Origin of the sequence: Pseudoalteromonas rubra (assembly GCF_005887095.1) — a bacterium.
Lineage (GTDB): Bacteria > Pseudomonadota > Gammaproteobacteria > Enterobacterales > Alteromonadaceae > Pseudoalteromonas > Pseudoalteromonas rubra_E.
Map to the genome: position 1 here is coordinate 173,015 of NZ_PNCI01000035.1, position 57,671 is coordinate 230,685.

Below are 57,671 nucleotides of genomic sequence, written 5' to 3' on the forward strand. Positions count from 1 at the left end.
ATCTCATCAGTTAGCACGCCAATGACCTGGTGGTGTGTAATAGCAATATCGACTTTCGCGAATACGCCGTATTTTTTTAGCTCCCGGCAGGATGCTTCGGTTTCCGCTTTTGAACCCAACAGCAGATATTGGTCATCTAACTTACTGAGCCTGAGTGTCGCCCATAATTTGCCTTTAGGACTGCAGTGCCCGGCCCACAGGAAGTTATCATCCGTCAGCAGATTGAGATCCTGGGTGACCTGACCGTGCAGGTAACTCAACTTTTCGGCGCCGCTCACAGAGATCAATTGTAAAGAAAGAGGATATGCGTTTGCTTGTGCCATCTTATTGATCCTTGTTGAAGAAATTACCTAATGTTACCGCAAATATCGCATCCGAGATAGGCGCGAAAGACACGATTATTGTTTATTCGAACAGTTAACGGGCATCTCAGGATACGTTATAATTGCAAAGACATAATAAAATTTAGGGGTATGTGGAAATTATGGCTGAGTTGTATTCAAAGGCCCGCACAAAATGGGCATGTCGTCGTGGCATGCTGGAGCTGGATATTTTGTTGGAGCCTTTTGTTGATGAGGCATACGATCAGCTATCCGAGCAGGATAAGCTGGTGTTTCAACGGTTATTGGAAGTCGAAGACCCCGATTTATTTGCCTGGTTTATGGGCCATGAAGCGTGTCCGTATCCCGAGCTTGATGCGATGGTGAAGTTCGTTCTTGACCGAGTCCGCGCTTAGCTTTTATTTCGAACACAATACACCAGACCACAAAGTCTTTGTGGTCTTTTTTTGCTGTCTGGCGCTGGCTTTGTGTGTGGTCACGCCAGTGCTGTGGTGGTGGCATATCGCGACTTGTTTGTTAGGCTATGCCTTCGCCAGACACTGGGCACACCAATATTTCATCTCCACAGGTCATCTGGGGCTGATACCCGAGCATATGACTGTGATAGTGTCTGGAGGCCAGCATCAGTGGCAGGGGCAGTTAAAAGCAGCACAGGTTTATTTTCATTGCGCGCTACTATTGACCGTTAAAACTGAGCAGCGAACCCGGCATATTGGTATTATGCGCCATGCAATGAAAGAAGAGCATTGGCGACACTTGTGCCGCCATGTATTTGAGATGGCCTGAGTCATTGGCGCAAGGCGATAGCGTCAGGCATCGATATCAACGTTTGATTTTACTGGGAGTCAATATCGTTGGCTTGGTTGTTGCTGCGCTTTGCGGAAAATCCAGTGTGTAATGCAGCCCACGGCTTTCTTTTCTGTCTAGCGCACTGCGAATGATTAACTCCGCCACTTGCACCAGGTTTCGAAGTTCAAGCAGGTTATTGCTGACTCTGAAATGGGAGTAGTACTCCTGAATTTCCTGCTGCAATAATTCTACTCTGCGAAGTGCACGTTCCAGTCTCTTAGTCGAGCGTACAATACCGACATAATCCCACATAAACAGCCTCAATTCGTGCCAGTTGTGCGTGATCACCACCTCTTCGTCTGAATCGCTGACCTGGCTTTCATCCCAGTCAGGCTGTGCCGGTGGTAATGGTTGGGTATCCAGTTTAGCAAGAATGTCTTTCGCTGCAGCGTGGGCAAATACAATACATTCCAGTAATGAATTGCTCGCCATTCGATTGGCACCATGTAATCCAGTGTAAGCCACCTCCCCGATAGCATACAGGTTGCTAATGTCCGTTAGACCGTTGAAATCAGTCATGACGCCACCGCAGGTGTAATGTGCGGCAGGGACGACCGGGATCGGCTCTTTGGTGATATCCAGCCCTACACTGAGGCACTTGGCGTATATGGTCGGAAAGTGCTCAATGATAAAATCTTTGTCTTTATGAGAGATATCCAGGTAGACGCAGTTGGCCCCCAGACGTTTCATTTCATAGTCGATGGCTCGGGCAACAACATCACGGGGGGCCAGCTCTTCTCTGTCATCGAAATCCGGCATAAAACGTGTACCATCCGGGCGCCTCAGTAATGCCCCTTCGCCACGCATGGCTTCCGTAATGAGGAAATTCTGTAGTTCCGGGTGATATAGACTGGTTGGGTGAAATTGATTGAATTCCATATTCGCAACCCGGCAACCCGCTCGCCAGGCCATAGCAATACCATCGCCACTGGAAACGTCCGGATTCGACGTATAGAGATACACTTTACTGGCACCACCTGTCGCAAGCGCGACAAATTTAGCGGTGACGGTCTCGACCTGATTTGCTCGGCGATTGTATACATAAAGTCCATGTGCGACTTTTTGCTGTTGTGCGCCATGCGTGATCAGATCAATAGCATTATATTGTTCGAGCAGAAGTATATTGGGGTGTTCCTGAACGCGCTCGATCAGTGTCGACTGTACAGCTTTACCTGTTGCATCAGCGGCATGGAGTATGCGGCGATGGCTATGGCCGCCTTCGCGTGTCAGGTGGAAACGTTCCCGTCCTTTACTATCGAACTCCATATCAAACGGAACGCCTTGCTCAATCAACCACTTCAGGCACTGTTTCGCATTTGAGGCAGTGTAATGAACGGCTTCTCTGTCACACAGGCCAGCGCCCGCAGCCAGGGTATCTTCAACGTGAGATTCTATACTGTCGTTTTTCTTATCAAATACCGCAGCTATGCCTCCCTGAGCATACAAGGTTGAGCCTTCACGCAGGTCGCCCTTACTGAGTACGGTGACGCGGCAGGTGTTTGCCAGAGACAGAGCAAGACTCAGCCCGGCTGCGCCGCTACCGACAATAATGACATCTGTTTGGTGTTGAACTTGTTCTTTCATGTTAGTGGGTCTTAGCTAATTAAACCTTTTATTCTGCGTGATCTGATAAGTCTGCTATGCTTAGCGCAGGGTCGCAGGTACTTGGTATATTCCACACTGAATACGTTTATGACGTGTCAATACGGGGTATTTTAAAAAAAATATCAAAAAAACAGAACTTTTTATTCAGCACTTAGTCAGAGTAGCTGTAAAAGATGGCAACAATGCGCGACAATGTGTGTGAAAAATAAGTAATAACAAAGAGGAGTACCGGCTCGAATGAGCGAGCAGGATTTAGATTTAGAAATAGTTCGGCGTGTTCAGCAAGGAGATAAAAATGCGTTCAATTTGTTGGTTGCCAAATATCAGAACAAAGTAGCCGCATTAATCTCGCGATATGTGGCTAATTCTGGCGATGTAGCTGATGTGGCACAAGAAGCGTTTATTAAGGCATATCGTGCTTTGCCTAATTTCCGGGGAGATAGTGCGTTTTATACTTGGCTCTATCGGATCGCGGTTAACTGCTCAAAGAACTATTTAGTTGCTCAGGGGCGCAAGCCACCGGCAAATGATGTTGATGCTGAAGAGGCCGAATTTTACGACGGAGCGGAACAGCTCAGGTCTAACGCTTCTCCGGAGAGCTTATTGCTTAGCGATGAGATCAAAGCGGTGATTTTTAAAACCATCGAGTCTTTACCCGATGATCTTAAAACCGCGATCACATTACGAGAGATCGAAGGCATGAGCTATGAAGAAATTGCTGTCGTGATGGATTGTCCGGTAGGGACGGTCAGGTCGCGGATTTTCAGGGCACGAGAAGCCATTGACAATAATATTAACCCACTCATAGGTAATAAGTAGATGACGCAATCAAACTTTAATGTCAAAGACGGGCAAGTGACATCCAGTATACTAGATGCCGAACAGGCACTGGATAATGCCAGTCAGGCGCAGTTCGATGCAGAAAAGTTTGCCCGTTATGCTCTGATAGGCGACGCCATGCGCAGTCAGCAAAATCAGGCACCTTATATTGATATCACTGCCAGTCTGGCTGATGCACTTGCAGACGAGCCCACCCATGGCGCTCAGTCGCAACAGCAGAAGCCTCAACAGACGAATGCTAAGAACAAAGTGGTTGCATTGTCTAGTTGGCGTAAACCTTTGGCACAAGTTGCAATTGCTGCCAGTGTATCCTTAGTTGCCGTGCTGGGCGTGAGTAATTATAGCCCACAGGAACAAGCCAACAGTGACTTTCCTGTGTTACAATCAACGCCATTAACTGGTTCAGTTTCGCCAGTTAGTTTATCATCAGAGCCTGCATTGGAAAGTGCAGAAAAAGGCCTGAGAGAACTGCAACAGCAACGCATCGGTGCCTTGGTACTTGAGCATCAGCGACAGTCCAGAATGGCACATGCTCTGACCCAACAGGCACAGGAAGAAGAGGAACAAGAAAAATAGATGAAGTGGCTTGCGTTACTACTTGGAGTGGGCTTGAGTGCCCAAGTTGTTGCCAGCGATATCATTAATGCAAAGCAGCTGCTCACGGATATGTCTTCTGCCATTCAGGAGCGTAACTTTGATGCATCATTTGTGGTGGTTAAAGGTAAAGGTATGGAACCGTACCGCTGGCTCCATGGCAAAGTCGACAACAGTGAACTCGAAATACTGAGTCGACAGAATGGCGCTGGTCTTGAGGTGGTGCGCGTAGACAACAAGGTCACTTACTTTGAGCCTCAAACCCAACCCTATTCTATAGAGACAGATGCGATTGCCGGTCCCATTCCGGAAATTCTGTTTGGTGAAGTGGGCACGCTCGCCAGTAGCTATGATTTTGTCCTGGGTGGCAAAGAGCGTATTGCTGACAGGGCGGCACAGTTGGTGCGCCTGGTTTCAAAGGATGAGCACAAATATAACTACTGGCTGTGGATAGATATTCAATCTGCATTGCTGTTAAAAGCTGCCTACGTGACTCAACAAGGTGAAGTACTTGAACAGCTTCAGCTGACACACATCAGCGTCACAGAGCAACCTGCTCAGCCACTTATTGAGCTAAGTAGTAAAGAATTCCCGATGCCACTGGCTTCTCTGGCTCAAAACGACACCGCACAAAAACTGCAAAATAATTGGCGTATTGGCTGGTTGCCTGATGGGTTTAAGCTACTGAAGTCAGACCGACACAAACTAGATTTGAATAATGAGCTGGCAGACTACTTTTTATTTTCTGATGGGCTGGTAGAGTTTTCTGTGTTTGTACAAAGACCTCTGTCTGGGCAAAGAGCCAGCGGTGCACTGAGTTCGGGTGCTACGACTGTATATGTACATAATTCAGGTGCATTTGATGTGTCGGTGGTTGGCAAAATCCCAACGATGACAGCAAAAGCCATCGCTGAGTCGGTAACCCGGCCATTATGATAGAACAAACACTCACCGTTTCCCGTGTTGATCGCGGTACAGTCTGGCTGGTTGCTGAGGAAAAACCAGCCTGTGCTGGCTGCAATGGCAAATGCGGCTCGCAAATTTTTAGTAAACTATTTGGCAGCAATAAAAAGGCGTTGCCGATAGAGTGCAATGAATCGGTTCAGGTAGGCCAAAAAATGACCCTGGCACTGGATGACAGCAAAGTGGTCGAGAATGCACTTTGGGTTTACCTGTTACCCCTGGTAATGGCGTTTTTCGCCATATTTACCTCACACCTTATATTGGGCGTGTCAGAGCCCTGGCAGATCCTGTCCGCAGTGATTGGCGGTTTGGTTGGCTTTAAATTTGCCAAACAACGCACAAAAGCACTGCGTCATGACATTAAAGTGATAAAAATTTATCCAATTAGCCTTCCCCTAACGCAAATAGATGGTGATTGCGCCAAATAAATTGTAAAATCGGCGTTTATTCTCTATTTGTGAAAAACAGAAGTTTAGAATCCAGTATATGAAGCACATCCGTAACTTTTCAATTATTGCCCACATCGACCACGGGAAATCGACCCTTTCGGACCGCTTAATCCAGGTATGCGGCGGCTTAACAGATCGCGAGATGCAGCAGCAGGTGCTGGATTCGATGGACCTAGAGCGAGAGCGTGGGATCACCATTAAAGCGCAGAGCGTGACACTGAACTACAAGGCTAATGATGGCGAAACGTATCAACTGAACTTTATCGATACGCCGGGACACGTAGACTTCAGCTACGAAGTATCTCGTTCACTGGCCGCTTGTGAAGGCGCCTTGTTGGTTGTTGATGCAGGTCAGGGCGTAGAAGCTCAGACGCTGGCCAACTGTTATACCGCGATTGAAATGGACCTTGAAGTACTGCCAGTGTTGAACAAAATCGATTTGCCACAAGCCGATCCGCTGCGTGTTGCCGAAGAGATTGAAGAAATCGTCGGCATCGAAGCACTTGAAGCAGTGCAGTGTAGTGCTAAAACCGGTATCGGTATCGATGAGGTACTGGAAATGATCGTGCGCGACGTGCCGCCACCTGAGGGTGAGCCAGAGCAACCACTGCAGGCACTGATCATTGACTCCTGGTTTGATTCATATCAGGGCGTTGTCTCACTGGTACGTATTAAGCATGGTGAGCTGCGCCGTGGTGACAAGATTAAGATTATGTCGACAGATCAGACACACATTGCTGATAAAGTCGGTATTTTCACACCAAAACAAACAGAAACCGGGGTTCTGAAAACCGGTGAAGTAGGCTTCGTTATTGCGGGTATCAAGGACATTCATGGTGCGCCAGTGGGTGACACTATTACCCTGACCAAAGAACCTGCGAAAGAACGCTTACCTGGCTTTAAACGCGTTAAGCCTCAGGTTTACGCGGGTATGTTCCCAATCTCCTCTGATGATTATGAGAACTTCCGTGATGCATTGAACAAACTGAGCCTCAATGATGCGTCCTTGTTCTTCGAGCCGGAAAACTCAACTGCACTGGGCTTTGGTTTCCGTTGTGGCTTCCTGGGCATGCTCCATATGGAGATTATTCAGGAACGTCTGGAACGTGAATATGATATGGATCTGATCACGACAGCACCAACGGTAGTGTACGAAGTAGAAACCAAAGATGGCGTGATCCAAATAGATAATCCGTCAGATCTACCGCCTGTTAATGACATCATTGAAATCCGTGAACCGATTGTAGAAGCGAATATTCTGGTTCCGCAGGAATACCTGGGCAATGTCATTACTCTGTGTGTTGAAAAGCGCGGCGTGCAGACCAAGATGAGCTACCACGGTAAGCAAGTTGCGGTGACGTATGAGTTACCTATGGCAGAAGTGGTAATGGACTTCTTTGATAAGCTTAAGTCGACCAGCCGAGGGTTTGCCTCTTTGGACTACAACTTTAAGCGTTTCCAGACTTCCGACATGGTGCGTGTGGACATTCTGATCAATGGCGATCGGGTTGATGCACTGGCGATTATTGCACACCGTGAGAACTCTCAAGGTCGCGGACGTCAGTTGGCTGACGCATTGCGTGAGCTTATTCCACGCCAAATGTTTGATATTGCTATTCAGGCGGCGATAGGTAACCACGTGATTGCGCGTACAACCGTGAAACAGTTACGTAAAAACGTCATCGCGAAGTGTTATGGTGGTGACGTCAGTCGTAAGAAGAAACTACTGCAAAAGCAAAAAGAAGGTAAGAAACGTATGAAGCAGCTGGGTAACGTTGAAGTGCCACAGGATGCATTCCTTGCGATTCTTAAAGTAGGTAAGTAACAGGAATTATTATGGCAGGTTATTTTTCAGTATTTTTGGTGTTGTTGACGCTTGGCTCAGGTCTCATATGGTTAATCGATCATTTGCTTTACGCACCAAAGCGTAAAGAGCGTATCGCATTAGCACAGGGCGCATCTGAGCAGCCGCTTGATCAGGAAGTCATCGAGCAGATAGCACCTGTGCCTGCCATCACTGAAAGCGCAAAATCTATCTTTCCGATGATTGCTGCAATTACAGTGTTCCGTTCATTTATTTTTGAGCCCTTCCAGATCCCGTCAGGTTCAATGATGCCAACACTGCTGGACGGTGACTTTATATTGGTACAGAAATACGCGTACGGTATTAAAGATCCGGTCTGGCGCAGTCAATTGGTTGAGGTCAATGATCCACAACGGGGTGATATCGCGGTCTTTAAGTTTCCACTGGATGAGCGTATAGACTTCATCAAGCGCATTGTCGGCTTACCTGGAGATCGCATTGTTTATCGCGACCGTCAGCTTTATATCAAGCCTCACTGTAATGATGGCGAACAGCAACGTGATGGTCTGGCATGTGGCGAATTCAACAAAATTAACCTTGATATTGTTAATCGCGATGAGTTCAAACATGGCGCAATGCAAATGGTACGTCTGACAGAGAGTCTGCCGGGTGTCACGCATGATGTACTTGTGACGCCGCAATTACCTGAACTGACTGAACGTTATTATCAGCAACCAGGCACTCGACGTGATGAATGGGTTGTACCAGAGGGCAGTTACTTTGCTATGGGTGACAACCGTAATAACAGTCAGGACAGTCGTATGTGGGGCTTTGTGCCAAAAGAAAACCTGGTTGGTAAAGCGGTATTTATTTGGATGAGTTTCGATTTTGAAAATGGCCCGAACAGCATTTTGCCTGGTTGGGTTCCAACAGGAGTTCGTTTTGAACGCCTAGGTAATATTCAGTAGCATGAAAAAAAACGTCACAGAATTATATAAAAAGATTGGTTACGAATTTTCGGATCAAAGCCTGCTTGAGCAGGCAATGACACATCGTAGTCACAAAGGGCAGCACAATGAACGTCTGGAGTTTTTAGGCGACTCGATCCTGAGCTTTGTCATTGCCAATGCCTTGTATAAGCAGTTTCCTAAAGCGCGTGAAGGTGATCTTAGCCGGATGCGTTCTACGCTGGTACGAGGCCAGACTCTGGCAGAGTTCGGGGTTGAGTTTGGCTTAGGTGATTACCTCAGATTAGGTCCGGGTGAATTGAAAAGCGGCGGTTATCGTCGTGAGTCAACCCTGGCAGACGCGGTCGAAGCGATTATTGGCGCGGTGTTTTTAGATTCAGACATCGAGACCTGTAAGACGCTGGTATTAAAATGGTACGACACGCGTTTGGCAGCGATTTCTCCTGGCCACAACCAGAAAGACCCAAAAACCCTGCTGCAAGAGTACTTGCAGGCACGCAAGTTGCCTTTACCCGGTTATACTGTAATAGATACCAAGGGACAGGCACACAATCAGACCTTTACGGTTGAGTGTATTGTGGAAGGGATGGAAAGTATTATCTCAGTAGGCAGCTCTCGTCGTAAGGCCGAGCAAAAGGCCGCTGAAAAAGCACTAAAGATTTTAAAGAATGACTCCTAATACCCATTGTGGCATGGTCGCGATTGTCGGGCGACCCAACGTTGGTAAATCCACGTTACTGAATAAGCTGGTTGAACAAAAGGTCAGCATTACTTCACGTAAACCACAAACTACCCGGCACCGTATTATGGGTATCCACACAGAGGATAACTATCAGGCGGTTTACGTCGATACACCAGGACTCCACAGTGAGGAAAAGCGGGCCATTAACCGTTTGATGAACCGTGCTGCATCCAGCTCGATTGGTGATGTTGAATTGGTGATTTTCGTTGTTGAGGGCACGTTGTGGACCAAAGATGATGAAATGGTTCTGAACAAGGTAAAGGACAGTGGTCGTCCGGTTTTGGTCGTGATCAATAAAAGTGATCAGGTCAAAGACAAAAGTGAAGCCCTGATGCCACACCTGCAATGGCTGTCTGAGCAGGGGCAGTTTGTGGGGATCATTCCAATTTCGGCTAAGCAAAATCGTAATGTCGATATGGTCAAAGCAGAAGTGCATAAACATCTGCCGGCATGCGAGTTTTTCTTTCCTGATGACTATGTGACAGACCGCTCAATGCGCTTTCTGGCTGCTGAAATTGTACGCGAGAAACTCATGCGTTTCATGGGCGATGAACTACCGTATTCCGTGACTGTGGAAATCGAGCAGTTCAAATGGCTTGACAATGGTGTGTGGCAGATCAATGCCCTAATCCTGGTAGAGCGTGAATCGCAAAAGCGTATGGTGATCGGTAACAAGGGCGAAAAGCTCAAGGTGATCGGTCGCGAAGCACGTCGTGATTTGGAAGAGATGCTGGACAACAAAGTATTTCTGGAGTGCTGGGTAAAAGTGAAGTCTGGCTGGGCAGATGATGAGAGGGCGCTGCGTAGTCTTGGCTACGGGGAAGACTAATTGAACAACGACTTTCGACAAGCCTATTTGTTGCATCGCCGACCACATAGTGATTCTCAGGTGATGCTTAATATGCTAGTCGAAGGAGTGGGCCAGCTGATGATGCTGGCCCGTATTAAAGGCCGTCAGGCACTCAGGCATAACGCGCATCTTCAACCCTTCAGCCAACTCCTGGTTCGTTATAGCGGTCGCCATGACCTAAAGTACCTCAATGATATTGAACTGCACACTCAGCCTTTGGCAATGAAAGGACAAGTCTTGTATTGTGGTTTTTACCTGAACGAGCTCAGCACACGGGTTATCCCGGTCAACGAGCCGCTTGAAGAGATATTTTCCTTGTATCATCACCATCTGCAGCAGTTGCACGAGCAGACTGAAAATGCGCGCAGGAGCGTGTTTGAGCTCACGCTGCGCAGTTTTGAGTTCCAATTACTGGAGCAGTTAGGGTTTGGTGTTGAGTTTGACTGTGATGCCGATGGTGAGGCGATTGTCGAGGGGGCTTACTACCAATATACTCGGGAATTGGGGTTTGTCAGAACAGATGACCGGCATATTGGCTTTTCAGGCCGAGTGCTTCACCAGATTGCCCAACGCGATTTTACTGACGATCAGGTACGGCGTCAGGCGAAGGGCCTTAGCAGATATTTATTCAGGCCATTACTTGGCCACAAACCGCTGAAAAGCAGAGAGCTATTTCAATCAAGGTAATAACAATGAAAGAGATATTATTGGGCGTAAACGTCGATCATATTGCCACATTGCGCCAGGCGAGAGGCACCAGTTATCCTGACCCGGCACATGCAGCAGCTGTTGCTGAACATGCTGGGGCAGATGGTATTACTATCCACTTGCGCGAGGATCGTCGCCATATTCAGGATCGTGATGTGTATGTGATGGCGAAAACCATTCAGACACGTATGAACCTGGAAATTGCGGTGACAGACGAGATGCTGGATATAGCCTGTGAAGTTAAGCCTGCATACGTTTGTCTGGTCCCTGAAAAGCGCGAAGAGCTGACCACAGAAGGAGGCTTGGACGTCGTTGCGAATAAAGAAAAGGTCACTCAGGCTGTGGCTCGGTTAGCAACTGCTGGTATTAAAGTATCTCTGTTTATCGACGCAGATCCTCAACAAATCGACGCTGCTAAAGACACTGGTGCGCCGTATATCGAGATCCACACAGGTGCCTACGCTGATGCAGAATCAGACGCTGAGATGCATGCTGAACTGGAGCGGATCCGCACAGGTGTAAAATACGCGCATGGTCTGGGTATCGTGGTCAATGCAGGTCATGGTCTGCATTATCATAACGTAAAGCCCATTGCTGAAATGCCGGAAATTTATGAGCTTAACATTGGCCATGCGATTATTGCCAGAGCAGCCATTGACGGGCTGGAGAAGGCCGTAAGAGACATGAAGCGTTTGATGTTGGATGCACGAGGCTAATGGCGTTGATACGCGAAAATAAAAAAGGGGCTCAACTGAGCCCCTTTTTTCTGTTGACTCGCATACCAGATGCGAGCCAGCATTATTGTGCTGCCAGATAGTCAATAACGACCTGGTGGTGTTCTTTGGTTTTAAACTTGTTGAAAACGTGTTTAACGGCCCCATCCTGACCTATCAGGAAGCTGATACGGTGGATCCCGTCATATTCTTTACCCATGAACTTTTTTAATCCCCACACACCAAATGCGTCAGCAATAGCGTGGTCTTCATCGGATAGCAGATCAAAGTTCAGCTCTTTTTTGGTTTCGAAGTTTTTTAACTTTTTGACCGGATCAGGACTGATACCCACCGCCACCGTATTATACTGCGCCAACTGTTCTTTGTGGTCTCTGAGTTGTTCTGCCTGTACGGTGCAACCTGGTGTCAGTGCCTTTGGATAGAAGTACACCAGCACCTGGTTAGATTCCAGAAGTGTGCTAAGTGAAATGCTTTCACCATCTTGATTTTCTAAGGTAAATTGCGGGGCCTGAGCGCCTGCTTGTAGCGTATTCATAGGATGCTCCTTAACGAATGCGTCGAAAAATATAATCCAGATTTAGTGAGTTTGAGAGATGCTCGAACTGTATTTTAAATGCGTCGGCATCTACTTCAATGGGAATATTGACTTCAATTTCACAGCGCATATGTAATGCGTCATTCTCTTCATACGTATCTGACTTCAGAGAACAGATGCTGATATTTTGCTCTGCAAAAAAGCGTGTGACTTTACTCAGGGTGCCGGGGGCGTCGAGTCCATTGTATTCGAGGGTATATCCGGCGCTGAATTCATTCTGCTGATGGCTGGCTGTACGTTTCATCATGGTAAGCAGGCCCAACTCCATCCCTTTGGTCGGTAGAGTATGCTCGACTCGGCTAATGGCTGCCATGTCGCCGGATAGCAACATAATAAAAGTAAATTCATTACCGAGTATCGCAATGCGGCTATCAATAATGTTGCAATTACACTCACTGACCAGTTTTGTCAGTTCACTGACGATCCCCGAGCGATCTTCTCCGATTGCGGTCAAAACCAATTGTTGGTTGGTAAATGTGGTCATTCAAGAGCACCCTATACGCTGAGAATAATGGTAATGCCTGACGGCAAGTTTTAGATGTATAGCCGTAAATACTAACATAAGTTAGTTAGTTGGGATACCGGCAGAGGGTCGCTTTGCTACTTTGTCTTAACCTGATAGTGGTGTCAGGCAGCTCATGGCTTGTGTTTACTGGACGAGGCAAGTAACATAGGGCAAATTTTGCAAGTTGTTTAGGCTCGCCGGGCGAATATAAAAAGTTGTGCCGGCAGTGAACCAAATCGGCAATCCTCACTCATATAAAGACGATATTCGTTTACCGTAAATAAATATAACAGGGTTTGCTAAGGAGTTTTATTCGTGCAGTATTGGGTTCCAAAAGCACTGACTTTAGGTGTTTTAATTGGTTTAACGGGATGTAGTGTATTTCCAAATGATGCACATGACAGCAAAAATTATCGCGTTAATGAAGCCATTAGCGTGCCATCTGGGCTTGAACAGCCTTACCAGGATCCGGAATATAAGATGGCAGTTGCTGTTTATGACAACAACCCGGATGGAGAAAATAAATTATATCGACCACCTCAGCAGGTTCTGACTCTGGCTCAGGGGAGCTGGGCGGAAAATAAAGACAAAGTTGCTCGTGTTTATTTTGATAAAAACGACGGTATTGAAGATCTGTCTGCATTTATCTGGCAGTCGCTGGATGGTGTGATGGCAAACCACAATACTCGGGTTGCCAGAGATGCCCGCCAACAAGGCACAGTAGAAACTGACTGGTATTCGTTAATTAAAAAGGACGAAGGCTGGTTTTGGGAAGACATAGTTGAAGTATCGCGTCAGCGCTTTGAATTTACAGTTGAACAAAAAGAGCACCAGAGAACGGCTTCTTTGAGCGCTAAATTACTTGATTATCAAAGTGATATTACACCTCTGAATGACATGCTAAAGCAACAGCTAGAAGTACGTGCATTGAATGAGGTGATTGCGGAGTTTGATTATCGCTACAGATTATTAGCGGTTGAGCTGCGTAAACAGCAGGGTTTATTGTCTCTGGAAGGTGGGTTTGACAGCGACGGTAATGCCGCAATGCTGACACTGGTTGAAAAGAGTGCCGTAATGGACCGTTTGTCTAACTTCCTTGAACGAGTCAACTTTACGGTGATCAGGTTAGACAGAGATAATGACCAGGTGAAAATTCGCTACGAAGCGCCTGATCAAAGTGTCTGGGACTCCATTTGGGGTGAAGAAGCCACCGTGTTACCGATTGCCGACGGTGATTATGTCGTTAAAGTGTCGACAACCGACGACGGTCAGACGGCGTTAACCTGGCTGGATGGTGAGGAACAAGTGCTGGATGCACAGACTATGGAGCTGTTGTTGCAATCTCTGTTAGAGGTCTTGCGCAGTCGAGGTCTGCAAATATAATATTTTAAATAAATCAAAATATTAAAATAAAAACAATGAGTTGAAGTAACATGAAAAAGAGCCTTACGCTCTTTTTCTTTTTTAGTGGGTAATCATATGATGTCAGAATCTACGGGTTCAGCGTCGCCAAACTGGCGCACGCTATTTGCGTTTTTCGTGCCTTCCCTGATTGGGGTGTTGTTGTTTATGACTCCATTTCCATCCGGCGAGGTCATGACCATTCCAATTGCTGTGATGGCGAAGACTCTGCAAGGCTGGATAGCGCCCTTTGCACAGGCTATGATAGTGACCATAGTGTGTATCACCGGATTAATGAGTGCATTTGTTGCGCTGGTTAAGCCCAGACAGCTGTTAAAAAACCATTTATTCAGACATTTGTTTGCCGTGAGTCCGATCTGGTTGGTTACCCGCCTTGCTGGTATGGCCTTTATGCTGATGACCTACTTTAAAGTAGGGCCAGAAGCAATTCACTCTGCACATACGGGTTCCCTGGTGCTCAATGACCTATTACCTGTGCTGTTTTCTGTTTTTGTCTTAGCCGGTCTGTTGCTGCCATTGCTGCTGAATTTTGGTTTGCTGGAACTGGTGGGGACTTTACTGACTAAGGTGATGCGTCCTTTATTCGGTGTGCCTGGTCGAAGTGCCGTAAACTGTGTGGCATCCTGGCTGGGGGATGGTAGTGTAGGTATTCTGATGACGTCTCGTCAGTACGAAGATAAGCACTATACGCAAAGAGAAGCCGCTATCATAGGCACCACTTTCTCTGCAGTTTCTATTACCTTTTGTCTGGTTGTCATTGGTCAGGTTAAACTGGAGCATTTGTTCGCGCCATTTTACTTAACCGTGTGTGCGGCGGGGATTGCGGCAGCGATTATTGTCCCGCGTTTGCCACCTCTGAGATGGAAAAAAGACTGTTATGTTGACGGCAGTGATGCCAACCCGGGCGCCGAGCTGGTGCCTGACGGTAAGACGTTATTTGGCCATGCGTTCGATGTTGCCCTGGCAAAAGCGGAAAAAGCGCCAGGGGTAAAAGGGACATTGAAAGAAGGCGTGCACAATGCGCTGGACATGGTGTTTGCAGTCTTACCTGTGGTCATGGCCGTGGGTACGTTTGCGCTCATCATTGCTGAACATACGCCAGTATTCCAGATCCTGGGTAAGCCGTTTGTACCTTATCTCGAATTACTTCAGGTACCTGAGGCAGCGAAAGCGGCTGAAACGATAGTGGTAGGGTTTGCGGATATGTTTATTCCTTCCATTTTGGCTGCAGGAAACATAGAAAGTGACGTGACACGCTTTATCGTGGCTGCATTGAGTGTAACTCAGTTAATTTACATGTCTGAGGTAGGTGCGCTGTTGCTGGGCAGCAAAATACCGGTCAATTTGTTTGAGCTATTCTGCATCTTTATTCTGCGTACGCTGGTCACGCTACCTGTGATTGCATTGATGGCGCATTGGTTGGTAGGCTAATCTCTGAAGTAGGGCAGGTGCCTGCCAGCCCTACTTTTCTTCCTCTTCTTCGCTCTTGGCCTCTGAATCTGGCTTAGTTTGTTTGTCGAGTTTGCCTTTCACATCAAAGCGGGTCATATATTTCAGCAGCATAATGTTGCTAATGATGAACCCAAGTACCATCACAATAATCAGTATTACGTGCCAGGTGGGTAAGGTATTTTCCATCTTGACTTGCTCCCTATCACAGGGCCTTCATTGGACGTTCACTTCTATTGTATATCTTTATCATTCCTGAGCTCAAGCCCAGAGCTGAGTATCTTGATCGACGACCCGTAATGGGGCATAGCCTGCAATATCCGCTCTGTCTATCGCAAAAAGAGCAGTTGAGGCCAGACGACACATTTGAATACGTGGGCTCAGGGTCGCGCTATGGTAATCTGGATTGGTGCACAGTGAGCATATCGACTATGTCTCATTGCTCATTTGTTTTTATATTAGGTAAAGTGATGTGATTCTTGAGATCAGCAGCAGCTTTTTCATGATGCAATTGGTATCATTCCGCTAACAGCACTGCGACAATATCAATGGCAAAAAGTGCGCGATATGACAAAAAAGGTGGTTAATTCTTTAATGGAGCATGTTTTAATTTGGCCGGCTCAGTATCCTTTGTTACTCAAAGGGCTGGTTGAAAATAATGGGGCTTTTATTCTGGATGCGCTCGAGGCCTGGCCAGAGTGCGAAACCGTGACGGATCAGCAAGGTGTAAGTTCATCGGTCTTACCACCGCTGATGTATATTCTTTGGCTGAAACCTCTGGAGCCGTTCGAATCTTGTCGCTATCAGCATATTGATGATTATGATCAAGCGCATCAGACATATTGCGATGAGTTATTACTCCATATCGCAGGCGCTGGTGTCAGTCAGGATGAATTGATTGCCAAGTTACTGGGCGTTTTTGCTCAGTACGCTGATATTAAGACACAGCTCACTTATCAGATGGAAACCTCACCTGCTTCACTTTTGTTGAGCAAATCTTATATTCGCGCCCTGAGTGTTTTATTGCAGCACGGCTTACAGTTAACGGCTGAGGAAGCGTGTGATTTATGGAAACTTGCTGATGAAAACTTGCGATTAGACCTCAGTCGCATGCTTGAAACTGTGTTACAGGATACTGTCGCAACTTTACAGTTGGCGGTTGAGCGGTTGCAGGGGGATGATAGCTATGTGGGACTGCTGAAGCACTTGTGCAGTGGTGAAGAGGTCGAGCGTCTGTTGGACCAGGCTTTGCTGGCCCATCTAATGTCTAAAAATGCCAAACAGTCTACTGCGTTGAAGCTGATTGAGCAGGGCGCGACTGGTCAGAGTAAAGATCCGGCAGGGAAATCTGCCATGATGTGGCTGGTTGAGCAGGGGTTTGTCAGCGCGGCGCAGACACTCACTGACTATCATTGTCACCAGTCTCTGGACGACTTAGGCCGGAACTTGATGCATTATGCGGTTATGTCGAACTCAACGGCGATGCTTGAGCTGGTCGAGTCCATGAATGTAGACCCGAGACTGGCAGATGTCACAGGCATGACCCCGTATCGCCTCGCCAATCAGGTACAAGCGGTTGCCGCAAAGAAGTTTTTGGAACAGCGCGGGATCATTGAACTGTCTTTTGCAGCAAAATATGAAAAAGTAGCACGTGTTTACAGCTTGTATGCACTGGTTGCAATTCTGATGCCCGTGCAGTTAAATTTCTTTTTTAACGACACTCATAGCAATAAACTTTCTGCAACGATTATGATCTCGAGTCTGACGTTACTGTTTTTTGCTTTAGCTCGGTGGCAAAAACGCAGTCCACTTTACCCCCAGGATTCGTCGCCCTGGAGTTTAGTCGGGGTAAACATACTTGCCTGGCTTAGCATGTCGCTACAGGTGCTCTTTAGTGTAGTGGTTTTAATTGCAGTGATGGGCAGCTAATGCGGAGCCGAGGCTCTGCATTAACAGCAATGCTGAAGGCCAGGTTTACTCTGACAGAGGTGTATTGAAATCTGCAGGTTTATCAAAGTCTCCAGATATATCGCTCAGGTTATCACCTTTGAAATAAACGACTAACTCACGACGTTGCTCTGAGTCTCGGCCCAGATTGAACACATAAGAGTAGTGCCATATTTCAGTGTTAAATGCGTCTTTAGCCACCGGAGTGCCCAATACATATAAAACTTGCTCTTTTGTCATAGCGATTCTGAGCTTATCGACATCGGACTGCTCCAGAAAGTTACCCTGAGGAATGTTTATCCGGTATACCCAGCTGGAACAGGCGGATAGCATGGTCGTCGCAAGAATAATAGTAAGCCAAACAAAAAGGCGCTTTTTTAACTGCATGTATGTGTATCCTTATTTTTGGTTGTATGAATGATACAGAATGGATAAAGAAGGTAAAGTAGAATTATTGGTAAGTTTCGACCATTCGCAGTTAAAATAGTTCCATTCATTCTAATGAGTAGTCACGGCCATGAGTAATGTTCAGCCATCCTGGCACCTATATGTAATTGAGAATAGGTTTGGCCACTGGTATACGGGGATCACCAACGACGTCACAAAGCGTTTTTCGGCGCATGTAGCCGGTAAAGGCGCCAAAAGTTTGCGAGGAAAGGGTCCGCTTAAACTAGTTTACACGCTGGCTGTTGAAGATAAGCGCACCGCTGCCAGGTTGGAGTGGAGATTTAAGCGGTTATCTAAGGCTCGTAAAATGGCATTGGTTCAGGGGGCCGCTGGCACAGATAATGCGGAAATAAAAGCGTTAATATGCGCCGAAACCTGAGTTAGCTTAGGGATGTCCACTTTATCAAACTGGTCCTTATGTGTGTGATGCAGAGGATCTGTGCCAACTCCAAAGTAAGCAAAGGGGATCCCAACTTTATGAAAAGCGTAATGGTCACTGGCTCTCAACCAGTCAACTCGTGGTGTATCGAGGCGACGTGACATACGGGCGGTTGAGGTAAAGACCTGAACACGGATCTCCTGATTAAATGCCTGTGCAATCTCCTTTGTGTATGCGCTTGCTTGTTTTGAAGCCAGAACATACAGACGATTTCTTCTGTTAACTGCAAGCATGTCCAGATTGATATTCAAAGCGACACGTTCGGGGTCAAGCGTTGCAGCAAAGAAGTGTGCCCCATACAAGCCTTTTTCTTCCGCATCGGTTGCGACAAAAAGGATATCTCTGTGCCGTATTTGCGTCTTTAACTGACGTGCTAAATCTAGCATGACAACAACCCCTGAGGCATTATCATTGGCACCTGGATAATAACGTGTTCCTCGGCTACCCAAATGATCGTAATGGGCACTGATGACCAATGCGGGTTCACAAGACAGCATGTTACACGGCAAGGTTGCGACAACATTGTGCCCGTATGCCAGTTTTCCCAGACCTTGTCGAAAACGGAACGACTGGTAATAGACGTCGATCCCATTTTCAGCGAAGCGTGAGTGTATGTAGTGTGCGCTTTTGTTGATGTCAGCATTACCAGACCCTCGCCCCGCATGTGCCTCACTTGTTAGCGTTTTCAAGTCGACTTCAATTTTGCTGGCGGCCTGTGTAATCGAAATTACGCTACTTAGCCATAACAGGCTAATTCCTAGCAGTTGCACTCAGCCACTCCAGTTTGTTCCGATAACGCTTTTTGTCATGAGTAAAACTGGCGTGATTCAGTGCCCGATTTAAAAAGGTCTTGCTCAACTCCAGCTCCCCCTGAATGTAATAGACCTTAGCTAAGCCAAAGTAGCCTTCGTGTAGTGAACTAGACAACTTGTTTGCAGCGCGGTAATGTCTCAGCGCCTTGTCATAGTCTCCACTTGCAAACGCCTCATCGCCAAGTGCAATTTGATAGTAAGGGTTGTCTTTACGTAATGCATGGAGTTGAGCTCTGATATCCTTTGCTTGCTGCTGCCTGTCTGTCATTTCGTATAATAGTGCCAGATTACCCAGCGCTGTTTTATTCTCGTCATTGATCTGCAAGGCCTGCTGGTAAAGTGATTCGGCGTGAGTTACGTGATCATTGATGCGAAATAGTACGGCTAGATTTCCCCATGCTGCGGAATAGAGCGGATCTATCTCGATGGCGGCCTTAAAATAGCTATATGCCAAGTCCATTTCCTTGTTGATCATATGCATCGCGCCTTTATTGCTGTAGAACATTGCAGTGATACGATCTTTGCTGATTTTAGAAGTGGCAAACTTCTGTGCACGGCTATTTGGGTCGAAATCTATAACCACACTCGCAGGTCGGGTATACAAGATTTCGCGGTTGTCCCTGTGCTTTCTAGCGCCCGAGTTATCCTGGGTAACCACCAAATTGACATGGCCAGTCAGCAGGCTATACCCTTTGGTTTGAGCCCAGTACTCAGGAATATGAACTCGCTGGAACTGACCTTTGAGCCCGAGTTGCTCTGACAAGCTGTAGGCGAGAATAGAAAGTGACAGACAGTTTGCGTTGAGGTCGTAGAATGTTTCTGTTGCACTGAGGTTCGCACCACGCATATAAGACAAGCTTGAGTCGCCATTTTCTACTAAAAACTGAAGTAACTGTTCAGCAACCTTAATATTGGAGCCATTGTGGCGAGCTAGGTAGCGGTCCAAAGTCGCCCGAATGTTTGCATCCAATTCAAAAATAGCGTGTTGTGATTCAACCTCTCGCTGAGTGAAAGGAGCGTTGTCGAGCAGTAGCATCTCGACTTCAGGCTGAACCCGGGTTGATTGACACCCACCGAGCAGCAAAGCAGAGACGGTCAGGATGGGGCAAAGATAACGTCGTGCGAAGTGAGTGTAACAGGTCATAGGGACATTCCTAAATTCTACAGCTTTCTTTCAGTGTAGCTATTTTGACCGTTTAAGGAAGCGCAAATTGTTACAAGTCATTGCTGATGAGTGCGGGAGGGCGCCACAAAGGATTAAAGCAGCGATGGTTAGGAAGGTTCCCTTTAGGGAGAAATTAGCGGCTGAACATCCTCAGCCGCCTTGTTTGTGCTAGAAACTGGCAACCAGTTTGTCGAGTGCTTTGGCCGAATTGGCTAATTGCCGAATCGCTTGCTCTGTATCGAGTTGTTCACTCATAACGCCATCACTGATCACGCTGATCTGCTCGATACTGCGACCAACATCTGCAACAACATTACTTTGCTGCTCTGTTGCCGTGGCTATCAGGGTCGTCATATCATTGATCTGATCTGCTGTTTCTGTGATGGTATTCATCAGCTCTACAGATGTTTGCATGTTTTCGACACTTTGCTGTGCCTGCTCCGAAGACTGGGCAATTTGCGTCACGATAGAGTCCGATGCAGCCGTGAGCTCCTGGATGGTTGCCTGGATTTCATCAGTTGATTGAGAAGTTCTGCTGGCAAGCGCCCGAACTTCATCGGCTACGACGGCAAAACCTCGGCCGTGTTCACCTGCTCGTGCTGACTCAATTGCAGCGTTGAGCGCCAGCAAGTTAGTTTGCTCTGATATACCCCGTATTACGTCTAAAATACTGGCGATTGACTGGGTTTTGCTGGCCAATGTGGCCACCTGATCTGCCATTTGCTGAATATCCAGTGCCAGTTGATGCAGGGTCGTCTGGCTTTGCTGTACACAGCTGTGGCTGTGTTTCGTATGCTCGCGGCTCTCGTCGGTCAGTTTTGCGGTATTGTTAGCACTGCCGGCTATTTCCTGGACGGTGGCAGCCATCTGATTTATAGCTGCAGCCACAGACAAAGTCTGGGACTTTTGCTCATCCAGTGACAACGAATTTTTCTTCGCCTGAGCAAAGACATGCTCACTGGCAACACGTATATCATGACTTTCTTTTGCAACGTTGCAAATTGCGGCTTCAATCTTTTCAATAAATTGGTTAAAGCCCTGACCCAGCGCTTGTAACTCTGGCTGCTCTGCATTGGGAACGCGATAATTTAGCTTTGCGTCACCGCTGCCAAGTTGTCGAAATACGTCGGCCATTTTCAGTAGTGGGGCACTGAGATTGCGTGCCATAAGCATGCTGGCAATACATACCACTACCACCACAACCAGTGCCCAGAAGATAATTTGCCATTGTAATGAAGACACCTGAGCAAATACTTCAGCTTTAGGTACCTGTGCAATGACTAAGAGCGCAGTGCCTTCTATAGGGCTGGCGGCGACTAAAGAAGGGGTACCATCGGCGTCTAGATCCAGCACCACAAAATCTTGACTATTGCGCAGCTGCCCGGCGGCTGCCGCTCCGTAGAGGTCAACAAGTTTTGTTTTGGCGACCTTATTGGCATCCGGGTGAAGCTGAACAATACCCTGAGATTTTTCAACAACAAACACAAACCCGCTTTGCTCAATTTTCATATTCGCCAGCATGGTTTGCATCGCGTCGATGCTTTTTGCCAGTCCAGCCAAGCCAATGCCATTGGTTTGCTGATGATTGACGAACATTTTCACATCACCAGGCGCTTCCTGATAGATGCTGATGGAATATTCCTCGCTACTTTGGGTAAACTGGAAAAACCAACCATCTTGTTGCTGATTGAGTACCCGCAAGAACCCATTCTGATTCCAGTATTGTCGCGTTTCCCTGTTGGCCCAGGAAGCGGTGACCAGTGCGTATTGATTTTGTACGCGAGCCAATTCCCTGAGCAATACCTGCTCGTCTAGCTGGCCTTTGCTGACCGAATCAAGCAAAAACTGATTGCTTGAAAGTTGTTTTGCCGCACTCTTAAGCTGGCCAATTTGTTGGCTAATCGATTTGTTGATGCTCTCAACCTTGCTGGGCAATTCAGATCCCAGCATGCGGGTTTCGATCATAGACTTGGCCTGATAGGTAGAAATAAAGCCGATCAGACAAGCGACAACAACCGCGATTAAACTGCCCAGCAGAGTAATTCGTTGTGTAATTGTTAAACCAGTGTTATGCATTAAAGTTACTACTTTTAGATCCCGTGACCCATAATTTTAGCATGGTCAATAATTAACACCTATAGGTATAAAGTCGCTGTCATAATACTGTCATGTTTTAAATGGTAAAAAAGCCCACTGCATAGCAGGTGGGCCTTGGTTTCTAACAAGCGAACTAAAATGGCAAATTGGCTTGGGATAATGGCTTTAAGTTGCTAATAAGCCTTTATCTTTTAATTGGTTAGATTATCTTTTTCATAGCTGACATATAGCCACGCAAGGTATTACCAACGACTTCAACCGGGTGATTACGAATGGCATCATTGACACTTATCAGTGCCTGATTATCTACTTCATTTGAGCTTTGTGACAGCCCTTTACCAATAACGTCTGTACCGATTTTCTCCATAAACGGTTTGAGTAACGGTAAGCAGGCATGGTTGTACAGATAGCAACCGTATTCCGCTGTATCTGAAATGGTGCGGTTCATTTCGAATAGCTTTTTACGTGCTATGGTATTGGCAATTAGAGGTGTTTCATGCAAAGACTCATAGTAGGCAGACTCTTCGATAATACCAGCCGCTGTCATGGTTTCAAACGCCAGCTCTACACCTGCTTTGACCATAGCAACCATCAAAATACCATTGTCAAAAAATTCTTGCTCTGCAATGTCTTGCTCACAATTGGCTTGTTTCTCAAACGCCGTTTCGGCGGTTTCGGCACGCCAGCTCAGTAGTTTGGCATCGTCTTCGTGCCAGTCTGCCATCATCCCCTGCGAGAATTCTCCGCTGATAATGTCGTCCATATGCTTGTTGTACAGCGGTCGCATGATGGTTTTAAGCTCTTCACTGAGTTCAAACGCTTTGATTTTGGCAGGATTTGACAGGCGATCCATCATGTTGGTAATGCCACCATGTTTGAGTGCCTCGGTGATCACTTCCCAGCCGTATTGGATGAGTTTTGATGCATAACCGGGCTCAATACCTTGTTCCGTCATTTTGTCAAAACACAGCAAAGAGCCAGTTTGCAGCATGCCGCACAAAATGGTCTGTTCGCCCATCAAATCTGACTTCACTTCAGCGATGAAGGATGAATGCAGCACCCCTGCGCGATGCCCGCCTGTGCCGGCCGCATAGGCTTTTGCCTGAGCCAGACCGTGCCCCTGAGGATCGTTTTCAGGGTGCACAGCGATAAGCGTTGGCACGCCAAAACCGCGTTTATATTCTTCACGGACCTCGGTGCCAGGGCACTTGGGTGCGACCATGATGACGGTAATGTCATCTCGGACCTGTATTCCTTCTTCGACTATATTAAAGCCATGTGAATACGCCAGTGTAGCGCCTTGTTTCATAAGCGGCATGACCGCCTCAACAACTGCTGAGTGTTGCTTGTCGGGTGTTAAATTCAGTACCAGATCTGCCTGTGGGATCAAGGTCTCATAAGTACCAACCTCAAAGCCATTGTCACTGGCGTTTAGGAATGACTGACGTTTTTCATCAATGGCTGACTGACGTAGTGCGTAGCTGACATCCAGGCCAGAATCACGTAAGTTCAGACCCTGATTGAGACCCTGAGCGCCGCAACCCACAATTACCAGCTTCTTACCAAGCAGAACGTTCACGCCGTCCTCAAACTCTTTAGGGTCCATAAAGTGGCACTGAGCCAGTTGGGCAAGTTGCTCACGTAGTGGCAATGAATTGAAATAGTTCGCCATGATTTGTCCTGTTTGATTCTTAGGGAATAAGGTATAGGTTGTAGCCTAGTAGCAAGTTTGAGTTGCGTAAAATGATATATTTAAATTATTGTATTTCACATAATGAAACGCTCTGAGTGTAACCAAGATGGATCATAAACAGTTAAAGTACTTTCTGGCACTGGCGGATACCTTGCATTTTTCCCGGGCCAGCGAACGTTGTTATATTAGTCCGCCTACGCTAAGTCGCCAGATAAAGCAGTTGGAAGAAGAGGTTGGGGCGCCTTTGTTTATTCGTGACAATCGCAGTGTCGCGTTGACCCCGCAGGGGCAAGCATTCATTCAATATGCACAAGCCACATTAACAAGTTGGCGTCAGTTCAAAAGTGAATGCCTGGATGAAGACAAGCCATTGAGTGGGGAGCTGAGTCTGTTTTGCTCGGTAACCGCATCGTACAGCTTTATTTATGACTTGTTCGCGCGTTACCGTCAGGATTTTCCCCAGGTTGAACTGAACTTACTGACCGGTGACCCCGCCAACTCCATTGCTCAGGTGCAAGGAGAAGTCGTGGATGTCGCGGTCGCTGTTAGGCCGCGCAACCTTCCTCAGGGGCTTGAATATTTGAGTATCGGTCGTTCCAGGCTGTTGTTTATTGCGCCCACGATGAAATGCCCGTTGAGTGACCTGATAGAGCATCACCGGGGGGAATTGCCCTGGGAGCAGGTGCCTTTCATCGTGCCAGAGCACGGCGTATTGAAAGAACGCCTGGATGTGTTTTTCAAGAAAAAAGTGCTTCAGCCAAAAATTTATGCGCATGTTTCAGGGCATGAGGCTATGGTGGCGTTGACCAGTCTGGGGTTTGGCGTTGCCTATGTACCTGAGGTTGTGCTGGAACAAAGCCCGTTTAGAAATCAGGTGCAGACATTGGGCTTACAGAGTGAAGAAATTGAAATAGGCCTGGTATGCAAGAAGAAACGCCTGCAGGATCCGGTCGTGAGTGCCTTGTTTCGAGTTGCAGAGCGTTTGTTTGCTGTGTAAAGCGTTTGTTCAGCTAGCGTCACTAGACTAACCCTCACACATAGTTCGAACGAGGCTTTTTCGTGTCAACGGTATTAATCGCACAAGATGAAAAAGGACACAGCATCGCGCCTTTCGAGGCACTACAACAGCATGGTTACACCATGCGCTTTATCAATATTCATGACGCAACCAGGCAAGGTTATGCCACTCAGCAGGTAGACAGTATTGTGATTGGTCAGGCGCTGGCTACCAGCGCGCAATACGACACCATTAATGCGCTCAAAACGTGTTTCGATGCCCCTCTGATGGTGTCTCTTGATGAAGACAATGAGGATTTGCAAAGCCTCATGCTGGAATTGGGCGCGGACGATGTTATCCCCTGTATGGCTAAACCCCGGCTTTGGCGCGCTCGTCTGGACGCGCTGGTTCGTAAACATCCAGCCATCTCGGTGCCTTGTACAGACACACCACGTGAACTCCACTTTGGAGCACTTTATTTAAACTTTAATGAGCGCAGCGTGTCACTGGCACAACAGCCGATTAATTTAACCAGCCATGAATTCGAGTTGTTGTGGTTGCTGGCCTCGCGAGCACCGGAAGTGGTCAGTCGGGAGGAGATCTACAAAAAGGTTGTCGGACAGCACTATCAGGTGAACAGCCGGACAGTGGATGTGCGCGTGTCATGTCTGCGCAGAAAGTTGGGGGACACTGCCGTCGGTGCAGAAAAAATTAAGACGGTTTGGCGTAAAGGTTACCTTTTTGTAAAGGAAGCGTGGTCCACCCTAAATTAAAGTCATACTTTGGCGAAACTTCCATGGTGGATAGTTCCAATTATTCGAACTATCCATTCGCTCTCGATTGTACATATCTTATAACTTGTCATACTGACAGCTACCAATAACACCAATAAAGTGAATTTATATCAAGTTCTTACCTATTTTTTGTCTTGCCAGGTTGATATCCTGGCGCCTCAAAAGGCGAAACAAATTGCATGTTTCTTGATCTAAATCGTGCATTTAGCAACGTAAATAGAATTGATTGCTATTTAAAGCGGTGTATACTTAACGCGACTAAGAATAATTTTTAACATTGCTTTATTAAGGAATGCTCAATGATTTTTAAGAAATCTCTGCTTGCTACTTCTATACTCGTTGCTACTTTGGGTCTAACTGCCTGTGGTGGTTCAAGCTCCAATGACAACAACACTCAGACACCGGATCCGACCACACCAACGACACCAACTACGAACGAAGCACCTACCGCACTGACGTTAAAAAGCCAGGATTCCGACGCAACTGAAGTGACTGTGACTGAAAACATGGTTGCAGTAGAGATTGGTAACTTGGTTGTGACTGACGGTGACGATGACACCCATACATTCACGGTGTCTGACGAGCGTTTTGAAGTTGCGAATGGCGTTTTGAAATTAAAAGCCGGTGAGCACCTGAACTATGAACTGGAGCAGGAAGTAAAATTAACTGTTACCGTAAAAGATAGTGCTGATAATGAGCAAAGCTTTGAGATCGTATTCAAAGTACTGGATGAAATGGACTATGACTTCATTAGCCGTTTTGAAGAAGGCCAATCTAGCGTTGCTTACTCGGGTCAGATTGCACGCCATGTGTTGATTAAAGAGTTGTTCAATTATATTGGTAGTAACAATGATGAATATAACTTTGAAAATGATGCTAAGTCATTAGACAAAGCCGCACTAGTTGCGAAGCTCAACGAGTACTTTTCATTAACTGACGCAGAATATGCAAGTAAATGGGGCAGTGAGCGTAAGCTGACTATCTCAACGGACCCTGCGGCATTACAACCTTCTTTGAGCGATATTTCATCTTCTCACAAAGATTTGAATGGCAAGGTTGCTGGCAACGATGCAAAAGGTCAGTATAAAGATTGGACTGAAGACGGCAGCTTTGTTGGTTGGACAGCCATTCCAGCCGACGGTGTAAAGCCCATCCCTCAATTGTTTGTAGAAGAGCTATTCAGTCAGCTTGCTGATCGCGCTTTGGCGGCAAACGCCGAGGCACCGGGAGGGGATGAAATTAGTACTATTTATGTTACTGAACAAGGTGTTGATCTTAATCAATTGATTCAGAAATTCCTATATGGCGCAGTGGCGTTCTCACAAGCTGCTGATGATTATCTAGATTATGACACTGAAGGCAAAGGTCTGATGACCGATAATACCGTTGCAGTGGATGGAAAAGCGTATACTAACCTTGAACACCAGTGGGATGAGGGATATGGCTATTTCGGTGCTGCACGTAACTATATGAGTTACACAGATGATGAGATTGCGGGCAAAGGTGGCCGCGATGGTTTCAGCGCTGGACATAACGATGCCAATAACGATGGTAAGATTGATTTCAACGCTGAGTACAACTTTGGCAACTCCACCAATGCAGCAAAACGCGATCGTGGAACGGTAGGTAATACCAACCCTACCGATTTGACCAAAGACGCGTTTGAAGCTCTGTATAATGGCCGTAAGTTGATTAACTCAACAGAAGGTGCGCTGACCGACGCGCAAATGGATACACTGAAAGGTCATGCAAAAGACGCTTTACTGGCGTGGGAAAAGTCCATCTCAGCAACAGTTGTTCACTACATCAATGATACAATCAAAGATTTGGATACTTTAGTCGAAGGCGTAAATGGTGGTGTTTATACCGGTGCTCAATTTTCGACTCTGGCTAAACACTGGTCAGAAATGAAAGGTTTCGCACTAAACTTCCAGTTCAATCGTCACTCGCCTTTCTTTGAGGCTGGTAACGAAGGTAAATTTGCCGAAATGCACGACTTGATGGGTACTCAGCCGGTGATTGCTGTTGATGGGGTTGATGCATATAAAGCTGACTTGTTGAAAGCACGTGATATTCTGCAAGAAGTATACGGCTTTGATGCAGAGAACGTTGCCAACTGGTAAGTTTTTAACGATTCTTTGAACTGTCAAAAGGTTAGCAAATTTTGCTAGCCTTTTGCGTATCTAGACTATTCATTTGAGGCACATAATGAGAATACACTCCAGACCTATTTTATTGGCAGTGGCCATTGGTTTGGCATTAAGCGGGTGTGGCGAAAGTACGTCCAGCTCTGCAGGCCCTGGCTATAAACAAGCTAATTCGGATGACAACCAAAATACCGGCAACGATAACCAAGATACGGGTAACGATAATCAGGACTCTTCCAATGGCGGCTCTGATACACCTGATTCAGGTCAGGATAACAACCAGAGCAATTTCAGCCAGAAAAAGTTAATTGCTAACCTGACTGATAACGTGTTTACCCCAACTTTCCAGCAGTTTGCCAACAAAGCAAGCACACAGCCTGACTTAGTTAAAGCGTATTGTGATTTGGAAGCTGCGTTTGATCCGACGCTGAGCGACGAGGCTGCAAAAACTGCGCGAGATGAAGCATTGCTTACGGCACAGAATAGCTGGAAAGAGACGATGGTGAGCTGGCAACATGCTGAGCTGATGATTGTGGGCCCTTTGTTGGCTGATGATAAGTCCCTTCGTAAAGACATTTATTCGTGGCCAGATACCAACTACTGTAATGTTGATCAGGATGTGGCTTACTTTGCGCAGGGCAACATTAATGGTGTGCCCTATGATATCAGCAAACGAAGCGATAAACGTCGTGGCTTAGATGCACTTGAGTACTTACTATTTAATAGTAATTTAGACCACAGTTGTTCCGCTGCCGCTGCGGGAGATATTTTAGCGCAGTGGAATACTCTGGATGATCAGCAACGTCGTTCAATGCGTTGTCAGTATGCCGTTGAAGTATCAACAGATCTCAAAGAGACCTCAGAGCGCTTAATGTTTGAGTGGGCAGGTGACCAAGGTTATGCGGCTAAATTGAAAAATGCCGGTGAATCGGGTAGTGAATTTGATACTGTGACTCAGGCTGTAAACCGTATTTCTGATGCTCTGTTCTACATGACAGAAGAGTTAAAGGACTACAAATTGGCGACTCCGCTGGGCTTGTTTGCTAACCAGTGTGGCACAGAGGTGTGCCCTGAGGCCGTTGAGTCTCGTTATGCTAAGCACTCCATCGAAAATATTCAGGCAAATATTGCCGCGTTTGAGCAGATCTTCCTTGGACAAGGCACAGACAGCGAAGACACAACGGGTTTTGATGACTTCCTGGACAATCAATCTGCTAGTCAAACCAAAGACGTTATGATTCAGGGCATCGCAAATGCAAAAGCCGCGACAGCAGCACTGGAAGATAACTTACAGCAAGCGTTGAACGAAGACACTGCGGGTGTGACGAACACACATGCAAAGGTTAAAGATGTCACTGATCAGCTTAAGAACGATTTTATCCAAAAGCTGGCTCTGGAGCTTCCAAAAACATCGGCAGGTGACAATGACTAAAGGACCCATGATGAAAAGATCTGTGTTGGCCATGGCTGTGGCGCTGGCTGCACCTCAGGTACTGGCAAATGATGACGCAAAAAATGACGACATGGAACACATTCAGATCCTGAGTCATTACGATAAGCTCCGCACTGAAGCGGGATCTGCTACTTTACTAAGTGAAGAGCAGTTGGCAGAATTTGAATACGATGACATTCACCGTATCTTGTCTTCGGTACCGGGTGTGAATATCCGCGAGGAAGATGGTTACGGTCTGCGTCCGAATATTGGCTTTAGGGGTGTCACACCTGAGCGAAGCAAAAAAATTACCATTATGGAAGATGGGGTGTTGATTGGCCCTGCGCCATATTCAGCGCCAGCGGCCTATTATTTTCCAGTCACAACTCGTATGACGGCCGTTGAAGTGTTCAAAGGTCCGGCAGCCATTAAACATGGTCCTCAGTCGGTTGCGGGGGCACTGAATCTGGTGACCCGTGCTGTGCCTGAATTTTCGGAAGGGGCCATTGATCTGGCAATGGGCAGTGATGGTTATACCAAAGCACACGCTTATTTCGGCTCAGTCGTCAACAATGTTGGCTTCTTGCTCGAAGGTGTCAATTTGCAGGCAGATGGCTTTAAGGACCTGGATGGCGGGGCAGACACTGGGTTTGAGAAAAACGACTTACTGGCCAAGTTTAACTATAAGATGCAGCAAGGTGAGTTTGAGCACACGTTTGGCCTGAAACTCAGTTACGCGGATGAATTGTCGAACGAAACCTATCTGGGTCTGACGGATGCGGATTTTGATGCAACTCCTTATCGTCGTTACGCTGCGTCTCAGCCTGACAATATGGACACCAAACACAGCCAGGTGATGTTTTCACACCATATGAAATATCAAGACGTTAGCCTGACTTCACGCGTGTATCGTAACGACTATGAGCGTGCCTGGCTGAAGCTAAACGGCCTGACGAACACTGACGCGACTTTGCCAGAGATACTGGCAAATCCGGAAGATGAAAAGTATCAGCGCCTGTATCAGGTTCTTAGTGGTACAGAAGACTCTATTCCCTTTAGTGGGCGGCCGAACTTTTTGACCATGGGTACCAATGACCGTGAGTATTTCTCTCAGGGCATTCAGGTTGATGGCTCTGCCAAATTTAACCTCGCTGGCTACGAGAATACCTTGTCGTTTGGCGTGCGCTTTCACGAAGATGAGATTGAGCGTAAACACTTCACTGAAACCTACAGTATGAAAGACGGAAGTGCGTTTGATCTGGGGCTGGACAAAGTCTATACCGATCAAAACATCGAAAATACCAAAGCCTGGTCTGTGTATGTCGAGGATAAAGTGACGATTGATGCGCTGACACTGGGTCTGGGTATTCGTGGTGAACTTATGGACATGGCGTACCAGAACACTGTGGATGCGGATGACTGGCAGAATAAAACGACACGTATCTGGCTGCCAGGTATGAGTGGTTTTTACCAGTTATCTGAAGACTCAGGCATTCTGTTCGGTGTACATCAAGGATTTTCGCCCGCTTCGCCGCAGCAATCGGTTGATATTGAAATTGAGAAAAGCACGAACTATGAATTTGGTGGTCGCTTTAACGATGGCGTGACTCAGCTGGAAGTGGTCAGTTTCTTCAATGACTACAGCAACCTGAAAGAAAGTTGTGGCCAGTCTAACTGTGGTGCGCTGGAAGTGGGCAAAGAGTTTAATGGTGGTGAGGCGCACGTATATGGACTGGAAGCTCAGTTCAGCCAGCGTTATCCATTGAACCTGCAAATTGACATCCCTTATGGCTTTGTTTACACCTATACCAAAGGGGAATTTAAAAACGACAGGTACACTAACTTTGCGCAATGGGGCCACGTAAAAAGCGGTGATGAACTCCCGTATTTACCTGAGCATCAGGCCAGCTTTAACATAGGTCTGTCTGCCCCTGATTGGCGTGTATCGTTGGCGGTCAAGTACGTCGGCTCTATGTCAGAAGCTGCGGGTCGCAGCTGGGATAGCAGCACAGATCCTAATGCACCAAATGGTAGCTATGATCTGGTGCTTGAGGGTCAAGAAGTGTCAGCGATTACAACCGTTGACCTGTCTGCTGTCTATGAGCTGGGCAAATACGGTCAGGTATATGCTAAGGTTGATAACCTGCTGGATGAGACTAAGATCGTGAGTCGTCGTCCTTATGGTGCACGACCTGGCAAGCCTCGTCAGTTTACTCTGGGCTATAAATATTCGTTCTGAACCGTGTAATCCAATCACAGATGCGTAATCAGCTGCGCGTCTGATGAAATCTAGTATACTTACAGGGCCGCTAATCAGTGGCCTTTTTTAAAGGAGTCAGTCCACTTTATGATCGAAACGCTTTGGCAAAGCCTGTCTTCTTTGCCCGGTTATTTATTGGATGCGAATAAACGAATCTATTGGCTGTACCTTCTCAGTGCCGTTGCTATGGCGGGCCTGGTATACAGCAAACTGAACAGTCCGCGTTCACTCAAAGGGTTTTTGGGATTTTTGTTCCCGCGTGACGTTTGGCTATCTGACAGCGCAAAACTGGATTACGGCTTATTTGTTGCCAACAAACTAATTAAAGCACTCACTTTTGCTCCCATAGTCTTGACTATGGTGCCAGTTGCTATCGCAATTTCAGATGGTCTGGAATGGTTGTTTGGCGCGCCCTTGCATCTTGCCTGGGATGACTCAGTGGTCATTTTTTTGTTTACGCTGATGCTGTTTCTGGTTGATGACTTTACCCGGTATCTGTTACACCTTGCGCTTCATAAAATTCCATTTTTGTGGGAGTTTCACAAAGTACACCATTCTGCAAAAGTACTGACGCCGTTTACAATCTATCGTTCACATCCGGTAGAAAGCTATTTGTACGCCTGTCGTATGGCTTTAACGCAAGGTTTAGTGGTGGGGTTAGGATATTTCCTGTTTGGTACGGCATTGAGCATGTTCGATATCCTCGGGGCTAATGCCTTCGTTTTCCTATTTAATATTTTTGGTTCAAACTTACGTCATTCACATATCTGGTTTAGCTGGGGAGATAAGGTTGAAAACTGGTTTATCAGCCCAGCACAACACCAAATTCACCACAGCGCTGATCCCGCTCACTTTGATACCAATTTGGGCTCTGCATTAGCAATATGGGACAGGTTAGGTCGTTCTCTGATCCGCGCGTCGCAAGTTGAAAAAATAGAAATAGGTGTGGGCCGTTATGATGCCGGACATGACAGTCTAGTTGCCATTTACCTTAAGCCACTCAGAGAGGCCGCTCGCTGCTTGTTACCTAAGCGGATGAGTGCTGCTTTCAGGAGAGAGAAATAGGCTGGCGACGGGCATTGCCAGCCTATGAGGGAGAGTAGGCTCCCATAAAACTGTTTCTTAGTGCACCTGACCTTGTGAGGTGCGATAAAAACCCAGTGCATTCAGTTGTTCAATGATCGCCGGGTCATCAAGTCTGTCTGGCGTATCCTGATCGCGTAAAAAGTGCTCTTTAGGCACTGAGTGCATATCTAGCATCTTCTGGAAAAGGATGTCCCTAATTGTCAACGCTGTCATTCCCGAATCTTGAATAGCATCGAGTTGCGCTTGCAATTTTGCGAGCGGGCCTGCATTTGCATCATCCACCGCTGCAGGAAAGTAAGAAGCTGATTTATTTTTTAACATGCTTGCCCTCTCGAATAATTAGAGTGCCCACTCAATGTTCCTGATTGAGGGGTATAAGTATAAGATTTAAATTGAGAAAATAGATTAGTGCAACTAACCTACTGAAGCCAGTTTACTTCGAATTGAGGGGCAATTACCAACGATGATGTAAAGCTTTGTAAATCGTATAGTTACAAAGATGCCACGATTGTGTGCCTGATATTTAGACGTCTAGATGTAAGTGTATGATGCGGAATTAGAAATAATTCTCAGTACCCCTATTAATACTGAGAATTATTTTGCAGGCTATGAAAATATTTTTTCTTTAACGTGTTCAGCAAAGCCGCTACCGGCTTCTAAATAGAAGTTATAGGTAGAATGCACGCCCAAATCTTCCAGCTCTTTTTGTTGATCCGGATAGTTTGCAATGGCGGTAACCTGACCTGAGAACCCAGATGCCTTGAGCTGCTCCAGGGCATAGATATTCTGCATATGCTTGGGCATTGCCAGCATGACCATGTCGACATTGGAATGGTTGACCCTTTGCCAGAAATCAGGGTCAGTTGCATCCGCGAGCAGTACCCGGCGCTCCAGGCTGATGTGTTTTTCAACTACCTCAGGTTTGATATCGACACCTGCGACAGCGCCAGGGTGGGAAGCATGAATGGTCTCATAGGCACCGGTACCAATTCGACCCATACCAAATATCACGATCCGTGTGTCGGTCAGGTTAACTGGCAGCTCTTCTTCAAGCCGTTTATCACTCTCAAACTTAACGAGCAGCGGTTCAAGCTTAACGTATATTTCATTGGCTTTTTTATTCAAGGGTGTTGCCAGTACAAAGGTGACTGACACAGCCAGTGCGACCACGGCAAGCCAGTCGGCGGTGATCATGCCACTGCTGGCGGCTACTGCACAGACAATCAGGCCAAACTCGCTGTAGTTGGACAAGGTAAATGCACTAAGCAGTGATGTCCGGGCCCGCAGTCTGAACATGTTGGTATAGAGGTAGTAAATGAACACTTTCACAGGCAATACGACAGCAAGTAGCACGGCAATAAGCATGGCTTCGAGAGAGATATTGGCGTTGAGGCCAATATTAAGGAAAAAGCCAACCAATAAGATATCTTTGACGTTGAGCAGTGCTTTAGATAGTTCACCGGCTTTTTTATGTGGCGCAAATATCATACCGATGATCAGAGCGCCCAAATCACCTTTCAGACCTGCCAGCTCGAATCCGTGGTAGCCCAGCACCAGGGCAAAGAAAAAACCGAACAATGGCAGGAGTTCGCCATGTTTTGAGCGGTTAAGTACCCAGAACAACAGTGGCCGCAATAGTGGTAAACCTATAAGCAGAGCAAGGGCCCAAATGTTTGGCGACTTGCCCGTGCTGATGGCGAGGAAGATCACGGCAAAAATATCCTGCATAACCAGGATCCCGATTGAAATTTTACCGTGCAGACTGGCCATTTCTCCTCTTTCTTCCAGGACCTTAACCGCAAAAACGGTACTGGAAAAACTAAAAGCAAAGCCAACCAGACAGGCACTTTGCCAGGATAGGTCGACAAATAAAGGTAAACCAAATGCGCCTAACATCAGTAACAAGGAGGCGAAAAAGGCGATACTGGTGACCAAATGCAGGCTTGCTGGTGCCCAAACCTGAGGCTTAACCAGGTTGGAAACTTTCAGCTTTAAGCCAATACTGAACAACAGTAGAGTGACACCCAAATCAGCAAGTTGGGTGAGTAAGTCGGTGCTGCTGTGCCCCAATAAGTTGAGGACAAAACCCGCCAACAAAAAGCCAATTAATGGTGGGAGTTTGAGTTGATAGACGGAAAAGCCACAGGCAAAGGCAACGGCGAAGTACAGTAATTCCATAGTGATTCAGTCAAGTCGAAGGTGTTAGCAGTGTAACAAAACAAACTGATTTATAAATGAAAAATTAGCACATTGCGTAACTAATAAATGCCTTAAGTGGCGCGTTTGGGGATTTGATGTCAACTATTTATCTGATAGCTATAAATTTTCGCTGACAAACCAGAAAAAATGTGGTTAAGATGCGGATAAGGGGACATCCTCGAGAGGAGATAAGATGTTTAAAAAGCTCTTGGCATCCGTAGGTATTGGTGCCGCGAAAGTAGATACAATTTTAGAAACAGAACATTTGCATCCAGGTCAAAAATTCCAGGCGCAAATAGTTGTTCTGGGTGGTGATGTAGAGCAAGAGGTGAGTGGACTAGAGCTGGCGTTGATGACAAAAGTGAAGGTTGAAGGTGACAGTGGCGAATACTATGCAAATCAGGTAATCGAAAAATGGCGTGTCGGCAGCAAATTCACAATTGCACCGGGCGAGAAAAAAGTGATCCCATTTGAGGCTCGCCTGCACTCAGAAACCCCGATCACCGAAATTAATGCGCCTTATAATCACAGCTATGTTTGGCTGGAAACGGGACTCGACATTGATTTGGCGATGGACCCAAGCGACAAAGATTTACTGCATATTTATCCGAATGAGGCCGTGAAAAATTGTCTTGTGGCCATGGATAAGCTTGGTTTTAAAATGGTGAAGGCGGACGTTGAACGAGGGTATCTCAAGGCGTCGAACTTTCAGTCTGTATCGGGGTGTTATCAGGAAATAGAATATCGTCCTGCCAGCACATCCCTGTTTGGTTTACAGGAAGTGGAACTATCTTTTGTCCCTGAGGCACATCGAACGCATGTGTTGATAGAGTTAGACAGGGCGTTTCGCGGCGACGGCTATGTTGACCTGACTATTGAGCACGATCAGGTGAACTTATCCCAGTTATGTGATCAACTGGAAAGGCTGTTTGCCTGAACTGTAGTTGCGCCTCGTTAGGGGCGTATCTTTTCAAGTGATAAATTCATGCAAGTTAAAACCTTTTACGAACTGTCTCATGACGAGCTGTTTAGTATTTTTCACACGCGTATTGCTGTGTTTGTTGTGGAGCAAGCCTGTGCTTACCAGGAAATCGACGAGACGGATAAAAAGTCAGATACCTTACATGTTTTTCTAATCGAGGAAGGCGAGTTACAGGCCTATGCAAGGTGCTATAAATCGGCCTCGGGTTGTAGTGCAATTGGCCGTGTGCTGGTTTCACAAGCCTGTCGCGGTAAAGGCATAGCCCAGAATTTGATGACCAGAGCAATAGAAGTCTGCCGCACACATTATGGCTTGCAACCCATACATATCTCTGCGCAAACCTATTTGACTCAATTTTACCAGTCTCTCGGCTTTGAAATATGCAGCCAGGCTTATCTGGAAGACGGGATTGAACACATAGATATGGTACTTTCTTAAGGGATGAAATGGTACACAGATGTGAAGGTAAACCTATATACATCTGTGTAACGTCAAAGCTGATTAGGGCATGGGAAATTAAAGTTGTTTCAACGCCTCAATCGCGCCTTGGTAATCCGGTTCACTGGCTAGATTGCTAACCAGCTGTTTGTAAACCACCTTGTGATCTTTGTCTAAGACCAGTACAGCTCGGCTCAACAGGCCCATATCCTTAATGTAAAGGCCATATTTGGCACCGAAATCACGCCAGACTGAATCCGATAATGTATCAATCTGATCAATGTTTTCTGATTTACAAAAGCGTTTTTGAGCGAAAGGGAGGTCTGCGCTGATGGTAAGCATTGCGACTTCCGAGAACTCTTTTGCCACTTTTTCGTTAAAATACTTGGTCTGCAAAGAGCAGATCCCAGTATCCAGGCTGGGTACGACGCTGATCAAAACGGGTTTACCCACGTAACTGGCTAATGTAACTGGTACAAAGCTGCTATCAACCACTTTAAAGTCGGGGGCCGAGTCGCCCACCTTAATGCCCTGGCCCAATAGAGTGACAGGCTTCCCCTGTGCACTGACTTTTCCTGCGTCAACCTGGTTTTCTTGCAGCTCGCTGGCACAGACTGGGTTAGTCAACGTCAACAATGATGCTGTCAGCAAGGATATGATTCGCATAACGTATTCCCTTTTTAATTTTTCGCAATTTCCGTCAGTGTATTATACTGGAATTATATAACCAACCTTTGCAGTAAATTGGATTGTAAATCGGTTAAGCTTTGATTACCATGTAAGTCCTAAAATGCTGCTATGTCATAACTATAAATAGAAAATTTTCGGCTTCTTACAACTAGTTAGCTGAAAATGCGAAGAGAGCTTTTATGTCAACACCTGTCCTGATATGCGATGATTCTAAATTGGCTCGCCGGCAACTGGCGCGATCATTGCCGGACGACTGGGATATTAAAGTGGAATTTGCAGAGCATGGCCTGGATTGCATTGAAAAAATAAAAATGGTCTCCCCTGAGATCCTCTTTTTAGATTTAAACATGCCTCACATGGATGGATATGAGGTATTACAAGCAATAAACGAACAAGGATTGAATGTTTTGACAGTTGTCGTCTCTGGAGATATCCAGCCCAATGCGCACCAAAGAGTAATGGAATTAGGTGCAATCGATTTTATACGTAAGCCCTGTGATGCTGCAAAGTTGGAAGAAATCATTACGCATCATGGGATCAAAGACAAAGCCATTCGTGCCAATCTGGTGCATAAGCTCGGTGAGCAACTTGAACCTGAGATCCGAGATATTTATCAAGAAATCACAAACGTAGCAATGGGGCAGGCAGGTGATTTGCTCGCTCGGCTACTCAATGTATTCGTAGAATTACCTATCCCAAATGTAAACGTGCTTGAGGTTAATGAGCTACACATGGCGTTGCAAGCGATTGATGCAAGCGCCACGACATCGGGTGTATGCCAGGGGTTTATCGGAGGCGGAGTATCAGGAGAAGCCTTGCTTTTACTCAATGACTCCAGCTTCAAGGAAATTGCATCATTGATGAGCTATACGGGTGAACTCAATCAAAAAGTTGAACTTGAGCTGCTTATGGACATTAGTAATATCCTGATTGGTGCCATCCTAACGGGTTTATCAAAGCAGTTAGACATGCCATTTAGCCAGGGCCACCCAGTCGTGCTAGGGCAGCATTGTGAAGTTTCTGAGCTCGTTAAGGCGAACAAAGACCGTTGGCAACGTACGCTAGCGATTGAAATAAGTTACGGAATAGAAGACCACGACATAAACTGCGATTTAATGTTGTTGTTTACTGAAGACTCACTTAAAACACTCAAATATAAAGTTGAGTACCTGTTAGAAGATTAGAATTATGCCAGCATCTGATTTTGACATGAATGAGATCCATTGGTTAATGGATATGTTTAACACAGTTGATGTCGGCCTGGTCGTTTTAGACAGGAACTATCGAGTGTGTATTTGGAATGGGTTTATGGAAAACCACTCCGGCTTGCTACCAAGTGCAGTTAAAGACAAAGATGTCTTTGATTTGTTCCCCAGTATTGACGAGGCTTGGTTTAAGAGTAAATCAGAACCTGTATTTGTACTCAAAAACCGGTCTTTCACGATCTGGGAACAGCAGCCCTATATTTTCCGCTTTAGAAATTATCGGCCAATCACAGGAAAGGCTGATTATATGTATCAAAATGCAACCTTTATCCCGCTGACGACTGTAACTGGCGAAGTAGCACACATTTGTGTGATTATTTACGATGTGACAGACGAGGCAATGAACAAGCTTGAGCTTGAGAAGGTCAATAAAACGCTGGAAAAAATGAGCCGCACAGACAGCCTTACTAAGCTTGCGAATCGTGGCTATTGGGAGCAAAGTCTAAGAACTGAGTTCAAGCGTTTACAGCGCAGCCATGGTAGCAGCAGTTTGTTAATGTTCGACATCGACTTTTTTAAGCGTATTAATGATGCCTATGGTCATAGTGGCGGCGATGAGGCCATTCGACATATCTCAGATCTGTTACAAAAGACATTGCGTGAAACCGACGTAGCGGGGCGTTATGGTGGAGAAGAGTTTGCTGTAACTCTGGTGGATACCGATGCTGAGGGCGCGAAGGTATTTGCTGAAAGGCTACGTTGCCTGATTGAAAACTCAGTAATTTACTATGACGATAAAGAGATTAAGCTGACTGTGAGCCTGGGCATCGCCTGCTGCGATGACAATTTTGAAAAATATGAGCAATGGATAGAAGCCGCTGATACAGCGCTTTACCACTCTAAAGAAAATGGCCGAAACATAGTTACTGTGTATGATCCGTCTATGGCGCACTAAATAGTATCAACTTGCGTATTATCAATTCATGTAACAAGGTGCCAAATCACGCCGTTAGAAATGAAATGGCAGCTCTTTCCAGGCAAATGACACAGTGAGGCATTTAGATAGTTCGGTACCATAGCTTTCTAAATCAGAAAGATGTTACTCAGAATGACAAAAAGCCCTTTCATAAGGGCTTTAGTTGCTAAATGGAGTCTTCTTTATTTTCCTGAGGACACTGACCCAGAATGTTCACCGTACCGTCATCCTGTTGCTCTTCAAGTTTAACTGGAAATCCCCATAATCGGTAAAGGTGCTTAAGTACTTCTTTCTTTGAGTCTGCAAGGGGGACCTTGTTATGAGGAACGTACCTTAATGTCAGTGAACGATCGCCTCGTATATCCACATTGTACACCTGAATATTGGGTTCGTGATTACTCAGGTTATAATGTGCAGACAAACTATTTCTGACCTTCTGATAACCAGATTCATCGTGAATGGCTCCTACTTCCAGATGGGGTGATTTTTCCTGGTCTATGATAGTAAATAACTTGAAATCTCTCATGATTTTCGGAGACAGAAACTGGCTAACAAAGCTTTCATCTTTGAAGTTCTCCATGGCAAAATGGAGTGTATCTAGCCAATCCTTACCGGCAAATTCTGGGAACCAGTACTTGTCTTCGTCAGTTGGGTTTTCACAGATCCTGCGGATATCCACCATCATATTAAACCCCAGCGCATACGGGTTTATGCCAGAGTAAAACTTACTGTTGTATGGAGGTTGATATACGACATTGGTATGACTTTGTAGAAACTCTAGCATAAATGCGTCGCTTAACTTACCTTCGTCATATAGGTGGTTCAATATCGTATAGTGCCAAAACGTGGCCCAGCCTTCATTCATCACCTGAGTTTGTCTCTGCGGATAAAAGTACTGAGATACTTTACGTACTATTCGAATGATCTCGCGTTGCCAGGATTCGAGCAATGGGGCGTTCTTTTCGATAAAGTACAGGATATTTTCCTGAGGCTCAGAAGGAAACTTAACATCTTCTCGTTCATCCTGTTGTTTCCCTTTGGGGATGGTTCGCCAGAGTTCATTGACCTGAGACTGTAGATAATCTTCTCGCTCTTTTTGGCGTTTTTGCTCCTCGTACATAGAGATTTGTTGCGGGCGTTTATAGCGATCTACCCCATAATTCATTAATGCATGGCAGGAGTCGAGCAGGTTTTCAACCTCATCTATGCCGTACTTTTGCTCACACTTAGCGACATAGTTCTTTGCAAAGACCAGATAGTCAATAATCGACGATGCATCTGTCCATGCTTTGAAAAGATAGTTCCCTTTAAAAAACGAATTATGGCCGTAGCAGGCATGTGCCATTACCAACGCCTGCATTGGCATGGTATTTTCTTCCATCAGATAGGCGATACACGGATCTGAGTTGATCACAATTTCATAAGCGAGGCCCATTTGTCCTCGTTTGTAGGTTTGTTCCGTCTGGATAAACTTCTTACCATAAGACCAGTGTGCATAGCCTATAGGCATGCCTACGCTGGAGTAGGCATCCATCATTTGTTCCGCGGTGATCACTTCAATCTGATTCGGATAGGTATCCAGTCTGTAATGGGCCGCAACTCGAGCAATCTCAGCCTGATATTCTTCAAGCAAGTCGAACGTCCAGTCCGGGCCATCATTTAGCGGGTTATATGTCATAGGCACTCCCCCAGTTAGGCTGCATTTTGTTGTCGGTTTTTCTTAAACAACTCTCTGAATATCGGATAGATATCTTCGACAGAACGAATGTGTTGCATAGCAAAGTTGTCAAATGTATCCGCAATGCCCTGGTACTCGCGCCAAAGACTTTGATGCGCGCGTGTGGTGATTTCGATGTAGGCATAGTAACGCACTACTTTTAACAGCTTGTTCGTTAGTATGTCTGTACAGTGTGGTGAATCATCTGCCCAGTTGTCACCATCAGATGCCTGCGCGGCATAGATGTTCCAGTCACCTTGTGCATATCTGTCTGCAATGATTTCATCCATCAGTTTCAGCGCACTGGACACTATGGTGCCGCCAGTCTCCTGAGAATAGAAGAACTCTTGCTCATCGACTTCTTTCGCTTGCGTGTGGTGCCTGATATAGACCACTTCGATATCTTTGTAGGTTCGTGTTAAGAACTGATAAAGCAAAATATAAAACCGCTTCGCCATATCTTTGGTTGCCTGATCCATTGAGCCAGATACATCCATCAGGCAAAACATGACAGCTTTACTTGTAGGGTGTGGGCGCTTTTCATAATTTCTGAACCGCAGGTCATAGTTATCAATAAAAGGAACCGCATCTATCTTGCGCTTAAGCTCTGCTATTTCTCGCTCAAGTTGCTGGATTTGTGTTTGCTTTGGTACAGGTTCCTCAAGCAAAGCCGCTAATTGCTCTTCTAGCTCTTTAAGCTGCTTTCTTTTGCTTGCGGTCATAGCAATGCGCCTGGCTACTGAGCCTTTCAACGATCTCACAATATCCAAGTTGCTTGGCATACCATCGTTACAAAAGCCAGCTCTGTGTGTTTTCATTTGCACTAACTTGTCGAGCTGACTTTTTTGCAGGTTTGGCAACTCAAGGTCTTCGAACAAGAGATCCAGATATTCATCTTTTGAAATTGAAAACACAAAATCGTCCTGACCTTCACCTTGGTCACTCGCGTTGCCTTCTCCGGCGCCGCCACCCTGACCTGAGGGTGGGCGTTGGATTTTGTCTCCCGTCGTGAATTGATCATTGCCGGGATGAATGTGTTCTCGATTCCCCCCTTTCCCTTGATGAAAAATGGGTTCACTGATGTCTCTTTGTGGTATAGAAATACTCTCTCCACTGGAGACATCAGTAACACTTCTTTTGTTGATGGCATCTGAAACCGCTTCTTTTATCTGCTTTTTATAGCGTCTGATAAAGCGCTGACGGTTCAACGTACTTTTATTCTTGCCATTCAGTCGACGATCGATGAAATGTGCCATAGAACACCCTCCAACCGCTAATGTTATTGAGATTTTCTAACCCGTAAATACCACTCAGATAGCAAGCGGACTTGTTTCTGGGTATAGCCTTTTTCCATCATTCGATTGACAAAGTCTTCGTGTTTTTTCTGATCTTCGGCAGAGGTCTTTGCATTGAAAGAGATAACCGGCAGCAACTCTTCCGTGTTCGAGAACATTTTCTTCTCTATTACGGTTCTGAGCTTTTCATAACTGGTCCAGACTGGGTTCGCACCATTATGATGAGCACGTGCCCGCAATACAAAGTTGACGATTTCATTACGGAAATCTTTGGGGTTTGAGATACCAGCAGGTTTCTCTATTTTTTCTAGTTCGGCGTTGAGCGCCGCTCTGTCGAACAGCTGACCAGTATCTGGATCCCGGTATTCTTGATCCTGAATCCAAAAATCAGCATAAGTGACATAGCGGTCAAAAATGTTTTGCCCGTATTCGGAATAAGATTCGAGGTACGCAGTTTGTAGTTCCTTGCCAATAAATTCAACATATTGCGGAATCAAATAGCCTTTCAGGTGGCTTAAGTAGCGTTCCTGAATTTCTGCGCTGAACTGTTCACGTTCAATTTGTTGCTCAAGTACATAGAACAAATGAACTGGATTGGCCGCGACTTCAGCGTGGTCAAAGTTGAAGACCCGAGATAATATCTTGAAGGCAAACCGGGTAGAAAGGCCAGTCATCCCTTCATCCACCCCGGCATAATCTCTATATTCCTGATAAGACTTAGCCTTTGGATCTGTGTCTTTGAGGCTTTCGCCATCATAAACGCGCATTTTTGAATAAATGCTGGAGTTTTCGGGCTCATTGATACGCGACAACGTCGAAAATTTCGCGAGTGTTTCGAGTGTACCTGGTGCGCATGGTGCAGTTCTCAGTTCACTGTTTTCAATCAGTTTCTTGTAGATTTTGACTTCTTCAGAAACACGTAAGCAATAAGGCACTTTAACAATAAACACCCGATCAAGAAACGCTTCGTTGTTTTTGTTGTTTTTGAAGGATTGCCATTCTGATTCATTGGAGTGCGCAAGGATGATCCCGTTAAAGGGCAGGGCGGAAATACCTTCGGTGCCGTTATAATTTCCTTCTTGTGTTGCAGTGAGCAAAGGGTGCAGAACTTTAATGGGCGCCTTAAACATTTCTACGAATTCCATCAACCCTTGGTTGGCCAGACACAAAGCTCCTGAATAAGAATAGGCGTCTGGATCATTCTGGGCATAATGCTCTAGTTTTCGAATATCGACTTTACCAACCAGCGCTGAAATATCCTGATTGTTCTCATCACCCGGTTCTGTTTTGGCGATGGCGGTTTGGTCCAAAATAGAGGGATACCGTTTCACGACCCGAAACTTAGAAATATCCCCGTTGAATTCATGTAAGCGTTTGGTTGCCCAGGGCGACATCACAGTGCGTAAGTAACGGCTGTTTATCCCGTACTCCTTGTCCAGCAGCTCACCGTCTTCAAGTGGATTAAACAAGCTTAGAGGATGATCGTTTACAGGTGAGCCTTTGATTGCATAAATAGGCACTTGCTGCATTAAGTATTTTAGCTTTTCTGCAATGGATGATTTACCACCCCCGACAGGACCTAATAGATAAAGTACTTGTTTATATTCTTCAAGGCCCTGTGCGGCATGTTTGAGGTAAGACACTATCTGTTCAATGGCATCTTCCATACCGTAAAATTCATGAAATGCAGGGTAACGAGCAATAACTCGGTTTGAAAACAGGCGACTAAGCCGAGCATCCGTAGAAGTATCGACCATTTCTGGTTCACCAATTGCCATCAGCAAACGCTCTGGTGCACTGGCGTATGCTGCTTTGTCTTCTTTACATATTTCCAAATATTCCGCTATGGTGAACTCTTCTTCTTGGGACGCTTCGTATCTGGACTGGTAATGCTCAAATATACTCATAATGAACTCCAATAACCTGTTGATGATGCGGTCTCTTAATGCAAGGCTACTTAAAGCTTAGTAGGGATATTTAAAATTTGCCCAAAAATTCCAGTAATTTAATGTTCACTAAACTTACTATGCAGGCGTGAAATTTTTTCATCAATTGGTCTTTACAGTGCTTTTAATCGAACTTTTCAAACAAATGGTCAAATTAGGAGCACAAAGTCGCTCACTACAAGCTGATTCGTGCATTCTGAATGTGGTTTTTAATCGTTATTTAGTTTGATACAGACGGTAGTTCTGGCACACAGACAATACACCAAAGTGCATGGTTGGCAGGCGTTGACGGAGTGGATATTTGCACAATACCAATTTCACTTAATACCTGCTCAATTTGAAGGAGCAAATATTACGCTAACTGTGTTAAAAATTTATCATTTAGAACCTTTACCTAAGGTATAAGTTCGCAAATTTTTGCCTCGCCTATATGGACATAGGTGCCTCAGCGGTAGCAGGACGCGTGAGCGGTGTTATCGACGATATTTTCTCGCTTCAAAATAGAACACTTAATTAAGCAAATTGGTATAACGGCTTTTAGCTCTAAAGATACGAATAAGCGACAGAAATATGTGCCACAGGAGGGAAAGAAGAGGGAAAGGCACGAAAAAAGGCGCTATGAAAAGCGCCTTTTTACAGAGTCTGAAATTAAGCAAGGTTCTCGTTTGCGAAATCCCAGTTAACCAGTGCCCAGAAACCTTTCAGGTAGTCTGGACGAACATTGCGATAATCGATGTAGTAAGCGTGTTCCCACAGGTCTACAGTAATGATTGGCGTTACGCCTTCTTCTGTTAGTGGTGTCGCTGCATTTGATGTGTTAACAATATCTAAAGAGCCGTCAGCAAGCTGAACTAACCAAGTCCAGCTAGAACCGAAGTTGTTAACTGCTTTGTCGTTGAATGCTTCCTGGAATGCAGCGAATGAGCCCCATTTCGCATTGATCAGGTCTGCTACTTTGCCAGTTGGCTCGCCACCACCATTTGGTGCCAGGCTGTGCCAGTAGAAAGTGTGGTTCCAGATCTGTGCAGCGTTGTTGAATACACCGCCTTCAGAGTTACATACGATTTCTTCTAAAGATTTGTTTTCAAGGTCTGTGCCCTGGATAAGGCCGTTCAGTTTTACAACGTACGTGTTGTGGTGTTTACCGTGGTGAAACTCAAGAGTTTCCTGAGAAATATGCGGCTCAAGCGCGTTGATAGCATAAGGAAGTGACGGTAGTTCAAAAGCCATGTTAATCTCCATTTCGTTGTTAAATTGCCAAAGCAAATAGAAGCAATCTCTATCTTAGCTTACATTTCTATACGATTTGACGGCATATAGTGATACTATAATTCCTGAGTATTTTACTCAAGTTTTGGCAAACAGCAATGGCAATAGCCAAGACTTGTAGAATGAATGGCTTAGATTGCATTCATTTTGTACGGGCTAACTGACAAAAGACAGAGGTCGACTGGCAAAGTGGATGATATGCTGAGCTATGCTATCGTCATTTTGAGGTAAATAATGGAAACCATTGAAAAGATTAAACAGCAAATCGCAGAGAATCCGATCATCCTATATATGAAGGGATCGCCCAAGTTACCTAACTGCGGTTTTTCTTCGCAGGCATCTCAGGCGCTGATGGCGTGTGGCGAGCAATTTGCTTACGTCGATATTCTGCTTAACCCAGACATTCGTGCTGAGCTGCCTCATTATGCCAACTGGCCAACATTTCCGCAGCTTTGGGTCGAAGGTGAGTTGATTGGTGGATGTGACATCATCATTGAAATGTTCCAAAAAGGTGAGTTGCAACCTCTGATTGCGGAAACGGCTGCAAAATACAAAGAAGACGACGCTGAAAAAGCAGAGTAATTCTGCTTGAAGTCGTTTTGGGGCATGTCAGCGTTAGTTGCATGCCTTTTTTATGTGCCATTGCTTTTCATTCATGTCTGCTTATACCTGCGAACACTGCTTCTAATCATTGAGATCTTTTCGTTAATTTCACGGCCTATTCTAGCTTTTGCAACACCAAGTTTACGCATGCGTCAAGCATTAACCCTGCATAGATTAAGGGGTTGCCAAATTCATACTCGAAATAATGAATATTTATTCATTGTTATGTTGGGTGTTACGTTAACGTAAACTTCCCTTTTTACAGGTGTTATTTATCACTTTTTTGGTTTGATACCGGTGTCATTTTGTGTTTTTCTACGTGTGTTGAAATATTTGTAAATTACCAGGGTGTTGTTTAAGTACCTTTTTTATGAGAAATATTCATGTATGTGAATAACTATTCTTTATTGTATTGACTCGAATACTAATCAGGGCTAGCTTTGATTATCTGCCAGTAATTCGTCTGAAATTACCGGCTGGCAGTTGTAGCAAGGGGAGGAGTCCATGTTATATGACTCGGCATTAGAAAAAGAAAACTGTGGTTTTGGTTTGATCGCACACACACAAGGTCTGGCCAGCCACAAGCTGATCCGCACGGCAATTACCGGTCTGGACAGAATGCAGCACCGCGGGGGCATCGCAGCGGATGGGAAGACTGGGGATGGGTGTGGTTTATTATTACAAAAGCCAGACAGCTTCTTCAGAGCTGTAGCGGCTGAAAACGAGTGGCATCTTGGCAAAAATTATGCGGTTGGTATGGTGTTCCTTAGCCAAGATCCATCGCTTGCCAAACAAGCCCGTGACATCATCAACAACGAGCTAGAAAAAGAAACCCTGACATTGGTGGGCTGGCGAACTGTCCCTACCGACCCAGGCATGCTTGGTCCTATCGCAACGGAGCAATTGCCCCTGTTTGAACAGGTCTTCGTGTCTGCGCCGGAAGGATGGCGTCCAAAAGACCTGGAACGCCGACTTTATATCGCACGTCGTCGTATTGAGAAGCAGCTGGAGTCAGATCCAGACTTTTATATTGCGAGTTTGTCGGGTCTGGTAACCATCTATAAAGGTCTGATGATGCCAGCAGATCTGCCTAACTTTTACCTTGATCTGGCTGACATCCGGATGACCAGTGCTATTTGTGTGTTTCACCAGCGCTTTTCGACGAACACGCAACCGCGTTGGCCACTGGCTCAGCCCTTTCGCTACCTGGCACACAATGGTGAGATAAACACCATTACCGGAAACCGGCAGTGGGCCAAAGCGCGTGCATATAAGTTTGCCTCGCCTCTGTTGCCTGACTTACAAAATGCGGCACCATTTGTAAACGAAAGCGGTTCAGACTCATCCAGTCTGGATAACATGCTGGAGCTGTTTCTTGCTGGGGGTATGGATATCTTTCGCGCTATGCGTATGCTGGTGCCACCTGCCTGGCAGAAAAACCGTGCAATGGATGATGAACTCAGAGCATTTTACGATTTTAACTCGATGCACATGGAACCCTGGGATGGACCAGCAGGCATCGTTATGTCTGATGGTCGCTTTGCGGCCTGCAACCTCGACCGAAATGGTCTGCGTCCGGCGCGTTACGTCATTACGCAGGACGGGTTCATCACGTTGGCTTCTGAAGTGGGCATATGGGATTACGAGCCCGATGAAGTGGTTGAGAAAGGGCGTGTTGGACCGGGTGAGTTGCTGGTGGTGGATACACTGCATGGTAAGATTTGGCAGTCTGACGAAATTGATGAAGATCTGAAAGCCAGACATCCATACAAAACCTGGCTGGAACAAAACGTTAAACGGCTGACGCCATTTGAAGCGCTTAACGAAGCGGATGCGGGTCAGCGTGATTTTGATGATGAGACATTACTCGTCTATCAAAAGCTGTTTGCCTACAGCAACGAAGAGGTCGATCAGGTGATCCGTGTGATGGGCCAAAATGGTCAGGAAGCCACCGGCTCTATGGGAGACGACACGCCTTTTGCAGTGCTCTCTGAAGGAATACGTTCGCTGTACGACTACTTCAGGCAAAAATTTGCTCAGGTAACCAACCCGCCTATCGATCCCTTGCGCGAGAATCACGTGATGTCGCTTGCAACCTGCATCGGTCGTGAGCAGAACGTGTTTAACGAGACAACTGGCCACGCCAAACGTCTGCAATTTGATTCACCTGTCCTGACCTTCTCTGACATTCAACAACTGTTGGCGGCGGATGATGATCACTATAGTGTGTGCCGCATATCTTTGAATTACAATCCACAGGCAGAAAGCCTGAAAAGCGCCATTGAGCGGGTCTGTGATGAAGCTCAGCATAAAGCTGCATCCGGATGTGTGATGTTGTTGTTAAGTGATCGTGATATCACTCAGGATACTATGCCCATACCTGCAGCAATGGCAGTAGGGGCTGTACAACATAGGTTGGTGAATACGAATCTACGCTGTGACTCTAACATTATTGTTGAAACGGGCAGTGCACGTGATCCGCATCAATTTGCAGTGTTACTCGGATTCGGCGCAACAGCGATATACCCTTATCTGGCTTACGAGACTTTGGTTGCGCTGTGTGACAGCAAAGTGATTGAAAAAACTTATCGCGAAGTAACGTTGGCATATCGCAATGCGATTAATAAAGGCTTGTACAAGATCATGTCCAAAATGGGGATCAGTACCATTGCCTCTTATCGCTGTTCGATGTTGTTTGAAGCGGTGGGCTTGTCTGATGAAATTGTTGAACTGTGCTTCAACGGCGTCAGTAGTCGCATCCAGGGAGCTGGTTTTGCTGAGTTTGAAGCAGACGGTAAACAGTTGCATAAACTGGCGTACAGTAAGCGTAAGCTGCTCTCTCACGGTGGTTTACTGAAATTTGTTCATGGTGGTGAGTATCACGCCTATAACCCGGACGTAGTTCAGTCTTTGCAGGTTGCTGTGCGTTCAGGAAACTACGAGGATTATCAAAAGTATGCCAATCTGGTGAACAACCGGCCGGTAACTAATCTACGAGACCTGCTGGCGCTGAAAACGGATTGCACAGCCATTAATATTGATGACGTAGAGCCTGTAACCGAATTATACAAGCGTTTCGACTCTGCAGCGATGAGCATTGGTGCTTTATCACCGGAAGCGCATGAAGCACTGGCGATTGCTATGAACCGGTTGGGAGGCTGCTCTAATTCCGGTGAAGGGGGCGAAGATAAGTTACGTTTTGGTACCGAGAAAAATTCACGTATCAAGCAGGTTGCCTCCGGCCGATTTGGTGTAACTCCCCATTATTTGCAAAGTGCGGATGTGATCCAGATAAAAGTTGCGCAAGGCGCCAAGCCTGGTGAAGGTGGTCAGTTGCCGGGTGAAAAGGTGACACCTTACATCGCCAAACTGAGATATTCTGTGCCTGGTGTTACTTTGATTTCGCCACCGCCACACCACGATATCTATTCGATTGAGGACCTGGCGCAATTGATTTTTGACCTCAAGCAGGTCAACCCCAAGGCAATGATTTCCGTCAAGCTGGTGTCGGAACCTGGTGTAGGCACGATTGCAACAGGTGTTGCGAAAGCCTATGCGGACTTGATTACGATCGCCGGTTACGATGGTGGAACGGGGGCAAGCCCGCTCACTTCGGTCAAGTATGCTGGCAGCCCTTGGGAGCTAGGCCTGGCTGAGACGCAGCAGGCATTGGTAGAAAATGGCCTGCGTCACCGTATTCGACTGCAAACTGACGGTGGTCTCAAGACTGGCCTGGACATTATTAAGGCGGCAATCTTGGGCGCCGAAAGCTTTGGATTCGGAACTGGGCCTATGGTTGCTCTGGGGTGTAAATACCTGCGTATTTGTCACCTGAATAACTGTGCGACCGGCGTAGCTACTCAGGATGAGACACTGCGCCAGAAGCACTACCATGGCCTGCCAGAAATGGCGATGAACTACTTCCGCTTTATTGCTCAGGAAGCTCGCGAGATCATGGCGTCGCTGGGCATAAACAAGTTGACCGATTTAATCGGGCGTACGGACTTACTCGAGGTGCTGGATGGAACAACCGCAAGACAGCAAAAGCTTGATCTACAACCTTTGCTGGCAAAACCGGCGAATCCGTCGGGCGAAACACTCTATTGCAGTGCGCCGAACACGTCGCACTATCAGGGTCAACTCAATGAGAGCTTGCTTGAGAAAGCGAAACAAGCGATAGATGATAAAACCGGTACCTCTTTGGTGAGTCGCATTAAAAATACTGACCGCTCTGTGGGCGCTATGTTGTCTGGATATATAGCTTCTCGTCACGGCAACCAAGGTATGGCGGCAGATCCTGTGGTTATCGAACTGCACGGCACTGCAGGGCAGGCATTTGGTGTATGGAATGCAGGTGGCCTTGAAATGACACTGGTTGGTGATGCCAACGACTATGTGGGTAAGGGCATGGCTGGTGGCAAGTTGGTGATACGGCCACCTGTAGGCTCTAGCTTCCTGACACATCAGGCTACTATTGCGGGTAACACCTGTTTGTATGGTGCAACCGGTGGCAAGTTGTTTGCTGCCGGGCGCGCCGGAGAGCGATTCGCCGTACGTAACTCAGGAGTACAAGCGATTGTTGAAGGATTAGGTGATAACGGCTGCGAATATATGACCGGTGGTGTTGTCTGTGTGTTAGGTCAGGTTGGCGTTAACTTTGGCGCCGGAATGACTGGCGGTTTTGCCTATGTACTGGACGAAGCCGGAGATTTTGACAAGCGCTACAACCCTGAGCTGGTTGAAGTGCTTTCTCTGGAAGGGCTAGAAACCATGCAGGAGCACCTACGAGGCCTGATTGCTGAGCACCTGGAGAATACAGCCTCTTGCAGAGCGGAGCAGATCCTGGCTAATTTTGAGTTGTATGTGCCTATGTTCAGGCTGATAAAACCAAAATCGAGCGATGTAAAGAGCTTGCTGGGGCACCGTGCACGCAGCAGTGCTGAATTGCGCGTACAGGCACAATAGGGGGAAGTATGAGCGAAAATGTCTATCAATTTATCGATGTACAGCGCATCGACCCGAGAAAGAAGCCTATCACGACACGCAAGAGCTCTTTCGTCGAAATTTATGAACCGTTTTCAAAGCAGCAGGTCAGCTCTCAGGCAGACCGTTGCTTAGATTGCGGCAATCCTTATTGCGAGTGGAAGTGTCCGGTGCACAACTATATTCCGCAGTGGCTAAAGTTGATCCGTACGGGCAGGATCCTCGAGGCTGCGGAATTGTCGCACCGGACTAATAGCCTGCCTGAAGTGTGTGGTCGGGTTTGCCCACAGGACAGGTTGTGTGAGGGGTCATGCACACTTAATGATGAGTTTGGTGCGGTGACGATTGGTAATATTGAAAAGTACATCACGGATACCGCATTTGCACAGGGCTGGAAACCCGACATGTCTTATGTCACCTGGACTGACAAAAAGGTGGCCATTATCGGCGCGGGTCCTGCCGGGCTTGGTTGTGCGGATATTTTGGTGCGTAATGGGGTAAAACCCGTGGTGTTTGATCGCAACCCGGAGATTGGGGGATTACTGACGTTTGGCATCCCGTCATTCAAGCTGGAAAAATCAGTGATGGAGAAGCGTCGCGAGATCTTTTCGGAAATGGGTGTGGAGTTTTGCCTTAATACTGAGATTGGCAAAGATATCAGTATGGACGAGCTACTCGCACAATATGATGCCGTATTTATTGGGGTCGGTACCTACCAATACATGCGCGCCGGGCTGGACAATGAAGATGCAGAGCATGTGTATGATGCGCTTCCGTTTTTGATTGGTAACACTAATCGGGTCATGGGTTATGACGAAAGCAAACAGGCGTACATAGATATGGCTGGTAAACGGGTGGTGGTGCTGGGCGGCGGTGATACTGCAATGGACTGCGTGCGCACTTCTGTGCGTCAGGGTGCACAGTCTGTGATCTGTGCGTACCGCCGGGACGAAGCCAACATGCCGGGGTCGCGTCGTGAAGTTAAGAATGCCAAAGAGGAGGGCGTTAAGTTTAGATTCAATGTTCAGCCTAAAGGCATTGAACTCGATCAACATGGTCAGGTGGCGGGTGTTCGCATGGTGCGGACTGAGCTGGGTGACCCGGATGAAAATGGTCGCAGACGGGCACAAGAGGTGCCTGGGTCTGAGCACTTGATTGAAGCCGATGCCGTTATCATGGCGTTTGGTTTTAAGCCCCACAATCTTGACTGGCTGGCAGCCTATGACGTTGCCATCAATGAGTGGGGCGGTATTGTAGCGCCTGAAAAGGGCGCATTTACGCACCAAACCAGCAATGAGAAAATCTTTGCCGGCGGTGATGCCGTTCGCGGATCCGATCTGGTGGTTACCGCCATCTTCGAAGGCCGTAACGCAGCAGAAGGGATCATGGATTATTTAGGGGTGTAAAGTCGCTTACTCTGGCAGAGCATGGCTTCACCATAAAAATTGGCCCGCTATTAACCATTTTGGTTAACAGCGGGCTTTTTGTTTTTTGGATGTACCTATTCGTTCAGCACTTGGATTAAATCACTAACTAGGGTAGGCTCGGGCTAAGCATGGAGTTTGGTTACATTTGAAGGAATTATGAACTATCGAACAAATGAACAAATAGTCTACTGGCTGAAGGAAAACGAATCGCTAATGATGGAGTAACCCCTATATGGGGGCGAGTAAAAATCGCGGGTATTGTGTTAAGAGTTAAAGGCTGTATCTGTGCGGTCTGATAAATTCGTTTCCCAGAGCACACGATATCTCACAAGGTAAGATAGCATTAAGGCGCAGAATCTGCCCTAGTAAGAGCGGCTAACTTTGGGTTATGAAGTCAAACACCGGGCATAATTTAAAGTATTGTGCATGCTTTTGACATCTGGTCCGCTCGTACCTGCTCATCGGTACTGAGCGGATAACCAACCAATCCCTAAACAGCTATTATCGAAGTATCAACAACATTAAATAAGGGCAGAAGCGCCTGCACTCAGGTATGCTTAATTGAGTCACTCCCGCCTGATGTTACGCCCCCTGGACCTCAAGCAGCTCTTTAGCACTGGCAAGTGTGGTGCTGCTGATTTTGTCGCCGCCAAGTAAGCGCGCGATTTCGTCAACGCGTTGTTCCTGCACCAATGGCAGCATAGACGTAAAGGTTTCACCGCATTCAACACGCTTGGAAACGAAGAACTGATGATGACCACTACAGGCAACCTGGGGCAAGTGAGTCACACAGAACACTTGGGTTGAGTTACCAAGCTGGCGTAATTGTTTCCCCACCTGTGAGGCTGTGGGACCCGAAATACCAACGTCTACTTCATCAAATATCAGAGTAGGGGTGGTAACTCGGTTCGCGATAATCACCTGAATAGCCAGGCTGATCCGTGACAGTTCACCGCCCGATGCTACTTTGGCCAGCGCTTGCAGAGGCTGACCCGGGTTGGTCGAAACCAGAAACTCGATCTTATCCATGCCCAGTTCATTGGGGCGCCTGTCTTCATGCTGATTAAGCTGAATAGCAAACTGGCCGTTTTCCATCGACAGTTCATGCATGCTTTCACTGATTAAATCATTCAAAGTCAGTGCAGCTTGCGCACGGCTTTCGCTAAGCTGTGCCGCTGAGATTTGATAGGCGTGTAATGCCTCTGCTATTTCGTGTTGCAGATCTTCGATGCGCTCATTGTTAGAGCAGATAGATGCCAGCTCTTGGTGCAGCTGTTGATGATGCTGATGTAGCAACTCGGGGCTGATCTGGTGTTTACGTGATAAGGTCATTGCTTGTGCCAGCCTGTCTTCGACGGCCTGCAGACGTTCCGGGTCTTGTTCGATGTTTTCACCATAGGCACGCAGTTCTCGGCAGCCTTCTTCGAGTTGCACTGCAGCCTCCCCCAGCAGTTGGCTGATCTCCTGCAGTTTAGGGTCATAATTGCTTAGTTCAATGAAGGTTTGTACGCTGTGTTGAAGTTGCCCTAATACAGTCTGGTCATCCTGCTCAGACAGGCACATCAGTTCACGCTGACAGCTTTCTGCCAGCGTCTGGCTATGACTCAATCGTGTATGCTCAGTTTCAATCTGCTCATACTCGCCTTCTTCCAGCGCAAACTCATCCAGTTCCTGAACTTGGTATTCAAGCAATTGTTTTTTGGCCGCCTGCGCCTGTTGTTGTTTTATGAGCTCTGCGTGCTCTTTTTGTAGCGTATGATAATGTTGATATTGAGCACGCACGGCGTGTAACAGGTTATCGTGACCTGCATAGGCATCCAGTAACCCTAGCTGGTGCTCGGGCTTAAGTAGTAGCTGGTGGGCGTGCTGACCATGAATGGCAATGAGTCGCTGTCCGAGTTCTTTTAATTGCGCAGCCGTTACAGAGTTGCCGTTGATAAAACTTTTACTGCGGCCATTTTGCATAACAACACGACGTAAAATGCAGTTTTGCTCTTCATCGTCCAGCATTAAATCGTTCAAAAACTGCTGAGCATTGGGAAGCTGCCTGATATCAAACTGAGCGGTTATCTCTGCTTTGGTCGCACCAGGGCGAATGCTGGCAACGTCTGCCCGCTCACCCAGACACAAAGAGAGTGCATCGATTGCAATGGATTTACCTGCACCGGTTTCGCCGGTGATGGCAGTCATACCTGAGCGCCAGTCAATGGTTAATTCGTTAACAATGGCAAAGTTTTTGATTTGCAGACTAAGAAGCATGCTGTATATCCAAACAGTACAATTACTGTTAATTTATACAGCATCATTGAAAAATGCAACTTGAAATTGCGTTTTGTTACCCAGGTTTTTACAGGGCGGCGGCTTTTTGTTGCTGTCCCGAGGGGTCGTCATTCTCGGTTTGAGCTGACGCATCTTCCTCACTCTGCCCAGCTTCCTGCGTGTCGGTTTGCACAGGTGTGTCTGGTGTTTGGATCCGTGAAATCAACGCGGGTAAAATTTCGCTGTAAAATGCCTTGTTATAAGCTATCCCGGCAGAGGGTAGCTCGCTGACAAACATAAATAGCTGGTCGGCCAGGAGCTCCAAATTGCCATTTTCACGACATTTATTCAGTTCAGTGCCAATTGTGGCGAGCAAATGATCAGTAACACGCTCTAATGCTTCCAGGTTCTCGTCATTGTGGGCTTGCACAACAAAGAAATTGCCGACAATGGCGTTAAATTGAGGCGCGTGCTTTGGGCGGATCAGCTTGTAACTTACGAATTCGCTAATTTTACTTTTGAAGTGACTGCTGATCTCTTTCAGACGTTCATTGAACACCCGCTTTTCGGCTTCGCGTGCTTTTTTACGGTTATTCTCAATCACCACATAAACCCCCAAAATGGTGATCAATAAGGTAATAGATACGAAAACAACGTAGCTCATGTTGGTTTACTTTTCCCTAAAATAGAAAATAAATTTTACTTATTTTGCTGAACTTCGATCGCTTAGTAAAGCCTGCTGCCCCAATTTAATTTCTGTCTCAGAACATTGTAGTAGGAATAACTGACAGGATGGATCAAACGTAGTTTTTTTTCTGCTTTTTTTATGACCACTTCATCACCCGGAAGCAATGCGAGCACGACGTGACTGTCACAACTTACCTGCAAGCTTGCCGTGTTTTCGGGGCTGAGCTTCAGTTTGACCTGCTTATTTGCATCAACAACCAAAGGTCTGCTGGACAGTGTATGCGGAAACATGGGGACCAGAGCCATCGCGTTTAGCTCAGGCGTCAAAATGGGACCTCCGCCGGACAACGAGTAAGCCGTTGAGCCGGTTGGTGTAGTGACAATGAGGCCGTCAGAGCGCTGAGAAAAAACAAACTGATCGTCAATGAAAGCTTCGAACTCGATCATGTGGGCGACTTTATCAGCGTGTAATACCGCTTCATTTACTGCCAGGTTGGCACTTTTAAGTTCTGCATGACGGAATACTTCGACTTCAAGCAAAAAGCGTTGTTCTGCTACAAACTTGCCACTCAGGACCTGCTCCAGTTCTGCTTCAAAACCGTCGGGGTCCAAATCGGTCAGAAATCCTAAATTACCCCGGTTAACACCTATCACGGCAACGTCAAATCGGGCCAGTACACGGGCAGCCCCCAACATATTTCCATCACCGCCGACCACCACAGCCAGATCACAGCGCTCTCCCAGAGCCACAACATCGAGTATGTTTGTCTCAGGCAGCTCAGTGATTTGTTTGCCAACGCGTTGCTCAACAAAAACTTCATAGCCAAGTGCTTGCAAAAATGTATACAGGCGTTGTAATGTCAGGGCGGCGCCATCATGGTTTGGTTTACCAATCAGGCCGATGGTTTTAAATGGTGCGCTCATTCAGTGAGTTTCCTTGGCAAAATTTCTATTGCCAAGATTATCTTAAAATGAATTCGCTTGAAACTCGCAAATTTAACCTTATTTATGATGTTATGAAACTTAGTGCACGTGATAAACAAGTCTTCTCTGCTGTGATGAGTCTTTACTGTAACGGTGAAGGACACCCTGTGGCATCGAGTAAGATAGCAAAATTAAAAGGCATGGCGGTGTGCTCTGCAACGGTACGCAATGCCATGGCGCGCCTGGAAAACCAGGGGTTACTTTTTTCACCACATACTTCTGCAGGGCGTGTGCCCTCTGATCAGGGAATTAAGTATTGGTTACAGGAGTATTTTGGCTTAGAAGACATTGCTCCTTACTGGGAGCCAGAGCGTGAAGAACTGACTGGTTTTGCACATACTCTCAGCCAGACATATCAGGTGTGTTGTATCGTTGGTTTGCCGCAGGTGAGTGAACAAACCATATTTCGGGTTGAGGTACTGGATTTTGATCGTAAACACTGGTTGGTACTTCTGATAGACAGAAGCGGTCAATCCAATAATATTCTTATCAACAAGCCCGAATCCAATTCTGACCAGGTCAGATACCAGTTTGCGGCCTGGATGAACACCGTATTCAGTGCGCAAACGCTCAAAGAAGGGTTGCACCGAATGCGCGCGATGGCGAAAAGTGCGATGGCGGATTGCCGTGGTTCTTTAATGCAGTGGAGCCGCGAGTTAAGCCTGCAGCTGGGAACCGACAATAGCATAGTAGTCGGAGAGCGTTATCTTTATAACCGCCTCGAAGGAAATAACGAACTCAACCTGGGGGTGAGCTTTTTACATCAGGTGGAAGATCAGTTAGCGCTAAAGAATGGTCTGTCGGTGTTACTGGGCAGTGAGCTGAGTTATCTGAATCTGGAGCGATTTGTGGTCTTGAGTGTACCTTACTTTACGTCGAGCGAGTACCAGAGTCGTTTTTGTGTGATTTGTCCCGCTGATGCGCCGATAGAGGCAATAATCGGTGAATTTACACAAATCCCAAAAAAAGATGCTTGAATAACAAATTTGAATCCCCATAATTACGGCAGTTGTAAAGAATCGGAGAGAATTTTTCATGTCTGAGCAGACAAAAGCCCAAGAGCAGGAACAAGAGTTAGTGCAAGAAGACGTACAGGAAAGTGCTGCAGAGCAAGCTGAACAAGCGCAGGAGAGTGCACAAACTGAGCAAGCTGAGTTGAGCCCAGAAGAAGAGATTGCAGGCCTGTATGCAGAACTGGAAGCAGCTAAGCAAACAATTGAAGGTCAGAAAGACAGCGTGATCCGTGCAGCCGCAGATGCTGAGAATGTCCGTCGTCG

At 46.5% G+C, this 57,671-nt stretch carries 51 protein-coding genes (2 of these 51 running past the window's edge); 31 read left to right on the plus strand and 20 right to left on the minus strand.

Annotated features, from left to right (window positions below; translation table 11 throughout):
* Window positions 1-323 carry the beginning of a YgfZ/GcvT domain-containing protein gene (locus CWB99_RS15305; protein WP_138549764.1) on the minus strand. The gene continues 595 nt to the left of window position 1, outside the view, so only the first 323 of its 918 coding nucleotides appear in the window; it begins with the start codon at window positions 321-323; its stop codon lies off the left edge, out of view.
* A 161-nt stretch (window positions 324-484) separates the two neighbouring features.
* Here CWB99_RS15305 and CWB99_RS15310 point away from each other — a divergent pair, with 161 nt between their 5' ends.
* Both CWB99_RS15310 and CWB99_RS15315 read left to right on the plus strand, forming a co-directional pair.
* Window positions 485-736: a succinate dehydrogenase assembly factor 2 gene (locus CWB99_RS15310; protein WP_046006778.1), complete on the plus strand. Its 252-nt coding sequence runs from the start codon at window positions 485-487 to the stop codon at window positions 734-736.
* A complete protein-coding gene (locus CWB99_RS15315; protein WP_138549765.1) occupies window positions 717-1,127 on the plus strand; it encodes a protein YgfX in 411 nt (136 codons plus the stop codon). Before CWB99_RS15310 ends, CWB99_RS15315 begins: the two co-directional genes overlap by 20 nt.
* 36 nt (window positions 1,128-1,163) lie before the next feature.
* On the opposite strand, the gene nadB is transcribed toward CWB99_RS15315, so the two are convergent.
* The gene (gene nadB, locus CWB99_RS15320) at window positions 1,164-2,774 is read right to left on the minus strand and encodes an L-aspartate oxidase (RefSeq protein WP_138549766.1); all 1,611 of its coding nucleotides are present in this window, start codon (window positions 2,772-2,774) and stop codon (window positions 1,164-1,166) included.
* Window positions 2,775-3,032: 258 nt separating this feature from the next.
* On the opposite strand from nadB, the gene rpoE reads away from it, so the two are divergent.
* The 10 genes from rpoE to pdxJ are packed head-to-tail and all read left to right on the plus strand — an operon-like array spanning window position 3,033 to window position 11,429.
* Window positions 3,033-3,614 carry an RNA polymerase sigma factor RpoE gene (gene rpoE / locus CWB99_RS15325; RefSeq protein ID WP_138549767.1) on the plus strand — a complete coding sequence of 194 codons (582 nt, stop codon included), beginning with the start codon at window positions 3,033-3,035 and terminating at the stop codon, window positions 3,612-3,614.
* On the plus strand, window positions 3,615-4,211 hold the full coding sequence (locus CWB99_RS15330) for a sigma-E factor negative regulatory protein (RefSeq protein WP_138549768.1): 597 nt from the start codon (window positions 3,615-3,617) through the stop codon (window positions 4,209-4,211).
* On the plus strand, window positions 4,212-5,165 hold the full coding sequence (locus CWB99_RS15335) for a MucB/RseB C-terminal domain-containing protein (protein ID WP_138549769.1): 954 nt from the start codon (window positions 4,212-4,214) through the stop codon (window positions 5,163-5,165).
* Window positions 5,162-5,620, plus strand: coding sequence for a SoxR reducing system RseC family protein (locus CWB99_RS15340; RefSeq protein WP_138549770.1), 459 nt, complete (start codon window positions 5,162-5,164; stop codon window positions 5,618-5,620). Before CWB99_RS15335 ends, CWB99_RS15340 begins: the two co-directional genes overlap by 4 nt.
* Window positions 5,621-5,678: 58 nt before the next feature.
* Entirely contained in the window at window positions 5,679-7,466 is a 1,788-nt protein-coding gene (gene lepA / locus CWB99_RS15345; protein WP_138544393.1) for a translation elongation factor 4, read from the plus strand.
* 11 nt (window positions 7,467-7,477) lie between these two features.
* The gene (gene lepB / locus CWB99_RS15350) at window positions 7,478-8,413 is read left to right on the plus strand and encodes a signal peptidase I (protein WP_054014050.1); all 936 of its coding nucleotides are present in this window, start codon (window positions 7,478-7,480) and stop codon (window positions 8,411-8,413) included.
* Between the two features lies 1 nt (window position 8,414).
* On the plus strand, window positions 8,415-9,092 hold the full coding sequence (gene rnc, locus CWB99_RS15355) for a ribonuclease III (protein ID WP_046006769.1): 678 nt from the start codon (window positions 8,415-8,417) through the stop codon (window positions 9,090-9,092).
* Window positions 9,082-9,984 (plus strand): GTPase Era, encoded by a 903-nt coding sequence (gene era, locus CWB99_RS15360; protein WP_054014049.1) that lies wholly within the window; start codon window positions 9,082-9,084, stop codon window positions 9,982-9,984. The genes rnc and era overlap by 11 nt, the downstream gene beginning before the upstream one ends.
* Window positions 9,985-10,692 (plus strand): DNA repair protein RecO, encoded by a 708-nt coding sequence (recO, locus tag CWB99_RS15365; protein ID WP_138549771.1) that lies wholly within the window; start codon window positions 9,985-9,987, stop codon window positions 10,690-10,692. It begins immediately after the preceding gene.
* A 5-nt stretch (window positions 10,693-10,697) separates the two neighbouring features.
* Window positions 10,698-11,429: a pyridoxine 5'-phosphate synthase gene (gene pdxJ, locus CWB99_RS15370; RefSeq protein WP_138549772.1), complete on the plus strand. Its 732-nt coding sequence runs from the start codon at window positions 10,698-10,700 to the stop codon at window positions 11,427-11,429.
* 82 nt (window positions 11,430-11,511) lie between these two features.
* On the opposite strand, the gene bcp is transcribed toward pdxJ, so the two are convergent.
* A complete protein-coding gene (gene bcp, locus CWB99_RS15375) occupies window positions 11,512-11,982 on the minus strand; it encodes a thioredoxin-dependent thiol peroxidase (RefSeq protein WP_138549773.1) in 471 nt (156 codons plus the stop codon).
* 10 nt (window positions 11,983-11,992) lie between these two features.
* Window positions 11,993-12,526, minus strand: coding sequence for a glycine cleavage system protein R (locus CWB99_RS15380; protein ID WP_138549774.1), 534 nt, complete (start codon window positions 12,524-12,526; stop codon window positions 11,993-11,995).
* Window positions 12,527-12,862: 336 nt separating this feature from the next.
* Here CWB99_RS15380 and bamC point away from each other — a divergent pair, with 336 nt between their 5' ends.
* Window positions 12,863-13,930, plus strand: coding sequence for an outer membrane protein assembly factor BamC (bamC, locus tag CWB99_RS15385; RefSeq protein ID WP_138549775.1), 1,068 nt, complete (start codon window positions 12,863-12,865; stop codon window positions 13,928-13,930).
* 99 nt (window positions 13,931-14,029) lie between these two features.
* A complete protein-coding gene (locus CWB99_RS15390; RefSeq protein WP_138549828.1) occupies window positions 14,030-15,400 on the plus strand; it encodes a YjiH family protein in 1,371 nt (456 codons plus the stop codon).
* Window positions 15,401-15,430: 30 nt separating this feature from the next.
* Here CWB99_RS15390 and CWB99_RS15395 read toward each other — a convergent pair whose 3' ends face one another.
* A complete protein-coding gene (locus CWB99_RS15395; RefSeq protein WP_138549776.1) occupies window positions 15,431-15,607 on the minus strand; it encodes a DUF2897 family protein in 177 nt (58 codons plus the stop codon).
* A 378-nt stretch (window positions 15,608-15,985) separates the two neighbouring features.
* Here CWB99_RS15395 and CWB99_RS15400 point away from each other — a divergent pair, with 378 nt between their 5' ends.
* Entirely contained in the window at window positions 15,986-17,347 is a 1,362-nt protein-coding gene (locus CWB99_RS15400) for an ankyrin repeat domain-containing protein (protein WP_138549777.1), read from the plus strand.
* 45 nt (window positions 17,348-17,392) lie between these two features.
* Here the strand turns inward: CWB99_RS15400 and CWB99_RS15405 are convergent, their stop codons facing one another.
* Window positions 17,393-17,752 (minus strand): outer membrane protein assembly factor BamE, encoded by a 360-nt coding sequence (locus tag CWB99_RS15405; RefSeq protein ID WP_138549778.1) that lies wholly within the window; start codon window positions 17,750-17,752, stop codon window positions 17,393-17,395.
* A gap of 130 nt (window positions 17,753-17,882) precedes the next feature.
* Between CWB99_RS15405 and CWB99_RS15410 the strand changes: the two genes are divergently transcribed.
* Window positions 17,883-18,191 (plus strand): GIY-YIG nuclease family protein, encoded by a 309-nt coding sequence (locus tag CWB99_RS15410; RefSeq protein WP_138549779.1) that lies wholly within the window; start codon window positions 17,883-17,885, stop codon window positions 18,189-18,191.
* Here the strand turns inward: CWB99_RS15410 and CWB99_RS15415 are convergent.
* The 4 genes from CWB99_RS15415 to ilvC all read right to left on the minus strand — a co-directional run bounded on the left by CWB99_RS15415 (window position 18,131) and on the right by ilvC (window position 23,997).
* Window positions 18,131-19,021: a M20/M25/M40 family metallo-hydrolase gene (locus CWB99_RS15415; protein WP_138549780.1), complete on the minus strand. Its 891-nt coding sequence runs from the start codon at window positions 19,019-19,021 to the stop codon at window positions 18,131-18,133. The two genes, CWB99_RS15410 and CWB99_RS15415, sit on opposite strands and share 61 nt — an antisense overlap.
* Window positions 19,002-20,207: a tetratricopeptide repeat protein gene (locus tag CWB99_RS15420; RefSeq protein WP_138549781.1), complete on the minus strand. Its 1,206-nt coding sequence runs from the start codon at window positions 20,205-20,207 to the stop codon at window positions 19,002-19,004. The genes CWB99_RS15415 and CWB99_RS15420 overlap by 20 nt, the downstream gene beginning before the upstream one ends.
* Window positions 20,208-20,396: 189 nt before the next feature.
* A complete protein-coding gene (locus CWB99_RS15425; RefSeq protein ID WP_138549782.1) occupies window positions 20,397-22,304 on the minus strand; it encodes a methyl-accepting chemotaxis protein in 1,908 nt (635 codons plus the stop codon).
* Between the two features lie 220 nt (window positions 22,305-22,524).
* Window positions 22,525-23,997 carry a ketol-acid reductoisomerase gene (gene ilvC / locus CWB99_RS15430; protein WP_138549783.1) on the minus strand — a complete coding sequence of 491 codons (1,473 nt, stop codon included), beginning with the start codon at window positions 23,995-23,997 and terminating at the stop codon, window positions 22,525-22,527.
* Between the two features lie 127 nt (window positions 23,998-24,124).
* On the opposite strand from ilvC, the gene ilvY reads away from it, so the two are divergent.
* From ilvY to CWB99_RS15460, 6 genes are all read left to right on the plus strand, one after another.
* Complete coding sequence (gene ilvY / locus CWB99_RS15435; RefSeq protein ID WP_138549784.1) at window positions 24,125-25,015, plus strand: HTH-type transcriptional activator IlvY; 891 nt, start codon at window positions 24,125-24,127, stop codon at window positions 25,013-25,015.
* Window positions 25,016-25,077: 62 nt separating this feature from the next.
* Window positions 25,078-25,788 carry a response regulator transcription factor gene (locus CWB99_RS15440; protein ID WP_138549785.1) on the plus strand — a complete coding sequence of 237 codons (711 nt, stop codon included), beginning with the start codon at window positions 25,078-25,080 and terminating at the stop codon, window positions 25,786-25,788.
* A 320-nt stretch (window positions 25,789-26,108) separates the two neighbouring features.
* Window positions 26,109-27,932 carry a DUF4856 domain-containing protein gene (locus CWB99_RS15445; RefSeq protein WP_138549786.1) on the plus strand — a complete coding sequence of 608 codons (1,824 nt, stop codon included), beginning with the start codon at window positions 26,109-26,111 and terminating at the stop codon, window positions 27,930-27,932.
* Between the two features lie 85 nt (window positions 27,933-28,017).
* A complete protein-coding gene (locus tag CWB99_RS15450) occupies window positions 28,018-29,388 on the plus strand; it encodes an imelysin family protein (protein ID WP_138549787.1) in 1,371 nt (456 codons plus the stop codon).
* A 10-nt stretch (window positions 29,389-29,398) separates the two neighbouring features.
* Window positions 29,399-31,627 carry a TonB-dependent receptor family protein gene (locus tag CWB99_RS15455; RefSeq protein WP_249331947.1) on the plus strand — a complete coding sequence of 743 codons (2,229 nt, stop codon included), beginning with the start codon at window positions 29,399-29,401 and terminating at the stop codon, window positions 31,625-31,627.
* Between the two features lie 108 nt (window positions 31,628-31,735).
* Complete coding sequence (locus CWB99_RS15460; protein ID WP_138549789.1) at window positions 31,736-32,713, plus strand: sterol desaturase family protein; 978 nt, start codon at window positions 31,736-31,738, stop codon at window positions 32,711-32,713.
* Between the two features lie 57 nt (window positions 32,714-32,770).
* Here CWB99_RS15460 and CWB99_RS15465 read toward each other — a convergent pair whose 3' ends face one another.
* Together CWB99_RS15465 and CWB99_RS15470 are read right to left on the minus strand one after the other, a co-directional pair.
* Window positions 32,771-33,055, minus strand: coding sequence for a hypothetical protein (locus tag CWB99_RS15465; protein ID WP_138549790.1), 285 nt, complete (start codon window positions 33,053-33,055; stop codon window positions 32,771-32,773).
* 285 nt (window positions 33,056-33,340) lie between these two features.
* A complete protein-coding gene (locus tag CWB99_RS15470; RefSeq protein ID WP_138549791.1) occupies window positions 33,341-34,912 on the minus strand; it encodes a cation:proton antiporter family protein in 1,572 nt (523 codons plus the stop codon).
* Window positions 34,913-35,126: 214 nt separating this feature from the next.
* On the opposite strand from CWB99_RS15470, the gene CWB99_RS15475 reads away from it, so the two are divergent.
* Together CWB99_RS15475 and CWB99_RS15480 are read left to right on the plus strand one after the other, a co-directional pair.
* Window positions 35,127-35,870, plus strand: a complete 744-nt coding sequence (locus CWB99_RS15475; RefSeq protein ID WP_138549792.1) for a sporulation protein — start codon at window positions 35,127-35,129, stop codon at window positions 35,868-35,870.
* A 48-nt stretch (window positions 35,871-35,918) separates the two neighbouring features.
* A complete protein-coding gene (locus tag CWB99_RS15480; protein ID WP_138549793.1) occupies window positions 35,919-36,353 on the plus strand; it encodes a GNAT family N-acetyltransferase in 435 nt (144 codons plus the stop codon).
* 78 nt (window positions 36,354-36,431) lie between these two features.
* Here CWB99_RS15480 and tpx read toward each other — a convergent pair whose 3' ends face one another.
* A complete protein-coding gene (gene tpx, locus CWB99_RS15485) occupies window positions 36,432-37,019 on the minus strand; it encodes a thiol peroxidase (protein WP_138549794.1) in 588 nt (195 codons plus the stop codon).
* 203 nt (window positions 37,020-37,222) lie between these two features.
* Here tpx and CWB99_RS15490 point away from each other — a divergent pair, with 203 nt between their 5' ends.
* Both CWB99_RS15490 and CWB99_RS15495 read left to right on the plus strand, forming a co-directional pair.
* Complete coding sequence (locus tag CWB99_RS15490) at window positions 37,223-38,227, plus strand: response regulator (protein ID WP_138549795.1); 1,005 nt, start codon at window positions 37,223-37,225, stop codon at window positions 38,225-38,227.
* A gap of 4 nt (window positions 38,228-38,231) precedes the next feature.
* Window positions 38,232-39,203 (plus strand): sensor domain-containing diguanylate cyclase, encoded by a 972-nt coding sequence (locus tag CWB99_RS15495; RefSeq protein ID WP_138549796.1) that lies wholly within the window; start codon window positions 38,232-38,234, stop codon window positions 39,201-39,203.
* Between the two features lie 187 nt (window positions 39,204-39,390).
* Here the strand turns inward: CWB99_RS15495 and CWB99_RS15500 are convergent, their stop codons facing one another.
* The 4 genes from CWB99_RS15500 to CWB99_RS15515 form a co-directional block, all read right to left on the minus strand.
* Entirely contained in the window at window positions 39,391-40,902 is a 1,512-nt protein-coding gene (locus CWB99_RS15500) for a SpoVR family protein (protein WP_138549797.1), read from the minus strand.
* A 14-nt stretch (window positions 40,903-40,916) separates the two neighbouring features.
* The gene (locus tag CWB99_RS15505) at window positions 40,917-42,197 is read right to left on the minus strand and encodes a YeaH/YhbH family protein (RefSeq protein WP_138549798.1); all 1,281 of its coding nucleotides are present in this window, start codon (window positions 42,195-42,197) and stop codon (window positions 40,917-40,919) included.
* Between the two features lie 23 nt (window positions 42,198-42,220).
* The gene (locus CWB99_RS15510; protein WP_054014024.1) at window positions 42,221-44,143 is read right to left on the minus strand and encodes a PrkA family serine protein kinase; all 1,923 of its coding nucleotides are present in this window, start codon (window positions 44,141-44,143) and stop codon (window positions 42,221-42,223) included.
* 687 nt (window positions 44,144-44,830) lie between these two features.
* Entirely contained in the window at window positions 44,831-45,412 is a 582-nt protein-coding gene (locus CWB99_RS15515) for a Fe-Mn family superoxide dismutase (RefSeq protein WP_054014023.1), read from the minus strand.
* A 273-nt stretch (window positions 45,413-45,685) separates the two neighbouring features.
* Between CWB99_RS15515 and CWB99_RS15520 the strand changes: the two genes are divergently transcribed.
* The 3 genes from CWB99_RS15520 to CWB99_RS15530 all read left to right on the plus strand — a co-directional run bounded on the left by CWB99_RS15520 (window position 45,686) and on the right by CWB99_RS15530 (window position 52,443).
* Window positions 45,686-46,033 (plus strand): Grx4 family monothiol glutaredoxin, encoded by a 348-nt coding sequence (locus CWB99_RS15520; RefSeq protein ID WP_046006741.1) that lies wholly within the window; start codon window positions 45,686-45,688, stop codon window positions 46,031-46,033.
* A gap of 525 nt (window positions 46,034-46,558) precedes the next feature.
* Window positions 46,559-51,019 carry a glutamate synthase large subunit gene (gene gltB / locus CWB99_RS15525; protein WP_138549799.1) on the plus strand — a complete coding sequence of 1,487 codons (4,461 nt, stop codon included), beginning with the start codon at window positions 46,559-46,561 and terminating at the stop codon, window positions 51,017-51,019.
* 8 nt (window positions 51,020-51,027) lie between these two features.
* A complete protein-coding gene (locus tag CWB99_RS15530) occupies window positions 51,028-52,443 on the plus strand; it encodes an FAD-dependent oxidoreductase (protein ID WP_138549800.1) in 1,416 nt (471 codons plus the stop codon).
* Between the two features lie 603 nt (window positions 52,444-53,046).
* On the opposite strand, the gene recN is transcribed toward CWB99_RS15530, so the two are convergent.
* The 3 genes from recN to nadK all read right to left on the minus strand — a co-directional run bounded on the left by recN (window position 53,047) and on the right by nadK (window position 56,334).
* Window positions 53,047-54,723: a DNA repair protein RecN gene (recN, locus tag CWB99_RS15535; RefSeq protein WP_138549801.1), complete on the minus strand. Its 1,677-nt coding sequence runs from the start codon at window positions 54,721-54,723 to the stop codon at window positions 53,047-53,049.
* Between the two features lie 88 nt (window positions 54,724-54,811).
* A complete protein-coding gene (locus CWB99_RS15540; RefSeq protein ID WP_138549802.1) occupies window positions 54,812-55,387 on the minus strand; it encodes a hypothetical protein in 576 nt (191 codons plus the stop codon).
* A gap of 62 nt (window positions 55,388-55,449) precedes the next feature.
* Window positions 55,450-56,334 (minus strand): NAD(+) kinase, encoded by an 885-nt coding sequence (gene nadK, locus CWB99_RS15545; protein WP_138549803.1) that lies wholly within the window; start codon window positions 56,332-56,334, stop codon window positions 55,450-55,452.
* Between the two features lie 92 nt (window positions 56,335-56,426).
* On the opposite strand from nadK, the gene CWB99_RS15550 reads away from it, so the two are divergent.
* Both CWB99_RS15550 and grpE read left to right on the plus strand, forming a co-directional pair.
* A complete protein-coding gene (locus CWB99_RS15550) occupies window positions 56,427-57,371 on the plus strand; it encodes an HrcA family transcriptional regulator (RefSeq protein ID WP_249331940.1) in 945 nt (314 codons plus the stop codon).
* Between the two features lie 58 nt (window positions 57,372-57,429).
* Window positions 57,430-57,671, plus strand: the 5' end (the start) of a protein-coding gene (grpE, locus tag CWB99_RS15555) for a nucleotide exchange factor GrpE (RefSeq protein ID WP_138549805.1). 370 nt of this gene lie beyond the right edge of the window; only the first 242 of its 612 coding nucleotides appear in the window; the start codon lies at window positions 57,430-57,432; its stop codon lies beyond the right edge, outside the window.

Coding starts and splice junctions, on each gene's coding strand:
- CWB99_RS15310 (WP_046006778.1), top strand. CDS start 485: ATGGCTGAGTTGTATTCAAAGGCCCGCACAAAATGGGCATGTCGTCGT.
- nadB (WP_138549766.1), bottom strand. CDS start 2,774: ATGAAAGAACAAGTTCAACACCAAACAGATGTCATTATTGTCGGTAGC.
- rpoE (WP_138549767.1), top strand. CDS start 3,033: ATGAGCGAGCAGGATTTAGATTTAGAAATAGTTCGGCGTGTTCAGCAA.
- CWB99_RS15330 (WP_138549768.1), top strand. CDS start 3,615: ATGACGCAATCAAACTTTAATGTCAAAGACGGGCAAGTGACATCCAGT.
- CWB99_RS15335 (WP_138549769.1), top strand. CDS start 4,212: ATGAAGTGGCTTGCGTTACTACTTGGAGTGGGCTTGAGTGCCCAAGTT.
- CWB99_RS15340 (WP_138549770.1), top strand. CDS start 5,162: ATGATAGAACAAACACTCACCGTTTCCCGTGTTGATCGCGGTACAGTC.
- lepA (WP_138544393.1), top strand. CDS start 5,679: ATGAAGCACATCCGTAACTTTTCAATTATTGCCCACATCGACCACGGG.
- lepB (WP_054014050.1), top strand. CDS start 7,478: ATGGCAGGTTATTTTTCAGTATTTTTGGTGTTGTTGACGCTTGGCTCA.
- rnc (WP_046006769.1), top strand. CDS start 8,415: ATGAAAAAAAACGTCACAGAATTATATAAAAAGATTGGTTACGAATTT.
- era (WP_054014049.1), top strand. CDS start 9,082: ATGACTCCTAATACCCATTGTGGCATGGTCGCGATTGTCGGGCGACCC.
- pdxJ (WP_138549772.1), top strand. CDS start 10,698: ATGAAAGAGATATTATTGGGCGTAAACGTCGATCATATTGCCACATTG.
- bcp (WP_138549773.1), bottom strand. CDS start 11,982: ATGAATACGCTACAAGCAGGCGCTCAGGCCCCGCAATTTACCTTAGAA.
- CWB99_RS15380 (WP_138549774.1), bottom strand. CDS start 12,526: ATGACCACATTTACCAACCAACAATTGGTTTTGACCGCAATCGGAGAA.
- CWB99_RS15390 (WP_138549828.1), top strand. CDS start 14,030: ATGTCAGAATCTACGGGTTCAGCGTCGCCAAACTGGCGCACGCTATTT.
- CWB99_RS15395 (WP_138549776.1), bottom strand. CDS start 15,607: ATGGAAAATACCTTACCCACCTGGCACGTAATACTGATTATTGTGATG.
- CWB99_RS15400 (WP_138549777.1), top strand. CDS start 15,986: ATGACAAAAAAGGTGGTTAATTCTTTAATGGAGCATGTTTTAATTTGG.
- CWB99_RS15405 (WP_138549778.1), bottom strand. CDS start 17,752: ATGCAGTTAAAAAAGCGCCTTTTTGTTTGGCTTACTATTATTCTTGCG.
- CWB99_RS15410 (WP_138549779.1), top strand. CDS start 17,883: ATGAGTAATGTTCAGCCATCCTGGCACCTATATGTAATTGAGAATAGG.
- CWB99_RS15420 (WP_138549781.1), bottom strand. CDS start 20,207: ATGACCTGTTACACTCACTTCGCACGACGTTATCTTTGCCCCATCCTG.
- CWB99_RS15425 (WP_138549782.1), bottom strand. CDS start 22,304: ATGCATAACACTGGTTTAACAATTACACAACGAATTACTCTGCTGGGC.
- ilvC (WP_138549783.1), bottom strand. CDS start 23,997: ATGGCGAACTATTTCAATTCATTGCCACTACGTGAGCAACTTGCCCAA.
- ilvY (WP_138549784.1), top strand. CDS start 24,125: ATGGATCATAAACAGTTAAAGTACTTTCTGGCACTGGCGGATACCTTG.
- CWB99_RS15445 (WP_138549786.1), top strand. CDS start 26,109: ATGATTTTTAAGAAATCTCTGCTTGCTACTTCTATACTCGTTGCTACT.
- CWB99_RS15450 (WP_138549787.1), top strand. CDS start 28,018: ATGAGAATACACTCCAGACCTATTTTATTGGCAGTGGCCATTGGTTTG.
- CWB99_RS15455 (WP_249331947.1), top strand. CDS start 29,399: ATGAAAAGATCTGTGTTGGCCATGGCTGTGGCGCTGGCTGCACCTCAG.
- CWB99_RS15460 (WP_138549789.1), top strand. CDS start 31,736: ATGATCGAAACGCTTTGGCAAAGCCTGTCTTCTTTGCCCGGTTATTTA.
- CWB99_RS15465 (WP_138549790.1), bottom strand. CDS start 33,055: ATGTTAAAAAATAAATCAGCTTCTTACTTTCCTGCAGCGGTGGATGAT.
- CWB99_RS15470 (WP_138549791.1), bottom strand. CDS start 34,912: ATGGAATTACTGTACTTCGCCGTTGCCTTTGCCTGTGGCTTTTCCGTC.
- CWB99_RS15475 (WP_138549792.1), top strand. CDS start 35,127: ATGTTTAAAAAGCTCTTGGCATCCGTAGGTATTGGTGCCGCGAAAGTA.
- CWB99_RS15480 (WP_138549793.1), top strand. CDS start 35,919: ATGCAAGTTAAAACCTTTTACGAACTGTCTCATGACGAGCTGTTTAGT.
- tpx (WP_138549794.1), bottom strand. CDS start 37,019: ATGCGAATCATATCCTTGCTGACAGCATCATTGTTGACGTTGACTAAC.
- CWB99_RS15490 (WP_138549795.1), top strand. CDS start 37,223: ATGTCAACACCTGTCCTGATATGCGATGATTCTAAATTGGCTCGCCGG.
- CWB99_RS15495 (WP_138549796.1), top strand. CDS start 38,232: ATGCCAGCATCTGATTTTGACATGAATGAGATCCATTGGTTAATGGAT.
- CWB99_RS15500 (WP_138549797.1), bottom strand. CDS start 40,902: ATGACATATAACCCGCTAAATGATGGCCCGGACTGGACGTTCGACTTG.
- CWB99_RS15505 (WP_138549798.1), bottom strand. CDS start 42,197: ATGGCACATTTCATCGATCGTCGACTGAATGGCAAGAATAAAAGTACG.
- CWB99_RS15510 (WP_054014024.1), bottom strand. CDS start 44,143: ATGAGTATATTTGAGCATTACCAGTCCAGATACGAAGCGTCCCAAGAA.
- CWB99_RS15515 (WP_054014023.1), bottom strand. CDS start 45,412: ATGGCTTTTGAACTACCGTCACTTCCTTATGCTATCAACGCGCTTGAG.
- CWB99_RS15520 (WP_046006741.1), top strand. CDS start 45,686: ATGGAAACCATTGAAAAGATTAAACAGCAAATCGCAGAGAATCCGATC.
- gltB (WP_138549799.1), top strand. CDS start 46,559: ATGTTATATGACTCGGCATTAGAAAAAGAAAACTGTGGTTTTGGTTTG.
- CWB99_RS15530 (WP_138549800.1), top strand. CDS start 51,028: ATGAGCGAAAATGTCTATCAATTTATCGATGTACAGCGCATCGACCCG.
- recN (WP_138549801.1), bottom strand. CDS start 54,723: ATGCTTCTTAGTCTGCAAATCAAAAACTTTGCCATTGTTAACGAATTA.
- CWB99_RS15540 (WP_138549802.1), bottom strand. CDS start 55,387: ATGAGCTACGTTGTTTTCGTATCTATTACCTTATTGATCACCATTTTG.
- nadK (WP_138549803.1), bottom strand. CDS start 56,334: ATGAGCGCACCATTTAAAACCATCGGCCTGATTGGTAAACCAAACCAT.
- CWB99_RS15550 (WP_249331940.1), top strand. CDS start 56,427: ATGAAACTTAGTGCACGTGATAAACAAGTCTTCTCTGCTGTGATGAGT.